This window comes from Hyphomicrobium sp. CS1BSMeth3 (assembly GCF_900117415.1).
Lineage (GTDB): Bacteria > Pseudomonadota > Alphaproteobacteria > Rhizobiales > Hyphomicrobiaceae.
Genome location: NZ_FPEI01000006.1, coordinates 1,922,586 through 1,978,551 on the forward strand (window position 1 = coordinate 1,922,586; position 55,966 = coordinate 1,978,551).

Genomic DNA, 55,966 nt, shown 5'->3' on the forward strand with positions numbered 1-55,966 from the left:
ATGCGCGTGATCGGCAAGGCGATCTCGCCCGCCGTAGTCTTTTGCAGGAGCTTCGCCGGTGTGAGGTGGCCGAAGAAATCACGACAGACGTCCTCGACAGGTATGAGCGGCGTCGGGCCGTACAAGGCCATCAGGAAAAAAATGGTTTTCGAGCGGTCTTGCTCCATTCCGCACCTCTGCCAATGCTACTTGCCCATCCGCCCCATGAGATACTCGATCGGCATCACGTCCTCGCCCTCGGACTGGCGCTTGTGAGCACCCATCAGGCGATTGATCTGTACGGCCGGCAGGCCGGTCGCGAGGCCCGTCGCATTGATCGTCGCGCGCAGCAGGCCCCAATCGACTTCGCCCTGCCCGATCTGCAACGGCAGGTCGGCCGCCTCCTTCGTGATCGAGCCGTAGGCGCCGCCGCCCTGGAACCCTTGCAGAGGACCGGCAACGTCGCGAACGACGGGGATCGTGGCCATGAAGGACAGGCCGGTCTCTTTGGCCAGGAACCAGAGCCAGCTTTCGTCCTCGTCCTCGTCCGGCAGCCGTCCCCTGATCGCCGCGACAAGCAGCGCTTCGAGCGTGAACAGCAATGCCATGTCCAGCGTCCACGACATCACCTCCTGCGCCGACCTTGTGCTGACGCCTTCCTGCGCGATCGTGCGCTTGGCCTTCGCAGTCCGCTCATACGCCACATTGAACTTGGCGAACATGTACGAAGCCAGCGTCGTGAACAACCGCGTCACGTCGCTCTGCCGAGATGTGCGGGAGGCTGAGCCGCGCTCGACCGCCGACCGATCCGAGAACAGGCCCGATGCCTGGGAGCGCTTCACGACGGCATCAGCATGTGCGACGGCCTTCGCCTCAATATTCTTGAACTGCCGAAGGCCCTGATGATAGCCGGCAAGCCACGTCGGCACATCGACCACGTGCCACTGCACCTTCGTCATTAGCCAGAAGCCATACTTCCCGATCAGGTCGGACCGGATCTTCGCCCACCGCGATGCGACCGGCCCAGCGAGCGGATCGTTGTACAGGTCGTAGATGTCCTTGTTGAACGTGGTCTGGCGGGATCGCATGAAGGGCGACTTTGCCACGATCTCATCGATCACACCGGGCCGGAAAGCAGCCTGCACGCCGCGCGCGAAATCCTGCTTCCCGAGAACGACCATCGATTGCGCGAGGCCTGTCACCTGGATTGCGACCGTCCCGAAGTTGAACGCCAGCTTCGCGGCAGTGAAGTTCGTCTTCGCCACCCGCGCCATGCGCTGTCGAATATCTCCGGCACGTAGCTCGCCCTCGGCAACATCCTTCAGCCAGGTTTCGAGCGCCTCGAAGTCTGCCTGCCTGCCAGCCTCGGTGAACTGCCCGCGCACGCGCCCGTCCTGAAGGATACGCCAAGCATTGGTGACGGGCTCGCTCATCTCCAGATCGTGAACGACCTGACCTACATGCTGATGCAGCACGCCCATGTCGAGATCGATATCGCGGCCCGAGGCCCTCGAACGTTCCTTCAGATGACCATGGCGCGTTTGTGCCTTGCCGAACCTGCCGGCCTGCAAGCTCTCGGCGAGCATCTGCGTTTCGTCATCGCGAGCGAGCGCCGACAGGCGCGCGTCGTATTTGATCGGATAGTACCCACCGCGCAGCTCGATGCCGGCAATGGTGATCGGCGAGGGCTCGACACGACGCGGCGCAACGCCCGTGGTGCGGCGCTCGCGAGCTACGATGTCACTCCAGAATGAGCCTACATAGTCCCACACCGACTGCACGAACTTGGCGTCGCGCCCGTCGAGCATGTTCAGCACACGCGCAACCTGCGCCTCGGTCAGGGAGCGCCCGACCTTCGGATCGGTCAGCCGCTGAAGGTTGCCGGCATTGCCCGTATTGAGGGCGACCGAGATCATTTCCCACTTCGACAGAGCGTAGCCGAAGTCGGGGATGTGCTGGCGGACCGACATCTGTCTGCGCTCGTCCGCCGAGTACACGGAATAGAGCTGTTCGAGATCCTTGGCCGCCTTCTCCTTGCGGACGATCAGCCGGTTCATGGCTTCGTCGATCGGGGTCTTGAGATTGCGATAGGCCGGCCCGAGATCCTTGAACCCATCGACCTCGCGCAGCAGCGTGCCGGCATTCAGGACCAGATCGAGGAACTGACGCCCCGAGTGGCGCAGGGCTTCGGCACGCGTCTTGACGCGACCGGGCGGCCGCTTCTTCACGTTTGCATCGAAGGCGTCAGTAACTTCGGACACGGCATCTTCGAAGACGCGCTCATTCTGCGTATCGAGCAGGGTGTTCCAGCGGAGCGCCATGTGCTCCAGGTTCTTGAGACTATCGACGACACCCTGCAATTCCTCGAGGGTCAGCGTCTTGTACGGCCGGCGCGCTGCGCTCGCCAACACCGCGTCGTCAATGTTCAACTCATTCTCGCGACCTACGGCCTTCATCCGTTCTACGAAATCAAGCAATGCCCCGCGCCGTTGCTCGGCCGCTGCGGTCATGCGCTTGAAATTGTATTGCACAAGGATCTCGTCGATCGCGGCGAGGTAATCGACTTGTGCGCTCTCGCGCCGACCGGCACCGCCGATCCGCTCGCGCTTCTCCTTCTTGCCCAGGCTCTGCACGAACCGCTCGGCTCGCTCTAGTTCCTCGGCCGCGCCACGGGCTTCCATATAGAGCGCGTGGTTGACGAGCTGCCGGCGCTTCGCGTCGATCAGCTTGGCGACGTTCTCATTGTAGCCGGCAATGTGCTGCCTGCGCCGGCCGCCGCGCACGGTCCGCTGTTGGCCGTCTCCTGTCGTGACGGTGCGATCGGGCATGTCGAACTCGACGGTCTGGCTTTCGAGCATAGCGTTCCGGCGCTCTATGGCCTTGTTGAGCGCTTCGATGGAACGAAGCGTCGCCGGTTCCTTGGCGCTTAGACGGGACTGAATGCGGCGCTGCGCAGCGTCGAGCCAGACCTTATCGCGGGCAAGCATCCTCCCGAGACGCGCGGCTTCCTCGCCCGCCTTGCGCTCGGCGGCGAGGAACCTCTGCGTATTGATGGCGTCGCGCACGCGCATCCGCTGGATGGACTGCCGCGCAGCGGCGCGAGCCTCACGCACCGTGAGGCCGACGCCGGCTCCTGCGATCTCGACAACGGCCTTCAGCTCCGCCGCGATCCAGTCGCCACGCTTCTCCGTGTGGATGGCATCGAGCGCTTTGGCTTGAATCTCGCCGTCCTGCAACGGATCGCCGTGCCGCTCGTTCATCACTCGATCCGTCTCGGCCTCGATCGCATCAGTGCGCTTCGGTGCTTGCTCCAATGCGCGGACCAGTTCATCCCCGCTCTTGAAGCCGAACCATTCCGCTGCGTCGTCGGGATCGAGCCCCCCCTTGACCGCATAGACGGGCACCTTGCCGCGCGGGAGTGTTTTCACGATACCTGTGCCATATCGTGCAACGAGGATGTCCTTCGAGAGACGAAAATCGGTGATGTCGGCCGGCTGGCTCTCTCCGAACCACCGCTTGTTGCCCATCCACTCAATGGCGCGGAACACGGGCTGCGCATTGATTTCGCGCTCCACCTCCTCGCGGATCGTCGCCCGCTCGGCCTTGAACTGCTCCTGCTTCTCACGCCGGGCCGGCCCCATGATGTCGCGCAGCAGACGCGCTTGCGCATCGCTCTCGGCCTCAGCCTTCATCTTCATGAATGCCGCATACTCGTCCGACGTGAGGCCCATCTGCTCGGGCGATGAGAACAGCAGGGCCGTGCCGCCGACATCCTCCTGCGCCCGAGCAATTTCCTGATCCGACGCGAGCATGCGATCGAAGACGCGGCGAATGTCGTTGCTGATCTTGACGCCCGGCACGCCCTTGATGCGCTTGTAGACGGTGATCAGCCAGGACCTGAATTTGTCGAATGCGGCCTGCAATGCGCTCGTCGGCGCGCGCCCTTCCATCAGGTACGCCTCGAAACCGCGCGTGGCCTGTTCCTTTATGCCTGTGTCCACTGCGGCATCCCGCGCCGCGTCGCCAGTCGTGCCGGCGTCGAGGAATGAGCGAACATCAGTCGCCGTGATCTCGGCACTGCTGGCCTTTGTTGCATCTTTCGCAACAGCATCGGCATTCTCGCGCCACCACTCCCTGAGCGTGGCCATGTCCGCCTGCGCCTGCGTCTCACCGCGCGCAGCCAGATCAGCGAGCACCTCAAGGTAGAAGTGTCCCGTCTCGTGCAGCACCGTCGATAGGTTGGCCTGCTCGAACACACGGATCACGGCCGCGCCGTTGGCGACCCCGCCGGCAGGGAATTGGATGGAACCGCGCCGGCCCGCCTGCTCATATTGCTTGCCGTCACCGATCGCCGCCCTGATCGTGGCGTCGTCATCATCCAGAGAGACGCCCAGGCCGGCTAGATATTCCTCGATCGCGTCGAGACCGTCGATCTCGGACTGAGGCTGTGGCGAGGCGTCGAGTGACGAGTATTGCGGCTCGCCGCGTAGCTCCTTGTCGATTGCCTCCCAGAGAGCGGCGGAGATATCGGGCACCTCGCGCCCCTCTCGCTGGGCGGCTTGATACTCACTCACGATCCGATCGTCGCCCATGAACCCGGCTTCGATCGCCGCAAGGGCCACATCATCCGCGCCGTGGCGCTTTCCGCCGGTCATGGCCCCGAACATATCCCGGACGACGGCCGCGACACCCGTCCTCGCAAGCCGCAAGGTCTTTCTGCCCCGTCCCTGCTTGATCGTATCGGCATTGCGGGCGCGCAGCTCGCCACCAATGTCGTCGATGCCGCCATACTGGTGAATGAACTCAAGCAAGGTCTGGCGGCTATCACGCACCGTCCGGCGCGATCTAGCCTCGGCGAGCTGGCGGTTCAGCTCATCCACATCCTTGAACTGCATCCCCGCGGGCAGCGCGCCTTCGACGCGAGGTAGCTGGTAGCGCTGTATGAACTCGTCGATACCCATACCAGAACGCTCGGCCATGGTGCGGTAGAACGCCGGATACAGCATCGCCTCAGTTGTAGCCACTTCGGTCGATCGGCCAGCCGCACGCAGCCGCGACACCATCGTGTCGTAGATCTCGGCCTCGAATGATCGAAACCGTTCATCCTCTTTGCGCGCTTCCTCGGCGACACGGAAAGCCTCATCCATGGCTTCCTGCGCACGTGCGTTGAACTCGGCGGCTTCCTTCGATGTGAATTCGTTCGGATCGAAACGCATGTTCTCGAGTAGAAACGCGTCGTGCTCGGTCCCGGCCAGCTTGCCGGCATAGGTCGCGGTGGGGATCTTGATATCGCCGCCGCTCACCAACGCATCATCAAGATCTTCGCGCGTTACGCCTTCGAGACTATCGAGCAGCTCGAAAGGATCGACGCCCGCCGTCTGGAAATATGACACGAACTCGCCGGCAGGAATGTACACGTTCTCGACCGGGCCGTTCTCCAATGCGCGATCCAAGAACTGTCGGAACGCATCGGGCAGACGCTCGCGCAGCTTCGACACCTGCGCAGCGCCGGACAGCTCCGCGATCGTATCCTTGGTTTCTTCGGCCTTCTCTGCCTTGCGTCGGTCACGGATCACGCTCCGGCCCGCGACGCCCATATCGATCGGAGTTGTCGCCATCTCGGCAAAGCCTTCGGCCACGATCTCGTTCCAGTCGATTTCCTGACCGGCGGCAAGACGCGCGGCATACTCTCCACCACCGCCCATGAAGGCTTGCGTGGCGGTGTGCGCCAAGCCCTCGACAATCGGATGGCCGGCGAGACTGCGGCCGGCAATGCCGATGCTCAGCATATCGAATGCGCCGATCACTGCACCGCGAATGACGCCGCGCTCGGCCGCCTCACGCATCAGCTCGGGATCGGTCAGCAACTTGGCTACGTCCTCGGGCTTGCCGAGATCGATCTTCTTCTCTTTGAGAAACTCCGCCGGAGATGTGTAACGCTCTTGCAGATACGAGCCGCCACCCATGACGGCCGCCCCCTTGAGCGGATCACGCGTAACGATGGATGTTCCAAGAGCGGCGGCCATGATGGGCGCGCTCTCGCCAGCCGTCTCGAACATCCAGGACAGGCCGCCGATCGGATTACGAACGAAAGCAGCGCCCCAGCTCGCCAGCGTCTCGCCGAGCGTGCCGCCCTCAAGCTGCGCCTCTGTCTCGAAGGCTTGCGCGATCGATGATTTGGGCGTCGCGGCCATGGCGTCCGTCGCGACCTTGATCTTGGCGGCATAGTGCTGAGCCGCTGCCGTGTCGTCGGTGCCGATGGCCTCAGCGTATCGTGCATCAATCCAGCGCGCGAAGGCTCCGAACCATTCGACGGGACCAGCCATCGTATCGACGCGGTTGCCATGCATGTCGCGCATGTCGATCTTCTGAGCATCGACAAGCTGGCCAAACGTCTTGGTCCGATCGGCGGCGCGGCCGGCCGCCTGCTCAAAGGCAGCCTGCGCGCCCATCTGCTGGAAGCGCTGACCCGATCGCTGGAGCGTCGCACCGACGCCCCGACCGAAGCCCTCGAACCACGACAGATTATCGAGATCATCGCTCGCGACGCGCGCATTATCTGGATTGCGCAGCCACTCAGTAAGGCGCGGCGATCCTGCGAGGATTTTTGCGTTGCGGCGCTCGGCGATCTCTCGCTCGAACGTAGAACGGAATTCCTTGACCAGCGGCACGGGCGGAACGGGGCCGCCGACCGCCTTGCTGTACTCGCTGGCGATCTTGAGATCGAGCGCGACCTGATCGGGCTTCTCGTCAGGACCAGCGCTGCCGAGGACGAAGTTCGCGGCGGCAACCGCCTGGTTTTGCTGCTCGGCCTGCCACGCCTTGTATTCCGCGATTGTGGTCATGCCCGCACCTCCCGAGGCAGCAGATCACCATCGAGCCACATGCGCGCGAGCTGCACGGCTTCGCGACCGATGCGCGTGCCGTATTGATCGGCGCGAGCAAGGACTGTCTCGGCGATGCCGGTTGCCTCGCGCGTCGCGGCGAGAACGTCGAACTGGCGCAGCAGTGGGTGGGTGTCGGCGGGAATCGCGGCAATGTCGGCTTTTGCCGTCTCGATCGCGCGTCGAAGCATCTTCAGGAGGCTTTCCGCCTCATCGCGCAGGTGTGGCATGGTCGTGTCCCTTAATAGCCGCGCCTACGCGCTTCTTTGATCGCGGCGCGAACGAGTTTCGGATCGTTGCCCGCGCCCGAATGATTAAGCGTCGCGATGAGACCCGGACTAACCTTGTCGAGATCCTCGATGAACTTATTCGCCGCCGCGAGATCGCTGTTGAACTTCGCCGCGTCGCCGTATTCGGCCATTAGCGCCTCCGTCGTCTTCGCTTCCTCGGCCTGGATGAGCTCGACGCTCGGCAGCGACAGCGCGCCAACGCGCTCGCGCACGATGGCCTGCGCAGCGTTCCACTCATCGGTCGGCGTGCCGGCCGCCTTCACGTTCGCGACGAGCGCCTCGTGCGCAGCGCCGATCGCTTCAGCCCGATCGGGATCTTGATCCTTGATCGCGTTGAGCTTGTACGTATTGAAGAAACTGTCGGTTTCCGTCGAGTTGAACTCGCCAGCAGCATTCGCGTCGGCGGCGAACAGCTTCGCCGCGTCGTCTTTGCCAGCATCCGGCTTGACCTCCGGGCTAGCAGGCGCGGCAGGCTTGCCCGGATGCTGCCCTTGCAGCCGCCGCTGCGCTTCGATCCTCTGCGCTGCGACCCACTCCGGCTCCCTATTGGGCACTGCCGGTTTGTCGCTCGGAAAGAGTACGTGCGCGGCATCAGGCGCTGAATTCTCGTCAGGCATGTGTGCCCCCCTCTTGGCTGGCAATTAGATCCCGCTTGCGGCGTCGCCCTGCCTTTTGCTTCTTGGCACTGTGCTCGGGATCGCTCTCGGCTTGCTGACGATCCGATTGCTTTTGATTGCGCTCGAGTTCAGCGAAGAATTGCTCACCTTTTGTTGGCGGAGAGTTGGGGACCGGAGGGAGCGCGGCGAGGGGATATAGCCGAAGCCTATAACCCTGCTTGTGACTGACGCGGGCGACCTCGGCTCCGAAGGGATTGATCTTCTTGTTCAGCTTGCCAAGCGCGGCTCGAAGTACGCGATACATTACTATCTGGCTGGGCCCACCATCCGGGCAGTCCCGGTACATGGAATCAAAGAAGTCACTCCCGCGGGCTGGACGGGGCGCGCTATCCCAAACAACCTGAAGAATGCGCGCCTCCATATCTGTCAGCTCAGCCCAATCGTAAATGTCGTGCAGATCCAGAATGACGATGGACTGTTCGCAGCACGGGCAAGCTCGACTCGGCACTGAGACCGTCATGCCGACCATCTCAGGGGTGATCAACACTGGAACAAGCTCATCATCTGCCTGCATCGTCGCCTCCCTCGATCAGGAAGGCCCAACCGACACTGGCAAAGCTCGCGATGTCCCGAGGCTGGCTGTTCACGAAGTTGTCGCCGCCCTCAAGCGCAAGGCGCATGCGAAGGTTCGCCTTGCTCGCCAAACCCTCCCGGCCAGCAACAGCATCACCAAGGGAGGCACCGGCCGCTCGAAGTGAACCGCGGGCGGCAGCTTCCGCCGCAGTTATGTCGCGCAACAGCGTCTTGAATTCGGCCACCGCTGCGTCAATTTTCTGCGCAAGCGAAACGATCTCCTGGGCGTGCTGTCGAGCGGCCTCCATGTGCCGTGCGCGCTCGACCTCGTCGCCATGAGCGGCAAGCTCACGATCGCGGGCCTCGGCGGCGGGGAATTGCTTGATCAGCGCTTCGCGCTTCGCCTTGAGGGCCGAAACCCGCCCACTGAGCGCAAAAAGCTTCGCGTCCGCGTTCCAATCCGTGTCACGGACGGCAGCAACCGATAGCCGCGTAGCTTCTCGATCGAGCCTCGCCAACTCCGCGTCTATTTCGGCGACGTGCCGCTGAAGCTCGGCGACTGTGAATTCCGATGGCGTGAGGCTCTCAGTGCGCGTAGACATCTGGCGCGATCTCCTGATGCGTGTTTACGGGTGTGCCTGCGCTGATTGGTGAACCCAGCGTCGGCTCGATGCGGAGCCATTGACCATCGGCTGAGAACGCGAGGCAGCGCGCGCCGTTGTCGCCGTCAGTGACGATGATCAGCAGACCATCGGGCGGATTGGTTGGCGCAGTGGCCACGGTGACTTCGGGAAGCTTCATGGCTCAACCTCACGAAGGCGGATTAGGATTGAGGAACGCCCAGGCACTTGATGCGAGCTGGAGCACTGTGGGATCGGCCAGATTGGGGTTAGGCGTGGACTGAGGTAGGCGGGCACGACTGGCTGCATAGAGGGCGAGCCCACTCTGCCCGCCCCTAATCCCAGGGCCGGCCCATGCGGGATGACCGCCGCCTGCCTGAAGCTCCCTGACGATTGCGCACTCTTTCTCGTAGATGTTGGAAAGCAGTGCGCGGAACGCCGTGATTGCTGCATCGGCGTCCTGCGCCAGCTCAAGCAGATCTTCGGCGGCGGATTTTGCTGCTGGTATGCTCATTGGCTTCCTCATCTTCGCGATGTGAGTGACGCGACATCTGGATGAGAATCATGAGCTGATTTGGCTAATGCGCCCAGTTTTTATTGCATCTGATCTATCCTCTTTTCCATTTATTTCCAGCTACTTATGTTGTGATTTTCGCAACAAATATTAAGGCGCCTAAGCGGAACTTCAGGGAAGGGCCGGCAAGGGGAGAATGGACAATCGCCGCAGCACTGCCGCCGAGGACGGCGCAAGCGGCTGCTGGCGCTCTCCCGCGGTCAGGATTTCGATTTACGTCGATCTCGGCCGGGCACATCGATACGCGGCGTCGTGAGCCTGCCGTTCGCGCGCGCCAGACGATCGCGGAGGCCATCGAGGCCCTTGTGCTGGATGACGTCCTGAAATGCGTTGACGCTGATGTGCTTGCCGATCAGCTCGAGCCGGCGCGTGCGATCTGAGAGCTTGATCTTGCGAAGCGTGCCGACGTGCTCGCGGTCATCGCCGCGGCCTTCGAACAGTTCTTCGACGTCGACACCGGCAACGAGGCCTTGCCGCCAGATCAGGGGCCATTCGTGGATTGGCTTCAGGCCGCCTTCTGAGTTGTAGAGATCGGCAATATCGGCCTCAGCCTCGGCGGCGAGGCGTCGCAACACCCAGGCAGCATCAACGCCGACCTCGCGGGAGCGCTCGATTTTGGCGGCATCGATCGCGGCGGCAACGTCAGGATGACGCAGAAGCTCATACGCCTGCACAGTGGCCGTACGCTCGCTATAGCCAGCGCGAATCGCTGCCTGCGTTCCGTTCAGGTCCTTGAGAAATTCCTGCACAAATCGTGCGCGCTTGCCGGTGAGTGCCATTGCGATCGCCCCTCTTTCGAAGCACGATCATGCCGGCAGATGGTTAGTTGCCTTGACAATATGCGGTTTTATGAAGTGCGGGAGGCCCAGATGCAGATTGTTGGAATTGCGATTGCCGCTCTAGTTGCGCTCGTCGTTACCGCGTCGGCCGCGTTGGCCATCTGGACCATTTGGACAGCGTGGCGAAGCCCTCGAAAGGTTCTTGAGCTACATGAGGATATGCGACGGGAGGACGAGGCGCCTGGTACTCACCATCCACTATTGCAGAACCGGATCATCGTCGGGTTGAGCATCCTCGGATATGGCGTCTTCGCCTTCGGCGGCATCAACAGCGCGTTGTTTTGGATGCCGGACAGCTGGGGCGCATTCGACGATGATGGCCGTTGGACCTCTTACAGAACAATGATCGCAATCACCGTCGCCTTATGGGGAGCGATCGCCTTCACATATCCTCTTCGGGAATACTGTCGTCTGAAGATAAAGGACCAATGGCGACAAGCAGCCAGCGATCGTGAGACCCGCCTGCCTGAGCCTCGGTGAGACGCGACTTGCTGCACTTGTAGTCATTATTTTTTTTTCCTCTCTCTTTTTCACTTTACCCCCTAATTCTTCCTACAATGGAATAAGTCGCGTCTCACTGCGGCTCAGGATTACGCTTGAGTTCACCCGCCCAACGCAAAGAAGCCGGCAGCGATTGGTCGCCACCGGCTTGATCGACTGACATCTTCTGCCGGCAGGCTACCAATCCGACAACGCGGCTCCGATGGAAATTCCTTCGTACATGCGTTGCTGACTACCGCCTGCTCGTGGCCGCCGGACGCTTAACCCCGGTACAGCGGCCCTGAGATCGCGGCCGAAGCTCTGGACCGTGCCCGGCTCTCTCCGGCCGTTGTTGGCGCACCAGTTCTTCCATGCCTCGAAGACCCGCTCAGGCTGGCAGGTTTGCCCGGAGCCGACCGTGCACTTTTCTTTGATGAAGGCAGCCACGGGGGAGCCGAGCGCTTCCAGCTCGTCGATCGCATCGCGGGCGCTCTCAGGCTGCTGGAAGTAGCCGCGCTGCCGTAGTCGCAAGAACCCCTCGATCGCCCAATTCAGGATACCAGGAAGTTCAGCGCTTAAGCGCCCGTACAGGCCGCGATCTTCTTTCCCGTAGAACGACTGTGCCATCGTCAGCACGATGAACCGCGAGGCCAGCGCCCCGGAAGCGTCAGCGAGGCGCGGAAGCTCGTTTGTCATGAGGACGAAACGCGTCGGCAGCCGCCCAATCCACTCAGGCAGGTATTTGCGATTGATCTGCACTGTGTCCTCGCCGGAGATCCCTAGCAGCCGCTCGGCGATTACAGCTTGGTTGGCGCGAGCGCTGAGGCGCGCATCGCCGATGATGGCGACGGGCTTCCCGATGAGCGATGCGAGGCCGAAGTCGCCGTCGAGGCTGTTGAGCGTCGGGCTCGCCACGCTGTCTTTACCGAGCAACGCGGTCAGGACGCGCGCGATCGTGCCCTTGCCAGATCGCTTCGGGCCGACGATGAGGGGGATTTTTTGCTGCGACGTGTCCGCCGAGATCAGGTAGCCGAAAATTTCCTGCAGGGTCTCGATGGATTGAGGATCGCTGCCCCAGAGCTGACCGAGGAACCGCAGCCATTCCTGTGGCTCAAGAGCTTCCGGATCGTAGGCGGTGCCGGCAACATTGAGGCCGAAATAGCCGGCCGTTGCGGGATGTAGCGTCTCGCTCGGGATGTGCAAAAGGCCATTTCTGACTGCCAGAAATTCATCGGCCGGCGGCATGTCGTCCCCGCCGGAGAGCCAAGCCGGAGCCTCGATATCATCGAAGAGATGACATACGGCCGCCAGCGCCGCGCAGACATCGCCGACTTTCGCCCTCGTCGGCTCGAACGCGACGAGCTTCTTTTCCGGGCCAAATCGTAGCGCCTTGTCGAGATGGTTCCACACATTCGTCGCAACGGCGCTATCGCTGGCCTCTCGGTAACAGCCATTGCGCCACGTGTAGAACACGCCACGATGATGCTGGATTCGGCGAACGCCAGCCCTCATGAAGCGGGTGTCGACAAGCGACCGCGCCGATTTCATCGGTGCCTTTGGGCTGAGGATCGGCCCGGCGGTGCCGTTTGCGTTGGCGCGCGGCGGAGTGGACTTTGCCGCGCGCGGCTCAGATATCGTCTCCGACATCGCCGCCCCCTTCTGCGATGCCGTACTTGAGCTCCACCTTCGCAACCCATTCGGAAACACGCCATACCCAGCCTGCTAGCCATGCGGGGTGTCGCTTCTCATTGATGCCCTGCGTCAGCAATGTGTCCCGGGCATTGAAGCGTCCCACGTTCCAAACGAGCGGCCTGAAATCTGTTTCCGGAAGTGGCGCGTGCAGGAAGAAGTCGACCGCGCGCTCATCCGCCTCCTGAAGCATTCCGTAATATTTGAGCAGGCGTACTCGTTCACTCTCTGCCAGAGGCGCCTCACGATATACTCGATCAGCACGAGCGCCGATCTTTTCGCAGCATGGATGATCGAGCGGCATACGATAGTCGCCGCCGCTCACAGAGCGCGGGAACACGGGGACGTATTGGTTCATTGTGGTGCCTTTTCAGATCGAAGTTGAAAAGGCAGGCGATTGTTGCTATTATTGCAACGTCTTTCAGATTTAGATCGCCTGCCCGCCCGAGCCGCGCCAACGGTTCGGGCGATTTACTTTTGAGGCGAGAAATCAGGCGGCCTTGGCCTCGTTTGTCTTGCGCGGGCGTCCGCGTCCGCGGGGTCGAAGATGCTCGTGCGGCTGAGCGACGGGGAGTGACTCAATAAAACTTGCGAGATCGCTCGGGCGAACGAAGGTTCGCGCGCCCAATTTCACAACGGGCAGCTGGCCAGAATTGATCAGATCGTAAAGCCGTGTTCGCCCCGTATTGAGCCGGGCGACTACTTCGGGGATTGAAAACAGCGTCATGTCGGGCTGAGAAATTGCAGTCGTATTCATAAGCGTCGATCCTTCTGTTGAAGACCGACGAATCATTGTCTGCGAACGGTTTCGCGATGCGAATAGCTACGTATTATCAGGAACACAGTTGGATCATCAGGCGCAAAAATTTCCCCAATCCTTCATAAGCGCCCGGCGTTTTTCGAGCGCGTCTCCGCGCCGGTACGCTCTTTCAGTCGCGTCGCCGACTACGTGAGCCAATGCGGCTTCTGCGATCTCGCGCGGGTGCGAGGTTTCTTCGGCCGCCCAATCGCGAAATGCGCTACGGAAGCCATGCACCGTGAAATGACCGACTTTCATGCGCCTCATCTGCATCGCCAGCGACATGTTGCTGAGCGGCATCTTGGGCTTCGCGCCGGCAAATACGTACGGCCCGACACGCGCCTTGCCGAGCGCCTTCACGATCGCCACGGCCCGATCACAGAGCGGCACGCGATGCTCTCGCCCTGCCTTCATTCTGCCGGCTGGAACTGTCCAGATCGCCGCATCGAGATCGAACTCGGACCACTCTCCCCCGAGCACCTCGCCGGATCGGGCTGCCGTCAGGATCGCAAACTCTAGCGCTCGCGCCGCCATGGCCTCGGCGCAGCGGAGGCGCCTCACGAACGCCGGCACGTCGCCATAGGGCATGGCAGCATGGTGCCCGCGCTTGAGCTTCTGAGGGGCCGGCAGAAGAGCATCGAGATGACCGCGCCAACGCGCAGGGTTTTCGCCCTCCCTGAGGGCCTTGGCTTTTGCCGCATCAAGCGCGCGCTCGATCCGCCCGCGCACGCGGCTCGCTGTCTCAGGCCGTTTCGTCCAGATCGGTCTCAGCACTTTCAGCACGTCGTCAGTGCCGATCTCATTGAGCGGACGCTTCCGCAGAGCACGGCAGTAGGCGTCCCCCAAGGTCATACGCCACTGCGCAACGTGCTTCTCGTTCCGAAAGCCAGGTGCCAGATCGTCGATCAGCTCGTCGGCGAACGCGCCGAAAGTCGGCACCTCTGCGGCGGCGTTGCGCGCGACCATTGGATCGATGCCCTTAGCAAGAGCGGCCCTCGCATCGGTGGCTTTCCGGCGGGCCTCGGCGAGCGACGTGTGTTCGTAACGCACGCCCTTCTCGGGCTCGACCGGCAGAAATGAGCCTAGGCCCATCTCTTTCTGCCGACCGCCCCATCTGTACAGGAACGACCACTGTCGCCTGCCATCATGACGCACATGCAGATAGAGCCCGCCGCCGTCGCCATGCCGGCCTGGAGCGTCGATCGCCTCAACAGCTTTGGCGGAGAACTTGTGCAACGGACGCGCCATATCGCACCTCACTTGATCCAGCTTTGGCCCCAGCAAGAGCCATGGCTTCCAGTGAATCATAGCGAATAGCTACGAACAAGCTGGATTAAAATAGCGAGGATATACAATAATATAGGTGACAGCAGCGAACAGACGCGAATGGCGGAGAATTACAGTTCGACGGACTCCCTCTCCGCCATAATTACTGATCTATTCTCAGCCGCAGCGACGCATGGCTCACAATGAGCCGCAGGCTTGAGCGCCGGTCGCATCGTCGCCTATCCCGCCGGGCTGATCCGCGACATACGTGCGGTGCGGCGGAGCGTAGTTCCTTCATCCTGACCGTCCGGACCATCCGAACACTGCTCACGGCAGTCGGCGCCTGACCGTCATTCTGCGACGCCTGCCATCCGTTGGGCCGACAGGTAGCGCTCGAGGACGTCGTCCTGCTTGAAGAAACGCGCGGCGCGAAGCTCCCGGATCGTCGTCTTCCGCACCGCATCGCGCGTGCGCGTGACGTCGCGGGCTTCTTCCAGACGCCCGGCAGCAGCCAAGTTTGCCGCCAGCATCCGATGCCCCGTCCCATGTCCCGGCTTGTGCTGAACCGACTTGCGTGCCCACGCAATCCCCTCCTCGTAGCGCCCGAGCGCGAAGTACGAAGAGGTCAAACCGGTCGTCCACATCCAGAGCATGTCGTCGTAGGGACTGAGGGCGAGCGACCGGTCGAGGCACTCGATGGCATTCTCGTATTCGCCCCCCATCGCGCCGATCATCCCCAGCGTGCCCCAGGCAAAGGCCGAGCTGGGGTTGAGGCGCAGGGCTTCCTTGGAATGGATGCGCCCCTGATGATGGTCCTGGCCGACAGGCCCGAACAAAGTGAAGCCGTAGACCGCCTGGGCGAATGCGTCCGTATCGTCCAGCTCGACAGCGCGGCGCGCCAGCGCAAGCGCCTCGTTTCTGGTTTCCGGCGACGCGTTCCCCAGGAGAGGCAAGGTCATGATGAGCCCCCAAGCCAGTGCCGCGAGCGTGGGGGCGCCTGTATTGTCGAGCTTGAGTGATTGCCGAAGGAATTCGATTGCCTTCGTAAGATCGTCGCCGGTCCCGTGCCACAGATGGGGAAGAGCCCGAAGGTAGAGGTCGTAGGCCGAAAGATTGGCCGCCGGCTTGCGGCGCGCGCGTTCGATCTCTGCGCGGCGAAGAGCAGGGGCAACCACCGCGGCGACAGTCCCGCTGATCTCATCCTGCAGGTCGAAGACGTGCATGAGCGCGCGATCGTAGCGATCCGACCAGACCTGAACCTCGCTCTCGGCGTGGGTCAGCTCCACGGACACACGGATGCGATCCCGGACCCTGCGTATGCTGCCACTCAGCACGTAGTGGACACCGAGTTCCTGCGCGAGCTGCCGGCCGGTCAACCTCTTACCCTTGAAGGCGAAACTCGACCCGCGTGCGATGACCGCGAACTCGTGAAAGCGCGACAGGGCCGTTATGATGTCCTCGGTAACGCCGTCAGCGAAATATTCCTGCTCCGGATCACCGCTCACGTTCTGGAACGGCAGAACGACCATAGCGGGCCTTTCGGAGCCTGTCGTGTGAGCCGGCGCGGGTTCCGCGACGTCACCGACGTCCGGCGATCTACTCGACGGCTGTGTGCTGCGGAGCTCGGCGACGAGCGCCTTGGTTGCCGCATCAGGCTCCGTATTGAGCTCGCGCTTCAGAAGAGCAATGAGGTCCTGGTAGTGCTTGAGCGCTTCGGCCTTGCGTCCTGCAACGGCTAGGGCCCGGACGATCAGCCGATGGGCATCCTCGCGCAGACCGTTGACCGCAACAGCCCGGCCTGCCGCTTCAAGGGCCTGCTCGTGATTGCCGAGCTGAAGCTCCTGCTCACTGAGATTGACCATGGCATCGAGCGCCATGCCTTCGATGCGCTGACGTTGAACTTCGGCCCACTCGCTCCACGCATCCTCCTCGATGTTCACGTCTGCCAGGAGCCTGCCCTTGTACAGCCCTGCGGCCTCCGCGAGGGCGGCGCGGCTGCCGTCACGGACAAGATCCTCAAGCCGCACCACATCGCAAGTGACCAAGCCGGGCGCCAGCGAGATCGCCTCGCCTGCGCTGATGACTGCGTCCCGACCGAGAATGCTGCGCAGTCGGAACAGCGCCGTGCGCAGGTTCTGGCGGGCCTGCACCTCGAAATGCGATCCCCAGAACAAACTGAAGAGCTTCTCGCGAGGCTGTGGCGTGGGCCCGGCCAGGGCAAGGTAGGCGAGTAAGCCGGAGAGCTTCTTGCTCGCCAAGTCAATTGGTCGATCGTGCCCAGTGAGGGCAAAGTTGCCAAGCAGGGACAGCTTGAACGTCGAGGTATGCAAGCTGTCCATAAATCTGTGGGGCTCCTTTGAAATCGCTCTCTCTTCGTAAAAATCCATAATTTTTCACACCGCTGCAACGCCCAAGCAACGCTCGAAACAACGTCAGCAGGCTCCATTGAATGTGAGTAGCGGCACCGCCCCGAAGCTCGCCAAACACCCCATGGAGCCACACGTCATGTCCAAGATCAAGATCGCCTTGGGGCTGTGCGGCCTGGTCTTGCTCGCCGCCATGCGGGGACCAACCGCTGCTCAAGAAGTGAAGACCATCACAGTCACCCCGCGCGAAACCGAAGAGGCGAAGCAAATCTGCAACCATTACGTCGGGTGGGGCGCCGAATGTCAGATACGCATCAATGTGTCTCCGCCAGCGGACCAACCCACGATAGCCGACCAAGCCGGCGCAGGCCATCCACGCGAGAGCCGGGACGCTGAGATGGCCTCGCCGAAGCGATGACGCGCTGCTGCGCTCAGGTGATCGCCCAGTGCCGGGATGGGAGCCACGCCGCTCCGGAACTTGCTTAACGTGGCGTCTCCAGGACACGAGAAAGACTATGCGAACCAATCAGCCGTTTCGTCTCGGGGCTGACAAGTATGCCGCGGCGCCGTCGTTCGTCGATCGCCTCGGGCGGCTCGCCAGTTGGATCTCTGCGTGGATGATAACACGAGCCCACCATCGGGGCGCCACGGTGCTCTACGAGGAGCTGAACAGGCTCCCCGACGTGGAACTGCAGGTGCGGGGATTATCACGCGGCACTCTCGCACGCGACATAGGCAACGCCTGCGACAGGGGCTGGGTCATGCCCAACCGTGAGCAATCGAGAGAGAGGCCGGAGCGATCTGGACAATCGCTGCCTACCTGCCGCAGATCCACAAGCGGGCGCGCTATCGGAGGAACTGCCTGAAGCGACGGAGTGCAAGCGCGAACAGCACTGTCCCAATTAGAATAAGCGCCAGAAGCTGCGGCCATACGACACCCAGGCCGGCGCCTCGGAACAGCACGGCCTGCGCCAGCATGACGAAGTGCGTGTTGGGAGCAGCCAGCATCAGGTACTGAATCACATCCGGCATGCTCTCGCGCGGCGTCATTGTTCCTGACAGCACTTGCAGGGGCAGAAGGACCAGCATGAGCAGCAGACCGAACTGCGGCATGGAGCCGGCGATCGTCGCCAGAAAGATCCCGAGGGAGGTGGTGGCGAACAGCATGAGGGCCGTGCCCAGCATGAAGAGCAGCAGCGATCCCGCAATGGGAATATTGAGTAGGCCCTGCACGACCACGACCAGCGCCACCGACGAGGCGATCAGGACGACCAATCCCATGGACCAGATCTTGCTGATCATGATCTCGAGCGGCGTAACGGGCATGACGAGCAGATGCTCGATCGTGCCATGCTCGCGCTCGCGGATGAGTGCGGCTCCCGTGAGGACGATGGCAAGCATGGTGATGGAAGAGATGATGTTGGATATGGCTCCGAACCAGCCCTTGTTGAGCTCGGGGTTGAAGCGCGCCCTGAGCGCCAGATCGACCGGCACCTTCGTTGTCCCACGGTAGCGGTTCAGGAACTCCGTAACCTCGGCCGAGACAATGGCTTGGACATAGCCTCCGCCGGTGAATGCCTGCGCCGAACGCGTCGCATCGACATTGAGTTGTATGGTCGGCGACTTCCCTGCGAGCAGGTCTCTCTGGAAGTTGGGCGGAATATCGAGCGCGAACGTGTCGAGTCCGGCGTCCATGCGCGCATCCATCTCCGCCTGCGTGATGAGCTTCGGAGGCACGAAGAACGGTGGATAGAGCGCCGTGACAATGCGCGAGGATACCGGCGAGTGGTCCTCATCGACGATCGCGATGGCGGCACGATTGAGCGTCTCCGGCATGGCCGTGGCCGCCGTGTAGATCGAGAGCGTAAAGGAGTAGGCGACGAGCACGAGCAGGATGGGATCGCGCGCGAGGCCGCGCAGCTCCTTGATGCCGAGATTGAGAATGTTGGCGATGCGCATGGGGCTCACTGCGCCTGCTTTTTGAGGAGCATCGCTCCAAGGGCATAGATGACCGGCACGGCAATAAGCAGCGGGATGTATGAGGATGCGAGATCACTGAAACCGAGGCCCTTGGAGAACGTGCCCCGCGAGATCGTCACGAAATACGTAGTGGGATAGAGCCGACCAATGAGAGCCCCCATTCCCTCGAGCGAGGACACCGGATCGATGAGCCCTGAGTATTGTACGGCGGGAATGAGCGTGATGACCGAGGTGCCGAAGATGGCCGCGATCTGGCTCTTCATGAAGGCCGAGATAACGAGCCCCATACCTGTCGTGAAAATGACGTAGAGAAGCGCCGCGACCGTCAGCGCAAAGAAGCTCCCCGTGAAGGGAACGCGGAAAGCAAAGACGGCAAAGGCACTCAACATGAAGAAGTTCATGAAGGCCAAGCCAATGTAGGGAAGCTGCTTGCCGATCAGGAACTCCATGCGGGTCACCGGCGTGACGTAGAAGTTGATGATCGAGCCGAGCTCCTTCTCGCGGACGACACTGAGAACCGCGAGCATGGCGGGGATCATCAGAAGCAGGATCGGGATCATGGCCGGGACCATGGCCGTCAGGCTTTCGATACTGGGATTGTAGCGATAGCGGATCTCGAGATTGAAAGCGCCAACCGTAGCGGCAGCCCCATACCTCTCGCGCGCCTTCTGCGTAAGCCAGTTTGTGTGCATCCCCTGCACATAGCCACGGACTGTCTCCGCGCGCGCAGGCATGGCGCCGTCGATCCACGCGCCAATCTGCACGTCCTTTCCGCGAGCGACGTCCCGGCCAAAACCTGGCGGGATCTCGATTGCCAGACTGATCTCGCCATTTGTCATCCGGCGATCGAGATCGGCGTAATCCCTGAGTGGCGCCTTCTCCGTAAAGAAGCGCGAGCCCGAGATCTGCAGGGCATAGTCGCGGCTGACGGTTGTATCGTCGCGATCGAGGACGGCGAACGCCAGGTTCTGGACGTCCATGTTGATGCCATAGCCCATGACGAACATCAGAATGAGCGTGCCGAGGATGGCGAGCGTCCCGCGGATCGGGTCGCGTCTCAACTCCAATGACTCGCGCTGTGTATAGGCGAGCGTGCGTCTCAGATCGAGGAATGGCAGGCTCGCACGTGCTTTGCTCGCCCCTCGCCGTTCATCAGGCACCGCTTTGCCGACAGTGGACTGACGCGCGCCAGGCTGCTGCTCGATGGCCTCTTCGAGATAGGCGATGAACGCCTCATCCAGCGAACGCGCCGATCGGCTTTCAATGATTCCGGACGGCGCGTCGCTGACGAGCACCTTGCCGGCGTGCATCAACGAGATGCGATCGCAGAGCTCGGCTTCGTTCATGAAATGCGTCGAGACGAAGATCGTGACCCCGTCCTTGCGCGAGAGATCGGAGAGGATCTGCCAGAAGGCATCACGGGCCACCGGATCGACGCCGGATGTCGGCTCGTCGAGAATGAGGATATCGGGCCTGTGAATCATGGCCACGGCGAGAGACAAGCGCTGTCGGATACCGAGCGGCAGGTCATCGGGGAGCGCGTCCATGATGCCGACAAGGCCGAAGCGCTCTGCCATTTCCCCGATGCGCCCAGGAATGATCTCCGGGCTCATGTCGAACAGCCGGGCGTGAAGATCCAGGTTCTGATGGACCGTCAGCTCCGTATAGAGCGAGAAGGCCTGTGACATGTAGCCGACGCGTCGGCGCACATCGATATCCTTTGGATCGACCTCGCGCCCGAAGAGCTTGGCGATTCCTTCGGACGCCGGCAGGAGGCCCGTCAACATCTTCATGGTCGTGGTCTTGCCGCAGCCATTCGATCCCAGAAAGCCGAAGATCTCGCCGCGAGGAATACGGAAGCTGACGTTGTCGACGGCGACGAAATCGCCGAACCGCATAGTCAGATGCTGGGCCTCGATGGCGATCTCGTCGTCAGTGCCGGCTTTGCGCGGCGGGATCACGACGGCATGGTGGTCCCGCCGCTTCGCCTCCGGGAGCAAAGCAATGAACGCGGCATCGAGGTTTGTGGCGCCCGTCTTCTGCAAGAGCTCGTCCGGCGTGCTCGCGGCCAGAACATGCCCGGCATCCATGGCAACGAGCCAATCGAAGCGCGCGGCTTCTTCCATGTATGCGGTCGCGACGATGACGCTCATGCGCGCATGAGCATGATCGTTGCGAATATCGTCGATCAGCTCCCAGAACTGGCGGCGCGACAAGGGATCGACACCGGTCGTCGGTTCATCCAGGATCAACAGGTCGGGATCATGGATCAGAGCGCAGCATAGGCCGAGCTTCTGCTTCATGCCGCCGGAGAGCTTCCCTGCAGGACGATCCGCAAATGGTGCGAGGCCAGTGCGCTCGAGCAGTTGGGCGATGCGGCGCTGGCGCTCACGTCTGTTGTGGCCGAATAGCCTGCCGAAAAAGTCGACGTTCTCGAATACGGAAAGCGTGGGATAGAGGTTCTTGCCCAATCCTTGAGGCATGTACGCAATGCGCATGTAGGCGGACTTGCGATGCTGCGGATCGGAGATGTCACCGCCAAGCACTTCGATGCGGCCGCTCTGAAGAGCGCGCGCCCCGGCGATCAGGGATAGCAGCGTAGACTTGCCGACACCGTCCGGGCCGATCAGGCCGACCATGCAGCCGGCGGGCAAATCGAGCGTGATCGCATCGAGCGCGCAGATGCTGCCATAGGAGAGACTGACGTTCTCGATCCGGACGACGGTTCCTTCGGAAGGGCTTGCAGGCAGCGATTGCGCGCTCATTGCAGTGCCTTCTTCTGCAGGTTAGCCGGCCACTCTGCATTCGGCGACAACCGGACGTAAGTCACTCCCGGCAGCCCGGTTTTGACGTGCTGGATGTACTTCTTGAGGAGATCTGGCGCGATCTGGGCCTTGACCCGGAACATGAGCTTCTGGCGTTCCTCCTCGGTCTCCACTGTCTTCGGCGTGAATTGCGCGACATCCGCGACGAAGCTGATCTTGGCTGGGATGGCGTACTGGGGCGCGGCATCTAGGATGATCCGCGCCTCGGATCCGATCGCAAGCTGCCCCGCCTGCGCCGTCGGCAGGAAGAATGTCATGTGCACGTCCGCAAGGTCGACCAGGTTCAGCACGCGGCCGCCTGCAGACAAGACCTCACCCGGCTGCGCGACGCGGTACTGCACGCGGCCTGGCCGCGGTGATCGCAAGGTACTGTCGTTGATGTCGGTGGTGATGCTTTCGATGGCGGCCTGTGCAGCATCCACTGCCGCCTCCGCGTCGACGACCAGAGCCTTTGCCGAGCTGATTGCCGCCTCCGATGCCGCGAGCTGGGCTTCGGCCGCGGCGACGGCCGCGCGCGCCCCCTGCTCTGCAGCCCTGTCGTCATCGAGAACCTGCTGGGAGACCGTCTCCCGCTTCGCCAACTCCTCGGAGCGCGCGAGCTTGCGCTGAGCTGCATCGAGCTGGGCTTTTCGCTGTGCGACGACGGCTGCAGCGGCAGTGCGCTCCGCCTCGCGTTGCGTCACCAGACTGCCCGCGGTATCGACGCCGATCTTCGCTCGCTTCCGCTGCGCTTCGGCCTGCCGACGCTGGGCTTCGAGCTGCTCCGTATCCATGCGGGCAAGCACCTGCCCCGCCTCGACGAAGTCACCCTCGTTGACCAGGATCTCCTTGATCCGCCCCGGCGTCTTCGTTGCAATGTCGATCTCGACGGCCTCGATCCGTCCGTTGCCGCTCGCAATCCCGGATGGCAGCCCACCTCCCGAGAGCTTGGCCCACGCCAAGTAGATGGCAACGGCCACAACAAGTGCGATCGCGATCGGCAAGCGGCGCGATGCAAAGGCGGTCTTCATTGGCAAAGCCTCTTGCTGAACATCATGATTAGCGCGACGGGCACTATTGCTCCCGCGGGGATCCGAGGTCAGGCGACAGGTGACATTCCCTCCGCCCACCGTCCTTGATCCAAGTCAACGACGGTTGACCACCCATGGCCCTAGCCATCGTGGGCCGCCTGCAAAACCCACGAGGGTGCCATGGGAAAGAAGCCAGGCCTGTCGTCGACGATTTCTACACGCGAGCGGATACTGGCCGCGGCCACGCGCCGATTTGCCAGTCAATCCTATGACCAAACAGGTCTGCGCGACATCGCAGCGGATGCCGGTGTCGACGTTGCTTATGTGCATCGCTCCTTCGGATCCAAGCAGCAGCTCTTCGCAGAGGTTATCCGAAGCGCCGCGAGGGCCGATCACCACCTGGACGACCTATCGCGCGACGTCGTCGCGGTGTTGACCCACAGAGCTCTTGCGCGAACGGACGCCGTGAGCTTTCGCGATATGGATCCTCTGAGCATAGCCGTACATTCGCTGTCATGCCCCGAGGCTATAGAAGTCCATCACGAGTTCGTGGTCAACGATCTGATCGAGCCGCTCGCACGCCACCTCGATGGCCCCGCAAAACATCGCGCGGCACTCATGGTGGCGTTCATGACGGGCTTCAGCATTCTCAAGAATGTCGTCGGCATCAAAGAGCTGCAAGACGCCGAGGATCGCAAGATTGCGCCCATGGTGCGCGATGTCTTTGAAGCCCTTGCCGGCGCTAGCGCACCGCCTCCCGAGAAATCGGCATCGCTGGAGCGGCGCAGGAAATGAGCTCGCAGCTCTGCTTCCCTGCGCCCAACTAGATCGAGGCCGCGAGGATCGCGTCGCGCGTGATTGGCAGCGTTCTGACGCGGATGCCCAATGCCCGATGCACGGCGTTGCCGATCGCTGCAGCCGTCGGCCCCGTCGCCGTCTCGCCAACGCCGAGGCCGGGAAGCTCCGGCCGTACGATCAGGCTCACCTTGATCTCCGGCGTCTCGGAGAAGCTGAGAATGGGATAGGCCTCCCAATCGCGCGTCGTGACGGCATCTCCGTCGAAGTTGACGCGCTCCTTGAGAGTCCAGCTTGCCGACTGGATGATGCCGCCCTCGATCTGATTGATGATCCCGTCGGGATTGATCGCCTCGCCGGCGTCGACCGCTGCCCACGCGTGCGTCAGACGCACGCGTTCGTCGCAAACGACGCGCGCGACCACCGCACAATAGGCGCTACGGTTCTTGTACTGGTTGAACCCGATCCCGAGCGCTTCGCCCTGGACTGTCGGCCCCGGCCACCCTGCCATTTCCGCCGCTTTCGTAATGACGGCGCGTGCGCGGGCATCATCAAGATGGTCGAGCCGGAAAGCCACCGGATCGGCGCCGACAGATGCCGCGATGTCGTCCATCAGCGTCTCGATGGCAAAGATGTTCGCGTAGCCGCCGAGCGCCCGCAAAGCCGAGGAGCGGTAGGGAAGATCGCGCAGAATGCGCTTGGAGACGTGGACATTGGGAATGGCATAGAGCGGCATGGCATTGCGGTCGGCACCGCCGCCGCGCGCCAAGGGCACATCAGGCGGCGATCCTTTTTCCATGGGAACAGCCAGACGCTCGGCGGCGACCAGGTTGATCGTACCGCCGCGGCCTGGGCGCGACACGTGCGCCTGACTCTGGGATTGTATGGTCAGCGCCGCAATGCGCCCGCCGGCATCAACCTTCGCCTCGGCCCTGACGATCGCACCGGGGCCGAGCGGCGCGAGCGAGAAGTCAGCGGCGCGCGACCATAGAACCCGGACCGGGCGTCTCGGAACCGTGCGCGCGAGCAGCGCCGCCTCGTAGGCGACATCGTCCTGCCCGCTGTGGCCGTAGGTGCCGGCTCCTGCGGCGTGGATCACGACGACATTGCCGGCATCGATGCCGAGCGCTTTGGCGAGCGGCGCGCGCATATCGTGCACGGCCTGGCTATGCGAGCGGATCTCAAGGGTATCGTCGCGCCAAGTGGCGATTGCACAGGAGGGCGCAATAGATGCGTGCGCGATATAGGGGCGCTCGATCTCCGTCGTGATGGTGCGGCCCTCCGCGGCCGTCACATCGCCTTTCTCGACGACGATCTCCGGCTCGGCGCTATCTGCGGCGATGGCCTCGCGCATGAGTGCGGGGACCTGGAAGCCCTCAGACCATGTCGCGAGGCGGCGGGCACGCTCGATTGCGCGCACGGCCAACTCCTCACGCTCAGCAATGACGCCAACGAAAGAGCCGTCTCGGACCACTTGCACTGACGGAAACGCCGTCTTCAATGCGGCCTCGTCGAATGCCTCGAGGCGGCGGCCCGAGGCTGGCGGATCGAGCACGCGGCCATGCAGCATGCCGGGAAGCTCGATATCATGAATGAAGCCCGCACCTGCTGCTTTTGCTTTGAGGTCGATGCGCGGCATGGACGTGCCGACCAGCCGTCGCTCTGCCGGCTCTTTCGGCCGCGCATGATCGAGGACTTGCGCCTCGAGATCGATCGATGGCGCGAGCGACCAGTAGGTGAGGTCCGTCTCGCGACCACTCACGATGATGCGGCCCTGCTCGACGGCGAGGCTCTCGGGCGGCGCCTGCAGGAGCTTGGCGGCCTCGGCGAGGACGATTGCGCGGACGGCCGACGCGGCAAGGCGCACCGCGCGCCCACCCGTTTCAATCGACAGGCTGCTCGATGTGCCGGCCTCGAGTGGCCCGAGGGCGGTGTGCCCGGAAATGAGCTCGATACTCTCCGGCGCGACATCCAGCTCGTCGGCTGCAATCTGCACGAGAGCAGTTGTGATGCCTTGGCCGATCTCCACCTTGCCGGTCTTCAGAACGACCACGGCATCACGCGACAGATCGATCCAGTCGGAGCAGCTCGGATTGTCGGCCAGACTGGGAGAGGAGGCGATTGCGGTCATGCCCGAGCACTCCCCGCCTGCACCGCCCGCTCGATGGCGCGAAGAATGCGGACGTGCGCGCCACATCGACAGAGATGGCCGTCGAGCGCTGTCGCGATATCCGACCGGCTCGGCGCCGGCTCTCGATCCAGCAGAGCCTTGGCACGCATGAGAATGCCGGCGAGGCAATAGCCGCACTGACCGGCCTGTTCCTTGAGGACACTGTCGATAAGCGGGTGCGATGCCCCTTCCCCGACCAGCGACTCGACGGTTTCGACATTCTGTCCGGCAACTGCCCCGACGGGCACCATGCACGCCGTCTGCGGCCTGCCCTCGATGAGCACCGTGCAGCTCAGGCACTGGCCTTCGACGCAGCCGGCCCGCGTGCCCTTGAGGCCGAGGTCATTGCGCAGAACGTAAAGGAGGGGCGTATCCGGATCAGCGTGAACGCCAAATTTTTGCCCATTCACGTGAAGTTCGATGGCATCCATGGCCTCTGCCCTGCAATCCGACCTCGTTCCCGGAAAGTTTTGACCATCGCGAGCGCGGTCGGCAATGGCAAAGTTCCAAGCGCCGCAGCGTTTCTCCCCCTCGGAACGCGTCCCGACCAGGGGAAATGTGGCCTGTAGTCGGCGCTCGGGGCGCGGTATCAATAGTGAGCCCCCTCGGCGCGATAAGCAGGACCCAGATCCCGAAGGAAACGGCCGAGGCGCCCGTTCAATAGACAATGAGACCGGCAGGTGAGACGCGACCTGCCCACACCTCGCAGGCTCGATGAAACCGCCGCCGGACGACGCGCTCGACGTTGAGCTGATGAGGGCAGTGGGCAGGCAGGATCGCCACGCCTTTGCGCGCCTCGTCGAGCGCCACTACGGCTGGGCGCTCGGCTTCACGGACCGGATGCTCGGCACGCGTCACGAGGCTGAGGATATGGTGCAGACAGCCTTCCTGCGCGTTTGGCAGGGTGCCGGGCGATGGGAACCACATGCGAAGTTCACCACCTGGCTCTATCGCGTCTTGTACAATTTGTGCGTGGACCGGCTCCGTGCACGCCAAACGGCATCTGGCGAGCCCCTCGACGATGCGTTGGTCGAGCGGTTGGCCGATGAGGCGCCCACAGGTGAGGAGCGTATTACGAGCCTCCAGCGCGGCGCGCGTGTCAGAGCGGCACTGGATCAGCTTCCGGCCCGACAACGGGCGGCGCTCGTCCTCTGCTACTACGAGGAGAGATCCCAGGCGGAGGCTGCGGCACTGCTGGGTGTGAGCGCAGGTGCCTTGGAATCGCTGCTTTCACGCGGGCGCGCGACGCTCAAAAAGTGGCTTCGGGATGAATTGCAATAAGGAGCGGGCATGGACCTCGATCGTTTCAGGGAATGCAGCGCCGCTTTTGGTGCCGAAAGACGCCGATGGCCGCCGCGCGAGCACGCACTCTATGACCGTTTCGCCCTGACGCCGGAAGGCACGGCCATCCTTGCCGACGCCGAACGCACCGACCTTTTCCTCGACGCGCTCGAGCCGGCCGAGCCGGATCCACGCCGCGTGCGCGATATTGCAGCCATCGTCAGACCAGCGTGGCAGCGCATGGCAAAGCCGGCGGCGGCCTTGGCGGCGAGCGCGCTGCTCGGTTTCGCCCTCGGCTACATGCAGGCATTGAGCGCGAGCGACGCCGGCATGGCGTCCGGGCTTCTTCTGGGTCCGCAGAGTCTACAGGAGTTTGGGCTGTGATCGATTGGCTGCGCAGCACTCGCGGGTTGATGGCGCTGCTCGTTGTCTCGCTCGCCGTGAACGTCTTCCTGGCCAGCATGGTCATCGGGCGCATCACCGGCGAGGCAACACAAAGCACTTATACGAAGCGCAGCATCCAGGCGATGCTGACGCCGCTGCCGGATGCCAAGCGCGAGATCGTGCGACGCGAGCTGAACACCGCAATGCCCCAGATGCGCCAGCAGTTCGCAGCCCTGCAGAAGGTGCGGACCGCGCTCTCCGAGGAGATGGTCAAGCCGACGCCGGATCCTGGCGCGCTCGAACGCAATTTCCTCGCCGTGCGCACTCATGCGAGTGCGATCAGGGCCGAGTTGCAGCAGGCCATGATTCGCGCTCTGCCCTCGCTGTCGCAGGAGGAACGTCGGGCCTTGGTGCAGTCGCTCGCCCAGCGCCAGAGTGGCGGCGGCATTGCGCTACCTTAGGTAATCGGCACCGCTCGCGGTATCGATGAGCGCGCATCAGCCCTGGCGGCGCGCATGCCCGAGCCAGAGCAGCACCGGGACGACGACGGCTCCGCCGATGAGATTCCCGCCCGTTACCCAGGCGATGTTGCGGGCCAGATCCGGCAGGCCCCCCGCAGCGCCCGCCATGAGCCCTGCTGGAATGAGGTAGAGGTTGGCGATCGAGTGCTCGAAACCCAAGGCCACGAACGCGCTGATCGGGAATACGATCCCGAGAACCTTCCCGACGGCATTGTGGCTGGCGAACGAGAGCCATACCGCCAGACAAACCAAAGCATTGGCAAGGACGCCCTTGAGAAAGGCCTGGGCGGGTGAAAGCGCAAGCTTGGCCTCGGCAATCCGGATGGCAGTCGATCTCAAAGGCTCGGCATCATAGACGCCGCTGTTGAAGACAATCCAGGCGAGGCCCAAGGCACCAAGACCGTTCGCGAGATAGGACAAGGTCCAGTTGCGCCAGAGCTGGCGCGCCGTGATGAGACGTCGCAGACGCGCCATCGCCATCAAGCAATTGCCGGTCGACAGCTCGGCGCCTCCAAGGCACACCAGAACGAGGCCGAGGCTGAAGGCGATGCCGCCGAGCCACCGCGTCGGCCCCGCACCAAGACTGCTCTCACTCACCACCATCGTCGCGAGCGCGCCGCCAAATCCGATATAGAGCCCGCCGAGGATGCCGAGCGCAGCAAGCCTCTCGAATGACAGCGCCACCTTCCCGCTGCTCCAGAGACAAAGGCGATCCGCGATCTCGGCAGGCGCGCACACCTCTGACGGCGATGCTTGTACCGGTGTAGGTGATTGCTGTGTGCGCGGCTCAAAACGCATGAGATCCGCAATGCGATGCTCGCTTATCGGCATTGCAGTGCTCCTATGACCTGAGTGAAGTCCGCGGTGAGAACAGGCATCGCGTTCGCGCGCCCCTCACACAATTGCGTCCTGGCATCAGCCAGGCGTCATCACCGCGTTAACGCGCCATCAAAAGCGCTCTTCAGAATCAATTGGCCCACCGGAAAAATGCCGGAGCCATCGACGAAGCCGATGTCTCCGGCAGCGACGGCCCAGGCGCCAGCACCTGGCAGCCCCCAGGGCCGGACTTCCCGCTCATGACCTCTCATTGTGTGGCGATGCGCAACCGACATTCGGGGAAAGTCCCGGCCGAGCTGCTGCGCTTTCCGCCGTGGGATTTGCCACTACCTATCCGCGTGCAGCGCCAGGTATTCCGATTGGACGCCAATTATTTTTGTCCGGGATCGGGAATAAACCTGCTGGCTTAGGGATAGAGCAATTGACTAACATCCGCCGTCTCCTTTGCAGGGGGCGGGGATGGCTCAGCAGTCTCGCTTCGAGGAACTGGCGCTGCCGTATCGCGATGCGGCGTACAACCTCGCCTATTGGATCGTGAGGAACTCCGACGACGCAGAAGACGTGGTTCAGGACGCCTATCTCAGGGCTTACCGCGCGTTCAATGGTTTCAGGGGCGAGGAAATGCGCCCGTGGTTGTTTGCGATCGTGCGCCATTGTGCTTACCGGCTGCTCAAGGTTCGCAAGCGCACGTACGATCTCGTTCCTCTCGATGAGACCAACAGCCCGGATGTCGCCTCCGGCGATCCCTCGGCAGAGGACACACTGATCGAGGCAGTGAATGCACAGCACGTTCGCGCAGCACTGGCCGAACTCCCGCTCGCGTATCGCGACGTCGTCGTGCTTCGTGAAATGGAGAGCCTCTCCTACAGCGAGATTGCCGAGATCACGGGAGTGCCAATCGGCACGGTGATGTCGCGTCTTTCGCGAGGCAGGGCGCTGCTGCGGAAGGCCATGAAAGGACGTGAGACCGAAAGTGGATCCGATGCGCTGTGAAGACGTACAGAACGAGCTCAGCCCCTACCTCGATGGCGCGCTGCCCATCGAGCAGCAGAAAGCTATCGGGAGCCATCTTGAAGCCTGCCGGCGGTGCGCCGCTCATCTCGATGACTATCGACGCATAGGGCGGACGCTCAGAGAGAAAGTCATCGAGAGAGCACCGGCCGGCCTGCAAGAGCGGATTCGCGCGGGGCTCGAGAAGGAAGAGCACGAGCAGAGCCGCGGCGCCCCGTGGCAGAGCAGGCGCTTTATCGCCCAGGCCGCAGCCCTTCTCCTCGTCGCTGGCCTCTCTGGAGCCGGCGGGTGGATCGCCGCTACGACAGGCTCACGCACACCGCCCCTCGCGCACGATGTGATGACCGCGCACGTGCGCTCGTTGCTTCAGGACAATCTCATGCAGGTGGCTTCATCGGATCAGCATACCGTGAAGCCCTGGTTCGCCGGGCGCCTCGATTTTGCGCCTCCAGTTCAGGACCTCGCCACGCAAGGCTTCGCACTGAAGGGGGGGCGACTCGACTATGTCGGAAGCCGACGCGTCGCCGCCGTGATCTATATGCGCCGGCAGCATGTGATCAACGTCTTCACATGGCCGTCCGATCCGTCACATCCCTTGCCTTCGCTGTCACAGTCCTCGAACGGCTATAACTCGGTCCGCTGGACGAGCGGCGGGATGGTCTATTGGGCGGTCTCGGACTTGAACATGAAAGAGCTCGGCGAATTCCAGGCGCTGCTCAGCGCCGCCTGACGCCGAGGCCCGGCGCCAGCTCACCATTCAGGCGCGAGCGACTACTCGGCAGCGGTTCGCACGGGGGCCAGAGACTTGCCGTCTGCCTCGTCGGGTGCTTCGACCGGCATGGCCTCGCGCCGCCCGGCGCCGAGCTTTGTCCCGACCTGCTCCAGCAGCAAGTAGACCGCCGGGGTGATGTAGAGCGTCAGAAGCTGCGAGACCGCGAGGCCGCCGACGACCACCAGACCGAGCGGCTGGCGCAGCTCGGCACCCGCGCCCCAGCCCACGGCGATCGGCAGCACGCCGAAGAGCGCCGCCATCGTCGTCATCATGATGGGGCGGAAGCGCAGCAGGCACGCCTGCCGGATCGCCTCCCGCGGCTCCATGCCTCGCGATCGCGCCTCGATCGCGAAGTCGATCATCATGATCGCATTCTTCTTCACGATGCCGATCAACAGAATGATGCCGATCATGGCGATGATCGTAAGCTCGACATCGAACAGGATCAGCGTCAGCAACGCGCCGAGACTCGCCGAGGGTAGGCCCGAGAGAATTGTTATCGGGTGGACGAAACTCTCGTAGAGAATGCCGAGCACGATGTAGATCGTCAGCACGGCCGCGAGGATCAGGATCGGCTGATTGCGGAAGCTGTCCTGGAAGACCTGCGCAGTGCCCGCAAACTGTCCGAGAATGCCAGCCGGCATGTTCACGTCGCGCTCGACTTGAGCCATGCGCGTAACGGCCTCACCGAGCGTGAAGCCGGGCCCGAGGTTGAAAGTCACCGTGACGGCCGGGAGCTGGCTCTGGCGCGCAACGGCAATCGGCCCCGAGCCGAGCGTGACTTGCGCGAGCGCATCGAAGCGCACGAGTTGGCCGGTCGAGGAGCGCACATAGACGCGGCTCAGCACGCTCGGGTCGAGCAGGTGGGCCTTGCTCGCCTCGACGATTACCCAATAGTCATTCGCCGGCGTGAAGACGGTCGCGATCTTGCGCGTGCCAAAGGTGGAATAGAGCGTCGAGCGCAGCATCTCCATCGACACGCCGTAACGCGCCAGCGCATCACGATCGACATCGATCTTGACCTGGCGCGCGCCGAGCTCGAGATCGCTGGTCACGTCGGTGAAGCCCGGCGTGACCTTGAGCCGCTCGATAAGCCGCCCCGCGCCCTCGTAGAGCTCGTCGCGGTTCACGCCGGTCAGCGTGTACTGGTAGGCCGAAGCACCGCCACGGCTGCCAATACGGAGGTTCTGCAGGGGCACCGGAAAGGCCCGGATGCCGACGACACTGGCAAGCTTGCGCCGCAGGCGATGCTGCACGTCGGTGATCGAGGCGCCGCCATCGCGCTCCGCACGCGGCTTCAACTGCACGAAGATCGAACCGCGATTGATCGTCGGGTTGAACGTCGTACGGGCCACGTTCGAGTTGATGTAGAGCACATCGGGATCCGTGAGCACGGCGGCAGCCACCTGGCGCTGACGCTCGAGCATGGCGGGGAACGAGACATCCGGCTGCGCCTCGGTGCGCACGATGATGATGCTCGTGTCCTCGGTCGGCATGAAGCCTTTCTTGACCGTCGCAAAGGCCCAGACCGTGGCCACCATCGTTCCCAACGTAAGGAGGAGCATGAGGTTGCGGTGGCGGAGCGACCAGTCGAGCGTGACGCGATAGCCCATGGCCATCGCATCGTAGCCGGCCTCAAAGATACGCGAGAGGATATTGGGCTTATCCTGGTGGACGGAATTGTGGTTCAGCATGCGCGCGCACAGCATGGGCGTCATCGTGAGCGCGATGAAGCCCGAGAGCAGGATCGCCATGCTGATCGTGACGGCAAACGAGAAGAAGAAGCGCCCGACGACGCCGCCCATGAGCAGGATCGGAATGAACACCGCGACCAGCGACAGCGTGATCGACAGAACCGTGAAGCCGATCTCCTTGGAACCCTTGATGGCGGCCTCGAACGGCGCCATGCCCTCCTCGATATAGCGCACGATATTCTCGAGCACGATGATCGCATCGTCCACGACGAATCCTAGGGCGAGCGTCAGCGCGAGCAGCGTGACGTTGTCGAGCGAGAACCCGAAGTAGGCCATGCCCGCGAAAGTGCCGATGATCGAAAGCGGCAGGGCAAAGGCCGGGATGATGGTCGCCCGCCAGTTGCGCAGGAAGGCGAGAATGACGAGCACGACGAGAATGGCCGTGATGATCAGCGTGACTTCCACATCGTGCACTGAATCGCGGATCGACTCCGAGCGGTCCGAGAGAATGCGGAGCTGGACGGTCGGCGGCAGGTCGGCCTGGAAGCGCGGCACCATCGAACGAACGGCGTCGGTCACCGCAACAGTATTGGCATCCGGCTGGCGACGGACGGAGACGATGATCGAGCGCTGGCCGTTGAACTCGGCGTAGGCCTCCTCGTCCTCGACCGAGTCCGCAACCTCCGCCACGTCCTGCAGACGAACGGGCGCGCCATTTCGCCAGGCGATGACGATCGGCTTGAAGTACGCCGCATTCGGCTGCGCCGACTTCGTCTCGAGGACGTAGACCTGACGATCGGTGCGGATCGACCCGATCGGTCCAACGCCGGCAATGACGGAGACGGCGGCGCGAAGCTCCTCGACCGATATGCCGCGCGTTGCCAAGGCGTCGAAATCATAGCGAATGCGCACGGCACGCTTCTGCGCCCCGTTGATCACGACCTCGGCAACGCCAGGCAGCGTCGACAGGCGGGGCAGCATCACGGTCTCGGCGAACTCGTTGATCTGGGACGACGGTGTCGTATCGGACGTCAAGGCGAGGAAGATGACCGGGCTGTCCGCCGGGTTGACCTTGCGAAAGGAAGGCGGTGCCTCGAGATCCTTCGGAAGCCGCTGTGCCGCGACCGAGATGGCGGATTGGACGTCGAGCGCGGCGGCATCGATATTGCGCTCGAGGGAGAACTCGAGCGTGACCGAGGTCGCGCCCTCGACGCTCGACGAGGTGATGTTGGCAATGCCCGCAATTGTCGCGAATTGTCGTTCGAGCGGTGCTGCGACAGACACGGCCATGGTATCGGGGCTGGCACCCGGCAGGCGTGCCGAGACGGTGATCGTCGGGACATCGATGCGCGGGATGGCTGCGATCGGGAGCTGCCCGTAGGCAAACAAGCCCGCCAGCGCGATCGAGGCCATCAGCAGCGTCGTCAACACCGGGCGGCGGATGCACAGCTCGGAAATCTTCATCGCCTATCCTCTGCGCTCGTGACTTTCGCGACTTCCGACGCACAATTCATGTGGGGCCGAACGGCGAAGTATCGCCGACGGCACCGAATGCTCATGTTCGGCCGCGCTCCGGGCCGGGCGACGGCGCGGGCGTGTCGCGGGCCGCCGGGGCCGGGCCGGGGTCCCGCTTCCGCGGGCCTGCATCAGGCTTCTCCGCGCCGGCGGGACGTCCCTTCGTGGTTTCACCCGGCTCACGAACCGTGACGGAAGCTCCGGGCGCTAGGCGCAACTGGCCATCGATGACCACGCGCTCCCCCGCGTTGAGCCCATCGGAGAGATAGGCCGTGCCGGCAATCACGCGGGCCAAAGCCACCTGGCGCGGCCTGACGGTCCCGTCAGCGCCGATCACCCAGGCCAGCATTCCCTGCTGCGATGGGAGAACGCCACTCGCCGGCACAGTGATGAAGCCCGGCCGACGCTCCACGACGACTTCGACCTCGACGGCCTGCCCCGGCCACAGCACCTCTTGCTCATTCGGGACATGCGCCTTGCCCATCAGCGTCCCGGTCGTACGGTCGACCTGGTTGTCGATGAACATGATGTTGCCCTTGGTCTCGATGGGCTTCTCGCCGCCGATGCGGATCGTTGCCTCCGAGTTGGAGGCAAGCGCGCGGCGCAGGTTGACGAGCTCGGCCTGCGGCACCGAGAAAGTCACCATGATCGGCCGCGTCTGATTGATGATGACAAGGGGCGTCACCTCGGCCATGCGCACGTTGGCGCCGATCTTTGTCCTGACCGAGCCAGTACGGCCGGTGATCGGCGCCAGGATGGTCAGATAGTCGAGCTGCGTGCGCCACGCCTCGAACTGGGCCTCGCCGGCCGCGATGGAGGCGATGAGCGCCTCGACTGTGCTGCGCTGCGTCTCGGTCGCCTGCTCGGTGACGATATTCTTGGTGACCAGCGTCTCGCGGCGCTTGAGGATGCCCTCCGCATCCTTCAAGGCTGCCCGGTCGCGCGCGATGTTTGCCTCGGCCTGTCGCATCTGGGCGCGGATCAGGCGATCATCGAGGCGGAAGAGCACGTCGCCTGCCTTGATCTCCTGGCCTTCAGTGAACGCGACGGCCGAGATCTGGCCATCGACTCTGGGCTTGACCTCGACGGTGGCAAAGGCTTCGACGGTCCCAGGTGCAGAAAGAATGACCGGCATGTCGGCAGCAACGGCCACCGCTGCAACCACAGGCACGGCTGGCCCGCGCTGGCGACCGCCCTTCTTGTCAGCAGACCCATCGGCCGTAACCGTGCCGGTCGTGGGCGCGATAAGGCGTGCGACGTGGCTCAGGACAGGCCACTGCCGCGACGGCGGATAGGCGAACCACGTCACCGCGGCCGCTGCCAGCAGGACCGCGGCAATCGTAAACAACCTCCGCATGCACACCCCTTCTCGCTCGCCCCACCCGTCGCCGGAGGGGTGCTGTTCGACCGCTCCGGAAACCGAAAATGCCCGTCAACATGCTGGAATCCGGCTTCCGAGGAGGTGGTCTCGCAGGTCGAGGCCCACGCCGGGAGCCAGCCTTAATCTACGATGGACCACCCCCTCACGGGAAGAACGATGGTGATGCGTGGTATCCGTCGCCCGCTTTTGACGATTTTCGAGTGGGCTGTCTCGAAATTGATCAGCCCGCGGAGTCGAGACCTGTAGCTTTCCGCGCCGCCTCGACGACGGCCTCCTGGTGCGCAAACAGCGCGCTCGGCGGCAGGCCGGCCATGCGGGCAGCCATCACATTCTCGATGCCGGCCGTCTGGCCAGTCAGCTCTTCGAAAATAGGCAGTGCAAGGAACGGTGCGGTAGGCGGGCTGTAACCACCCTCATGAGCGAAGACGATCCGGCCGTCACATAAGCGCTTCGCGGCATCGCGCACGGCGATGGTCATCCAGCGGAAGTCCTCGGGTCCGAGCATCATGCGTCCGAGCGGATCGTTGTTGCCGGCATCGAGCCCGCAGGCGACGAACATCAGATCCGGCCGGAAGCGATCGAGCGCCGGCAGCACGACGCGTTCGAAAGCTGCGCGATAGGCAGCCGTACCGGAGCCCGGCGGCAGGGGGATGTTGATCGTCGCGCCGCGTCCGGCGCCGCTTCCAGTCTGCTCGACGGCGCCGCTGCCGCCACGCGGGAAGTTGCCATCCTCATGGAGCGAGATCGCAAGCACGCTCGGATCGTCATAAAAGCAGGCCTGCGTGCCATTGCCATGATGCACGTCCCAATCGACGACAGCGATCCGCGCGAGCTTGTGACGCGCGAAGGCATGACGCGCGGCGATGGCGATATTGGCGAACACGCAGAAGCCCATGCCGCCGTCGGGCTCCGCGTGATGCCCCGGCGGGCGCGAGAGCACGTAGGCATTGTCGACCGCGCCCGAGAGCACGGCATCCACGCCTGCAATCGTCGCGCCGACTGAAAGCAGCGCCAGCTCGTAGCCACCCGGCCCCATGAAGGCGCTGACGCCCAACTGGCCGCCGTAGGCGCTCGAGAGTGCCTTGACCTTCGCGAGATAGGCGGGCGTGTGGACGCGAAGAATGTCTTCCTCGCTCGCAGGCGTCGGCGTGATGAGCTTCATGTGCGCGGTCATGCCAGTCGCATCGAGCAGGTTCTTGATGCGCCGCTTGGTCTCCGGGTTCTCCGAGGCCTCGCCGGGCTGAACCCAGCCGCCGACGGGCATCGGCCCCGCGAAGGTCCCGGCATCGAACCACATCAGCTTCTCGTGCCAGACCAGCGCGGTCGTCATGAAGGGCTCCATCGCCACCGGGGATTGCCGGACGGTAGCAACGGCTGGAGCATGGTTCAACGCGTCGCCCGCGCCAATCGGTCCCAAGCTGCGAAAAAGGTCCCAGGCCCCTCGACCCTTGTATTGCAGGGCGAACTGAGCAAAATGGCGCCGGGAGCTGAGATGCTGCGCCGATTGATGAGCTTCGTGGTGCTGCTGGGCGTGCTGGTGCACGCTCATGCGATCGTGCGCCACAACGGCGTGATGATAGACGCCCACCTCCAGCGCGCATCGCTGATCAAGGATCTCATCCTGATCTGCCATCCGAGCGGTACGGGCACTATCGACACGGCAAGCCTGCCGGACATCCCACTGCCGACAGACGCTGAGAACAACTGCCCGCTTTGCTCGGGTCTTGGACCGGCAGTCGCCCTTCCGCCGCCGTGCCTTGTCCCTTCATACGTTGCATTCCTTCCGATACAGCCGATCCCGCTCCCGGCCATCCATGGCACGGAGCAACTGCGCACATTCATCCCACCGGCGCGTGGCCCTCCCCCGTTTGCGTGACGACTGACCGAGCTTCGGGCTGCAGCATTGCCAGCAGCCTGCAACACGTCATTCGCATCCGGGAAAATGCGTCAACATGGAAAGCCATAGTCCACGCCGGGCGGCTCGAGCGCCGCGTTCCGTGCGTCCAACAAGTATCCTGATCACCTTGGCAGCAGCCAATATCGTGGGGGCTGTCGGAGGAACGGCGCTCGCACAAAGCAATGCCGTGCCCCTGCCCGGTCTCGTGGTCGAGACCAGCAAGGCCAAGGCAAAGCGCGCCAAACAGCCCGCAGCCCAGCCGAAGGCCGCCGCTCCTGTCGCCACCGCACAACCTCCACAGCCCTCTCCGAGTGGAAGTGGCGGTCCGATCGTGCTCGACGGCCGCAACAGCCTGACAGTGCCGACCACGGCCGAGATCCAGGCCGAGCTCGCCCGCGTTCCGGGCGCCGTCGCTGTCGTGCCGGGCTCGACCTACCAACAGAGCACGGCCGCCGCGACACTGAAAGAAGCCCTCGAGTATGTGCCGGGCGTGTTCGTCCAACCGAAATGGGGCGAAGATTCGCGCCTTTCGATCCGCGGCTCCGGCCTCTCTCGCAACTTTCACCTGCGCGGCGTCCAACTCTTCCAGGACGGTATTCCGAGGAATACCGCCGACGGCTATGGCGACTTCCAGGAGATTGATCCCAGCGCTTATCGCTATATCGAGGTGTACAGAGGCCCGAGCGCCATGCGCTACGGCGCCAACGCGATCGGTGGAGCGATCAACTTCGTCACACCGACCGGGCGCGACGCGGCTCCCTTCACGGCCAGTGCGGACATCGGCAGCTTCGGCTTCCACCGTCTGCAGTCGAGCGTCGCCGGTGCGAACGGGCCGTTCGATATGTTCGTTACGGCCTCGTGGCAGGAGCAGGATGGCTTCAGAGACCATAGCTGGGGTGAGTCCACGCGCGCGAGCGGCAATGTCGGCATCCGCCTGTCGGAGAACGTGGAGACGCGCTTCTTCTTCGGCGTCAGCGACATCATGCAGCGCATTCCGGGCAGCGTAACCCGCACGCAAGCGCTGACGGACCCGAAGGCGGCAGCCGGGATAAACGTGACCAACGACTGGCAGCGAAATATCGATGCCTGGCGGGTCGCCAACAAGACGACGGTCCTGCTCGCTCCCGGCACGGCCCTGGAGTTCGGTGGCTTCTATAACGACCGCCACCTCATGCACCCGATCTTCCAGTGGCTGGACTACCAGTACGAGGACTATGGCGGCTTCGCGCGCATCGTCGACGATCGCATCGTCGAGGGTTATCGCAATCGCTTCATTGCCGGTGTCCAACTTCACAATGGGCGCATCGACAATCGCCAGTTCGCCAACCAGCCGGGCGCCGTGAAGGGCGCTCTGATGTCAAGTTCGCTCGATCGCTCGGAGAACCTGGCGCTGTACGCCGAGAACTCGTTCTACTTCCTGCCCAGCGTCGCGCTTGTGACCGGAACCCAGTTCCTGCACGCAACGCGCGACCGCGCTGACCGCTTCCTATCAGATGGGAATCAGTCGGGACGCACTGAGTTCAACCTGTGGAGTCCCAAGATCGGCCTCCTCTGGGACATCGATCGCACGTGGCAGGCCTACTTCAATATCGCCAGGAGTGCGGAGGTGCCGAGCTTCGGCGAAAGCTCGATGGCTGTGTCTCCGCCAATTCTGTTCACCGACATCAAAGCCCAGCGCGCGACCACCTATGAGATCGGCACGCGCGGTAGACGGCCTGACTTCACGTGGGACGCCGCGCTATACCGCATGGAGATCAGCAACGAGCTGATGTGCATCTCGAACCCCACCGCGGCAACAGGCACCTGCCAGGTGGTCAATGCCGATCAAACGGTGCATCAGGGCATCGAGCTCGGATTTGGCGCGGTGGTCATGAAGGGCCTCGCGGCCCCTGGTCCCTCGCCCGACAAGCTCTGGCTCAACGTCGCCTACACGCTCAACGACTTCCGCTTCGATGATGATGCGAAGTTCGGCAACAACATCCTCCCGGGCGCGCCGCGCCACGTCGTGCGGACCGAGCTGCTCTACAAGCACCCGAGCGGCGTGTTCTTCGGGCCGAACGTCGAGTGGGTGCCACAGGCCTACTATGTCGATAGCGCCAACACGCTGAAAACGGCGGCGTATGGCATCTGGGGCATGAAGCTCGGCTTCGACAATGGTGGACCGTTCTCTGCATACGTCGAAGGGCGAAACCTTTCGGACGTCGCCTACATAGCGAGCGTAAGCATCACGGACGTGGCTGCGGCGAATTCGGCGCTGTTCGAGCCCGGAACAGGCCGCGCCGTCTTTGCCGGCGTCAAATATCGCTGGTGATCAGGAGAGCCGCCGCGGGCCCCGCGCTCTCATGCGACGCCCGCGGCAAACCCAAACAGAATTCTTCGAGAGGAGCACTCCAGATGCACATCATGACAGCCCTACCCCTCGCCGCGATCCTGATCGGCACTTTCACCGGTCCGGCTGGCGCACATCCTTCACTCGAGCGGCGCGAAGCGAATGTCGGCGCACCATACAAGGCCGTCATGCGCGTGCCCCACGGCTGTGAGGGTTCGGCGACGACGCGCGTGCGCGTGCAGATCCCCGAGGGCGTCATCGGCGTGAAGCCGCAGCCCAAGCCCGGCTGGACGATCGAGACCACGCGCGGTCCCTATGCGCAGACTTACCCTTACTATCACGGTGCCAAGCTCACGGAGGGCGTGCGGGAAATCACCTGGAGTGGGCGCCTCCCGGATGACAACTACGACGAGTTCGTGTTCGTCGGCTTCGTGGCCGCGACCTTGAACGCAGGCGACACCGTCCATTTCCCGACCGTCCAGGAGTGCGAGAAAGGGCGTGCGGCCTGGACTGAAGTTGCTGTTGCCGGACAATCGGCGCACGACCTCAAAATGCCAGCGCCGGCCATCCGGCTCGTGCAGGCGCAAGGTCATAGCCAGCAGGTCGCAGAGACGCGCACCTACAAAGCCGGAGATCTCGTCATCGAGGCGCCCTGGACGCGCGCGACGCCGGGTGGTTCGAAAGTAGGTGCCGGCTTCATGAAGATCACGAACACCGGCAAGCAGCCCGATCGCCTCGTCGGCGGCTCAGCGGAAGTCGCCAAGGACTTCGAGGTTCATGAGATGTCGATGTCCGGCGACGTCATGAAAATGCGGCGACTGGCCAAGGGTCTGGAGATCAAGCCTGGTGAGACCGTCGAGCTGAAGCCGAGCAGCTACCACATCATGCTCATGGGCCTCGCGCGCCCCCTCAAGGTGGACGAAACGATCAAGGGCACGCTCGTCTTCGATCGTGCCGGGACTGTCGCGATCGAGTACAGCGTCAGGCCGATCGGCGCCCAACCGGCAAGCGGCGGACACAAGCACTGAGCTCACATGGCAGCCATGGGACGGCGCGGGAAACCGCGCCGCCCTCTCAGCGCTCGGCGGCCCGCACAGCCACCTTGTCGGCGATGAGAATGTTCGACTCGTTCGGGCGGAAGCGATAGCCGATGCCGAAGTCGATGCCCGGCGGCTTGCCGCGCCGGAAGAGCTCGGCGAGCCGCGCCTGATAATTGTCCGGGAACACGGCGATCGGCCCGAGGTAGCGGCCATAGGGACGAAGCTGCCACTCATCGGTCTTGAGGAAGCTGACGGGAACGCCCGAGTCGTCTTGAAGTAGACGCTTGGAGCGCTCGAGGAGGTGCGTCCGCACATCCGAGAAGGCATTGGAGTGCAGCAGATAGGAGGCACTCTTGATGAGGGCGTCGCCGGGCTCCATCTTCTCGCAGAAAGCCTTGAAGCCGCTCTTGCGCCAGCCGCCGTTCGAGAGGTCGGTGCGCACGTAGTAGATCGTGCGCTGCTTGCCGTCATTGCCCTTGAAGAGGATCTTCGCGACGCTCGCGGCACCCTTGGGCAGCCCCTCGCCGGCAGCAACCAGCGCGCCATCCTCATTGATGTCGTAGAAGCTGACCTCGTCGATCGTCTTCCCCGTGCGCGCGAGGAAGATGTAGAGGATCGGCAGCGTTCCGCTGAAGGTGTTGGCGCTGAGCGTCGTGCGCATCTCGCGCGTGCGGAAGAAGCTGAAGTTCAGCACCGAGTTCAGCGACGATCGGAGCTGCGACAGGCCGTAGCTGAGCGATTCACCGCGCGTCCTACCGATTGCCGGCAATGACCCCGATGGCTCGAGCGCGGCCATCACGTAGGTCGTCGCGGAGGGGAAGAAGGCGTCGGCGTAGAGGAAGTCCGGTCCGCTGAAGAAGTAGTAGAGCACGTCGCTCGGCGTCGCGAGCTCGTTGGAGCTCCACGTGCGGATCCTCGAAAGCTGCCGCGTCTCGATGTTGGCCCATGCCGAGTCCATCGCCGCCACATGACCCAGCCAGGCGCGCTCGCGCGTGAGGCTCGCGAGCGGCGAGCCCTCAGAGGGTGGCAGGCCGGCGAGGAACCGCGCCACGTCGTTCGGCGTCGCGCTCTGTGCTGGCGTCGCCCGTGCACCGCTGGCGAGCAGCATGAAGGTGGCCGCAATCAACACCGTCCACCGGACAAGTCCGGCCAACCTCGTGGTCATGAAACAAGTGCTCCATTCAGCGGTTCTTGATCGGGCGCTTCGGCGAGAGGGCGAATACCACGAGCCCCGTCGCCATCAGCGCCAAGCCGGCGAGCGACTGCACCGGCTTTTCGCGCACCAGATAAACCAGGATGAAGAGCGTCACCACTCCGAAGATTAACGGGGTTAACGGGTAGGCCCAGACCCGGAACGGACGTGGCAGGTGCGGCTGCCTGATCCTGAGGACGATGACGCCGATGACGGCGAGCAGCGAGCAGGACAGCAGGCCGAACTGAACGAACTCGAGCACGCGCTCAAAGCTCTGTGTGAGCAGAAGGAAGGTCGCGACGCCGAGCTGGAGGACGAGCGCCCGCGCCGGGACACCCCCGGCCGACTTCTTGGCAAAGAACGAGAGAGCCGAAAGGTCCTCGCCCATGACCATGGTGACGCGCGGTCCGATCCACATCATGGCGGTGATCGCCGAGATGAGGCCGAAGCAGATCAGGCCTCCGACAATGCGCCCGCCGCCGGCGCCGAAGATATGCTCGCCCGCAACCAAGCCGACATTGAGCTGCCCGGCGAGCCGCTCCATGGGCGTCGTGTAGAGGAACACGGCGTTGAGCGCGACGTAGAGCACCATCACGATGATGACGCCCGCGACGAGGGCCGGCGGCAGAGTGCGCGCAGGATCCTTGATCTCGTCGGCGATGTAGGTCGCCGCGTTCCAGCCCGAGTAGGAGTACATGACGTACATGAGGCCGATCGCGAACGGCGCACTCACGATATAGCTGAGATCGCTGGCCGAAGGCGCGAAGGAAATGGGCTGCGGCGTGCCGAAAGCCAGACCGCAAATGATGAGCCCCACGATCAGGGCGACTTTGAGGAAGGTGGCGACATTCGTGAAGAGAGCGCCAGGTTTCGCCCCGCTCAAAAGGACGAGCGTCACTCCCCAGACGGAGGCGAGTGCAAGCCACAGCTTTGGTGCCCCGGGAAAGACACCTGCGAAGTAGTCGCCGAAGGCCATGGCCGCGAGCGCTACCGGTGCCGCGAAACCGACCGTCGCCGAGATCCATCCGGCCAGAAAACCGAGTGCCGGATGATAAATGCGCGAGAGAAAGTTGTATTCGCCGCCCGAGCGGGGCAGCGCGGTCGCCAACTCGGCATAGGAAAGCGCACCGCAAAGTGCGACGATGCCGCCGACAGTCCAGAGTGTCACGACAGAAAAGCCGGTCGGCAGATCGCGGACCTGGAAGCCGAGGCTCGTGAATACGCCGATCCCGATCATGTCGGCCACAGCCAACGCGGTGGCTGTTGCGAGGGTGACGGTGGCAGGTCCGGTCTCGCCTGCAGCAGAGGCCGGTTTAGTACTGTCAGTGGAAGCCATCGTCTCTCGCGTTTCGGCTGTCTAGCTACGGAGCACTCTAGCTTAACGTTGTGGGGCCTAACAATTATTTCCGTTGGCCTGCTGCCTATCCGTGCACCCGACAGTACAGGTGGGCCACACGTAGGATACAGGCCATGCGTTCACGGCTCCCTAACCACGTTCTGGCCAAGAATGTGATGCCATACTCAGAATCGAGCTTTGCACCGGAATGAGAATTGCGTGCCGCCCGCGAGGGCGCGCCGCGGGAGGGCTTTGACCGGCCGTATGAGCACACCGGAGACATCAGCGCTGGCCCTCCAGGCGACGCGGCGTTGCTGCGTGGCCGGCTTTATCATGCGCCTTGTGCTGCTCGCGGGCCTGTTCGCGGGACTTGCGCCGCCGGCCTCTGCCCAACAGCAGCAACACACCCGCCGGGTCGCCACCAGTGGCTGGGTCGTGTCCGTCGTGCCGACCCCGCATCCGGTGACCTCGCGCCAGGGCCCCCTGCCAAAATCGGTCACGCGGCTCGCGGCCCTCAGCGCCGCGCCCTTCCCCTATCAGGGCATAATGCCGGGCGCCAATCGCCCCTTCATCGAGGCCGACGAGACCGGTCGCCGCTTCCATCGCACGGCAGGTGGCCGCGTCTACTGGGAGGACGAGCGCTACAACGACCCGCGCGTGCTCCTGCACATTCCCAAGGGCTTCGACATCCGGCGGCCGGGCCTGCTGGTGCTCTACTTCCATGGTCACCGCGCCAACCTGCGCCGCGATGTGTTCATGCGCCAGCGTGTGCCCTGGCAAGTCTCGACCTCGCGCACGAACGCCGTGCTGGCAGCCCCGCAGTTCGCCGTGAACGCCTCGGACTCCAGCGCCGGCAAGCTTTGGCAGCGCGGTGCTCTCCGTGATTTTGTCAACGAGGTCGCCGGTCGGTTCGCCGTCATGCACGGCGATCTGCGCTCCGAGGCGAGCTTTGCCAGCTTGCCGGTCGTGATCGTCGCCTACAGCGGCGGCGTCGGCCCCGCGGCCTGGGCGATCCGTAATGGCGATCTCGGATCACGCCTGCGCGGCATCGTGCTGCTCGATGCGGCCTACGGCGAGATGGGCGTCTTCGCCGATTGGGTCGCACGCACGCCCAATGCCTTCCTGCTCAGCACCTATACGCAGTCCACCGAGGGGCGGAATCACGAGCTGAAATCCCTCATCGAAGCGCGCGGCGTGAAGGCGTTCGATAGCATTCCGCAGCGCATCGAGCCGGGGCATGTCGCCATTGTTCCCGCAGCAAGCGATGCGACACACCACGACTTTCTGCTGCGCGCATGGACCGACGACCCGCTGCGCGATCTTCTCGCGCGCGTGCGCGGCTACCCTCGGGGGTAGGCGCTATTTCGCCTTCTCCTCCTTCACGCTCTTGAAGACCTCGGAAGCAACGAGCATGGCCTCGCGAATGATCGGCAGGCCGACGTAGCCCGTCAGGTGCAGGAGGACTTCGGTCAGCTCTTCCTCCGTCCAGCCCTGCTTGAGCGCAAAGCGCAGATGAATGTCGAGCTCGGGATAGCGGCCCGTCGCAGCGTCCGAAACGACACAGACGAGGGTGCGCGTCTTGAGATCGAGGCCAGGGCGCGTCCAGAGCACGCCGAATACGCCCTCCGTCGCGACGTCGATGAACTTCTTCATCAGCGGGTCGGCGGCATAGCTCGCCTGGTTGTTTTTGAAGTCCTCCTCGCCACGCAACTTGCGGCGCATGGCCTCGCCGCGCTTGTAGACCTCGCTCGTCGTCATCGGGCACTCCTCCGGCTTGTGATCGTGAACTACTCGGCGGCACGCGCGGGAATATCAGGCACGTCGGGCACCGGCGCGCGCGCGACGATCGGAGCCACCTCCTCCATGAACCGGCGCATCATGCGGTGACGAGCTTCGCGCGGCACGCCAGCCGTCGCATTCGAGACAATGAAATAGTCGAAGCCGATGCTGCGCAGCCGCGTGATCTGCGCGGCGATCGTCTCCGGCGTGCCGACGAGATTACGATCGAGGATCGGGTCGATCTTCGCGGGGTCAGCCATCTCCTTCATGCCGCCGAAGATCTTCGCGAACTGCTGATAGCCCTCGATATCCGCCCAGGGCGTCGAGTCGACCGTGTAGTGCTCGGCCTGAAGTTTGTAATAGCGCGAGAGATGATGACGCGCCTCCGCGCGCGCCTCAGCTTCCGTATCGCCGATGAAGCACTTGCAGCTAATGGGCAGCGTAACATCGGTCTCAAAGCCGTGGGCGGCAGCGCGCGTGCGCCAGCGCGAGAGGATCTTGAGCAGCAGATAGTCGGGGAACTGTGCGAGCGAGAGCGGCGGCAGACCGAGATCGGCCATGATCTCCGCACTCTCCGGGCTACCGATGGCGCCATAGAAATTCGGCCGGTTCGCGCCGAGCAATGGCCGAACCAGGATATCGCGGTCGAGCACCAGATGCTTGCCCTTGTAGCGGAAGGGCTTGCCCTCGAGCGCGAGCTGCATGACCTCCCAGCACTCGCGGAAGCGTTCGCGCGCTTCAGTCATCGGCACACGCATGGCATCGTATTCGAGCTTCGCCGTCCCGCGTCCCATACCGATGTGCAGCGGACCGTCCGTGAGCGTACGCAGCATTGCGACGTCCTCGGCAAAGCGGACGGGATCGTACCACGGCAGCACCATCACGGCGGTCCCGAGCCCGAGCCCTGGGCAAGCGGCCGCGATATGCGAGAGAAACATCAGCGGATTGGGCGTCGGGTAATAGTCCGAGAAATGATGTTCGACGAGCCACACGGCCTCGTAGCCGAGCTCCTGTGCGCGGCGCGCATCGCCCACCGCCTCGCGGTAGAGCGTCGCATCGCTGGCGCCTTCCGCGTCCACTGCGCCGATCTGGACGGCATAGCGCGCTGGCCTGGTCATTGCCGCTCCCTTCTTTTGCCTTGACGTTTTCTCCCTGATCGCGAGGCTATCGCGGAAAGTCTGGGCGGTCACTCCTTCTGCTTCGTGTGAATGGGGGCATGACGTTGAAGAGTAGCTCCGCCCTCGGCAGAATGACGGGAGGAAAGCCGAGATGACCATGCCCATGCTGTTCACGCCGCTCGAGCTGCGCGGCGTGACGCTCAAGAATCGCGTCGTCGTCGCGCCCATGCACCAGTACTCGGCGGTGAAGGGCCACGCGACCGACTGGCATCTCATGAATGCCGGTCGCTATGCCGCCGGGGGCGCCGGCATGGTCATGATGGAATCGACCAAGGTGGCGCGGAACGGCTGTGGCACGGTCGGTGATACGGGCCTGTGGGACGACAGCTTCATCGAGGGCCTCGCGCGCTGCGCAACCTTCATCAAGCAACAGGGTGCGGTCGCCGCCATCCAGCTCGGACACTCGGGCCGCAAGGCGCGGCTCACGCGGCCATGGGAGGGCGGTAAGCCCCTCAAGGGCGATGAAGCCGAGATCTATGATTGGGAAGGCTGGGAGCTCGTCGCGCCGAGCGCGGTGCCGCATTCGGAGAAGGCACCTGTGCCGCGCGCGCTCTCTCACAACGAGGTGCGAGACCTTGTCGGCAAGTGGGGCGATGCCGCCATCCGCGCCGACAAGGCCGGCTTCGATGTGCTCGAGATCCACGCCGCGCACGGCTACCTGATCCACCAGTTCCTCTCGCCCGTCGCGAACCAGCGCACGGACACGTACGGCGGCAATGAGATGAACCGGATGCGCTTCGCCCTCGAGGTGGCCGAGCACGTGCGCTCGGTCTGGCCGGCGGAGAAGCCGCTCTTCATGCGCCTTTCCTGCGAGGATGATGCGGGCTGGGGTCCCGCAGAAAGCATCCGCCTCTCGCGTCTCCTGAAGGACAAGGGCATCGACGTGATCGACTGCTCGTCGGGCGGCACGCTCGCGCACTCACCCATGGATGGCGAGCGCTCCAAGAAATACGGCTATCAGGTTCCCTATGCGGAGGCGATCCGCAAGGAAGCGGCCATCAAGACCATGGCCGTCGGTCACATCGTGCACGCCGATCAGGCCGAAGCCATCCTGCGCGAGGGCCGCGCCGACCTGATCGCGCTCGCGCGCGAACTCATGTATAATCCCAACTGGGCCATGGATGCCGCGCAGAAGCTCGGCGCCGACCCGGACTTCCTGCTCGTGCCGCCGCCCATGCGCTACTGGCTCGCCAAGCGCGCGAAGTCTGCTTTCGAGGGTAAGCCCTCGACGTGGTCGAACGGTCTCGGCAATTCATAGAGAGCGCAGCGCGCCGCTATCCCTGGGTCCGCGGGGCGCTGCCGTTGCTTGATCGGCGCGACGGCTACTGCCGCACTCCGACAGCCTTGGCGCTGTCGTGCAGGGCATCGAGCGCGGCGCGCGCCTGTACGCGACCGGCACCGAAGGACTCATCGCGGCCTGACTCACCGACATCCTGCGCGGTCTCGGAGAGGACGCGCATGGCATCCTCGGGCCTCAGATGCGGCGCCCGCTCGAGCATCAGCGCCATGATGCCGGACACGTAGGCCGCCGCCATCGACGTGCCGGACATGAACATGTGGCCATTCCTCAGCGCCGGCACGAGAATGTCGACGCCCGGCGCCGCGACCGAGATGTACGTGCCGTGGTTGGCATACGTGTAGAGCCGGCCGGCGCTGTCGTGCGCGGTCACGGCAATGACTCCCGAGTATGCCGCGGGATAGGCCGGCGCAGCCTTCGGGCCGCCATTGCCGGCAGCAGCCACCAGGATCACGTTGCGCCGCGCGGCGGCCGCGACGGCGCGCTCGATCACCGGGTCACGCGCGCCACTGAAGCTCAGGTTGATGACCTGTGCACCGTGCTGCACCGACCAGTCGAGCGCGCGCAGCAGGATGAAGCTCGTCGATTCAGGCAGCTCGCGGCGCGGCACGGCAAAGAAGGCGCGCGCGGCGAGCAATGTCGCATCGGGCGCGACACCCGACACGAGGCCGCGAGCACGTATGATGCCGGCGATGGCGGTGCCATGAATGTCCGGCTTGGAATCCTTGTTGCCGGTCGCATCGAAAGCTTCGCCGACTGCGCCAGTAAGATCGCGGTGCTCCTGATCGACGCCTGAATCGATGATGGCGATCTTGACGCCGCGTCCGGTCGCCAACTCGTGCGCACTCGGTACGCCGACCATGTCGAAGCCGTATTGGGCAGCGCGCGCGGCGCCACCTGCACCACTCTGACGCTGATAGACCATGTTCTGCTGGACCATCATCACGCGCGGGTCGCTCGACAGCGCTGAGACAACTGCCTGCATGGGGCGCTGGTCGCCGATGCGATAGACCTGCGCGCGCGCCTCGAGCAGGGGCACGTTCGTGCTGCTGACGAGCTGCAAGCGATGTGTCCGCGCGAGCTGAGCTTCGATCGCGCCCGGCTGGTTTGCTGCGACAAGAACGAGGACCTGTCGCGCGACCGATGGGCTCGGCGCGGCCGCACGGCCCTGCGGCATCCGCTCCTGACGCGTGCCGTAGGCGCGCGGCGGAGGTCCGCTGTCGCCGCTTCCCGGATTCGGAAGCACGATGATGGGCGGAATACGGCCGCCACCCGGCGGCGAGCGGTCCGGGCAATGCCAGCGGCCGGCACGGTCCTGGCGGCACTTCCCGTCGCCGGCCGTCTTGTCTCCACAGGGCGGTCTGCCGTGCAGCCCGCACGTGGGTTTCCTGTCGCCGGGCTTTCTATCGCCAGCCGTCTTGTCCGAGCATGGCGGACGCCCGCGCACGCCGCAGCGCGGCTTGTTCGATTTTTCGTCGGAATACTTTCCAGCGCCCGGACGGCGACCGGGTCTGCGTCTGCGGCCCTCATCATCGGGGCGCGCCATCGGGCCAATGCCCCCCCTGATGATCACGTTCGGACCGATGATGGGACCGATACCGCCGCGGCCACCGCTCGATGGTCCGATGCGGTCACCGCCACCGCCGCCCCGCTGCGGGCTGAATTGCGCTTCTGCCGGGAGGTGGAAAGCGAACGCCAGCAGCGCGAGGAGAGCGCCGAGAACGGTGGCACGAGCGGACGAGAAAAAATTCAGGGCCATGGCGCGTATCCAAGTGACCTAATGAATGCCGATCTACTACACCTCAGCGGCTCGGCAGGACTGCCTTGACGATATCCTTTCGGCTCATGACGGCCGCCAAGCGCCGCTGCTGCTCATCTGGCGAAGGCTGATCGACGAACCGGACACTGTAGAAACCGCCGGGCAGCGGCCCGTCAACAAGCCGCAACTGCTGATCATAGAGCAGCAAGGCAATGGCGCCGACCGAGGCTTGATCCGTGAACGCGACCATGGCGACCGGCGCCATTTGAGCCTCGACGCCAGGGCGCGATGCCGTCTGATAGCTGCCGCCCTCCCGCGTCAACAGCGTACCGACGGCCATAGCCTGCACGAAGATGATGACGGCCGCCGCAGCCGCAGCCCAGCGCACGGCTCCGGGCGTCGGCGCCTGGAAGAGATCCTTCACCGCATCGACAATGCCTGAGAGCCACGACCTGGCGACACTGCTCGGCGTCGCCGTGCGTGCGAGCAACGCATCGGCCGAGGCGAACCGCGGCCGGATGGCCTCGTTGCCGGCAATCGTCGCCGTCTGCTCCTCGGCAATGAGCGCAAGCTGGCGCCGCATGTCGGGATGATGCTGCAGATAAGTCTCGACACGGGCCGTGTCGGCAGCATCGAGCTTGCCGGTCACGTACCACGGGAGGAGCATCTCGATCTCCTCGCGCTCGGAAAGCTGTTCGTCGATCCCGCTCATGGCCACCCTCTGTCGATTCCTGCTGCCGCCAGCAGCTCCGAGAGTTTCTTTCGTGCATAGAACATCCGCGTTTTCACCGTGTTCAGCGGAATGTTCAGGATCTCACTCACCTCGTTGATCGACTTCTCGTGATAGTAGACGAGGTCGATGATCGTGCGGTGCTCGGCCGACAAGACGGCGATGCAGCGCCGCATGGCTTCAGCCTTGTCGAGCTTCTGCGCCACGACCTCGGGGTCATCGCCGTCATCGGCAATGGCCCCCGCACTTTCCTCGTCGATGGTCTCTTCGCGGCGTCGGCGCAGCGTGCTGACGGCGCGGTTATGCGCGATCGAGAGCAGCCAAGTCCCGACCGAAGATCGGGCCTCGTAGCTGCCGGCGTTCCGCCATGCTTCAAGAAATACCTCATTTGTCACCTCCTCGGCGACGGCCTCCCGGCGGACGATACGCAGCACGAACCGGTAGACGCGCAGTTGATGCCGTCCGAGCAGCGCCCGCAGTGCCGCCTGGTCCTGACCCGCGATCCGAGTGATCAGCGTCCGGTCATCCGTCTGGTCCTGCATTGCGCAACCTGGATCTATTGGCTCTGTCGCAGCGAGATGAAAATTGGTTCATTCAATTCGGCAGAAAATTTCTGGCCGCTCGGCCGAGGGTCCGCCAGCCCCCGAGGCAGGGGCCGGCGCCATCCTATGGCATGATTTCGGCTGAATGCAGTTAACAGGCCCAATCGGGGCCCGAAACCTCGGAGCTTTGGTCGCCGCAGCACGCTCCGAGGTTCAAGGCGTCAAATACTCAAGCCGTATCAAAGACCTTGAGCCCGACGACACCGGCCACGATCAAGCCGACGCAGACGATCCGGGCGGCGGTGCGCGGCTCGCCAAGGAGCGCAATGCCGAGCACCATGGCCCCGGCGGCGCCGATCCCAACCCACACCGCGTAAGCCGTTCCGATCGGGAGCGTGCGTGCAGCAAGTGCCAGCAGGTACATGCTGAGCACCATGGCCGCGATCGTCCAGACCGAGGGCCAGAGCCGCGTGAAACCGTCCGTGTATTTGAGTCCGATTGCCCAGCCGATTTCGAGAATACCGGCAGCAACGAGCAGCGCCCAGGCCATGGGGACGATCTCCAACTAGCGGGGTCGTCCCCAGGATATTTGCCTTCGCGGCGCCGAGGTCGTCCTCAGCAAGAAGAGAATATAGGACCATTCTGGCCCGAGACCAGAGGCGTCAGCCTGCGCGCGGTGCGGCGTGCGTGAGACCGAGCAGGGCCGGCTCGGGCACGGTAATCGCAAATGTCGGCACACTGGACATGCGCGCGCGCATCGGCCCCTTGTCCTCGAAAGCCGCGCGGAAGGCCCCGACGTCCGCAACATCGAGCCACGCCTTGGCGACACCGCCACAGAGAAAGGCGCCGTCCCATGCGGCCGTCGCCAGCACGAGATCACCCGTGATCCGCCCGAGCAACCGCGAGAACATCTGCGCCGTTCGCGCCGCGGCAGGATCCGTGGACGCCGCAGCAAAGACGGTATCGGCGGCGCGATCGCCACGTGCTGCGCCGCGCGCGTGCGACGCGTACAGGCGTCTGATGCCAATACCCGAAAGCAAATCCTCGACAGTCCGCCCGAAGCCGAATACGGCCGCTTCCTCTGCCGTCGTGGGCGCAAGCGACATGTGCCCGGCCTCGCCGGCCGCGATGGCCCACTGCGTACCGCCGACACGGACAGCCGTCGCCGCGCCGAAGCCCGTGCCGACATTGACGGCAATGCGGCTGCCGATCAGCTCTGCGCGTGCGATGCTCCCTATGGGCGCCAGATCGGAAGCTTGCAGATGCGGCAGCAGCAAGCCCACGGCTTCGAGGTCATTGACGAGCGCGACAGGCACGCCACCCAGATGCTGTGAGACTTCGCGTGCCGAGATCGACCATGCCGCGTTCGTGAGCTGCACGGCGCCCTGGTCGACGGGGCCGGCGGCAGCAATATAGGCGCCGCCGCACCAGCCCTCCGCCGGGCCGGCGCCGATGTCGATCACGTAGGTCGCGAGCGCTTCGGCAAAGGAGGATTGCCCAGCCGTCGGGTAGACGCGGATCTCACTCAGATCTCCGGGGCCGCGGCTGATGCCGAAGCGGCTCCTCGTACCGCCCACATCCGCAACGATCCGCCGGCCGGTCATGATGCCCGCTCCACGGGCGCGGATCTGAGCGCCTCGAGAAATGTCTCACGCCAGCGCGTGACGTTGTTCTTTCGGACGCGCACGATCAGGCTCTCGTAGCGCTCGCGGCGCTCTGCGACGGGCATGGTGAGCGCGGTGTGCAGCGCCACCGCCACCTCATCGGTATCGTATGGATTGACTGGGATGGCTTCAACGAGGTCCTCGGCAGCGCCCGCGAACTTGGAGAGCACAAGCACGCCCGGATCCTCGGGATCCTGCGATGCAACATACTCCTTGGCGACGAGGTTCATGCCGTCTCGCAGCGGCGTGACGAGACCCGCCTGGCTCGCACGGAACAGCGCCGCCAAGGTTGCGCGCGGAATGGCGCGATGGATGTAGCGCACGGGCGTCCAGTCGAAATCGCCGAACTCGCCGTTGATCGAGCCCGAGAGCCCTTCGAGCTCCTGACGGATATCCGTATAGGCCTCCACCTCCTCGCGCGTCGGCGGCGCGATCTGCATCATGGTGACCCGCTTGCGCAGGTCGGGATAGAGCTCGAGCAAACGCCTGAACGCACGCATACGACCAGGAAGGCCCTTGGTGTAGTCGAGCCGATCGACGCCGAGCACGAACATGTTCGCCATACTGCGGCGCTGGAGGCGTGCCATGTGCGCATCCGCCTCGGGCGTGTGCGCCATCTCGAAAACGGAATCGGGATCGATGCCGATCGGGAAGGCACGCGCGATGATCGTCTTGCCGTAGGCCCTCACGCGGTCATCGCCGAGAGCCTCGCCACCTGCGTTCTCGACGACATAGCGAATGAAGTTCGCGGCATCGCTCGTCGTCTGGAAGCCGGCAACGTCGTAGGCGAACATGACCTCCGCCAGCCACGCGTGATCAGGAATGGCCGAGAAGAAATCGGGCGAGGGAAAGGGAATGTGCAGGAAGAAGCCGATCCTCTCCTTCACGCCCTGTTGGCGCAACTCCTCCGCAAGCGGGATCAGGTGATAGTCGTGCACCCAGATCAGATCGTCGGGCTCGATAAGCGCGGCCAGCGACTGCGCCAAGCGCTGGTTGACCCGCCGGTAGCCCTCGAGAAAGGCGTGCTCGAAATGCGCAAGGTCGAGCCGATAGTGGAAGGTCGGCCAGAGCGCGCGATTGGAGAAGCCGAGGTAGTACTCCTCGTAGTCGCGGCGCGTCAGCGGGATCGTTGCTGTACGAATTCCATTGTGCTGCTGCAGCTTGATGCCGAGAGAGGCATCTTCGTCGACGGTCGTGCCATCCCAGCCGAACCAGAGCCCGCGCCCACGTTGGAGTGCGTCCTCCAGCGCGACAGCCAGCCCGCCGGACTGCACGGCTTTGTCGATATCGGTAACACGATTGGAGGCGACAATCAGGCGGCTCATACGGTCGACTCCCAATGTTTCGAGAGCCTCACAGCTCCGTTGATAATCCCCACCATGGAATAGGTCTGCGGAAAATTGCCCCATGCTTCGCCGGTTGCCGCGTCGGTGTCCTCCGACATGAGCCCCAGCGGATTGCGCGCCGCGAGAAGCCCTTCGAAGATCTCGCGCGCCTGCTCACGACGGCCGATCCGCGCCAGCGCATCGAGGCGCCAGAAAGCGCAGACATTGAAGGCCGTCTCGGGTGCACCGAAGTCATCGGGCTCCTCGTAGCGCATCATGAATGGCCCGCGCGCCAGCGTCTTTTCGAGCTGGTCGACGGTCGAGACGAACCGCGGGTCTTTCGGGTCGATCATGTCGACCTCGGCCATGAGTAGCACGCTCGCGTCGAGGTGCTGGCCACCAAAGCTCTCGACGAAGGCCTTACGCTTGTCCGACCAGGACCGTGCGAGCACCGTGGCCTTGATCTGATCGGCACGCTGGCGCCACATCTGCGCGCGATCGACGAGCCCCAGATGATGCCCGATCTTGGCGAGGCGATCGCATCCGGCCCAGCACATGATCGCGGACGAGGTGTGTGGGCGCTCGCGCGTTCTGAGCTCCCAGATGCCGGCATCGGGCTTGTCGTGCAGCAGGAAAGCCTGCTCACCGACGGTCTCCAGGCGCGCGTACTCGACTGCACCGGCCTCCATGAAGAGACGTCGATCGACGAAGGCCTGGGCGGCGCCCAGGATCATATTACCATAGGTGTCGTGCTGATACTGGCGATAAGCGAGGTTGCCGGCACGCACCGGCCCCATGCCCCGATAGCCGGGCAGGGCAACGATCTCCCGCTCCGTGAGCTGCTTTTCAAGACCGATGCCGTAGACGGGCTGGATATGGCCTTCGCGTGCATCGGCAACGATGTTCATCATCCAGCGGAAGTAGTGCTCCATGGTGCGCACGGCAGCCAGCGAATTGAGCGCACGCACGACGAAGAAGGCATCGCGTATCCAGCAGAAGCGGTAGTCCCAGTTGCGGGCGGATCCGGCGGCCTCGGGAATACTGGTCGTCATGGCGGCGACGATGGCGCCGGTCGGCTCGTAGCTGCACAGCTTCAGCGAAATCGCGGCACGGATCACCGCATCCTGCCATTCGAGCGGCACCGCGAGGCGATGCACCCAGTCGCGCCAGTACTGCGTCGTGCGCTCCTCGAAATCGCGCGCGGTCTCGGAAACGCCGCTCGTCAGCGTCTCGTCGGGACCGAAGATCAGATTGATGGGCTCATCGAGAATGAAGGTCGTCTCGGCGACAACGTAGTCGATCGGTGCATCGGTCGTGAGCCGCAGCGACACGCCCGAGCCAATGTAGCGAATGTGGTTCGAGCCATAGGCGACGAGCGGCGCCGTGCGGCCGTATTCATAGCGCGGCTTGACCTTGATCCTGATGCGCGGGCTCCCCCGCAGCGGGCGCACGCGCCGGACAAGCATTTGCGGTCGGAAGCGCCGTTGCATCCAGATGAAGCGGGGCGCGAAGTCGATGATCTCGATGGCGCCCGACGGCCCTTCGACCACGGTCCGCACGAGCGCCGTATTGCCGACGTAGCTCTGGCTGAAGGAGGCTGCATCCAAGAGCTCGATCTCGAAGCAGCCCTCACCCGGAGCGCCGGTCGGTCCGCCGAGAAGCGCGTGGAACACGGGATCGCCGTCGAAGCGGGGAAAGCAGCTCCACACAATGCGCCCTCGCCCATCGACGAGCGCGCTGATGCAGCAGTTGCCGACCAAGGCCAGATCGAGCGTGCTCTTGAAAGCTTTCGCCGCGTCAGTCATTGGCCACCTCGCGCATGAAAGCCAGCGATGTGGCATGGAGCCAGTCGAGGAACATTGCCGTGCCGGCGACGCGATGCTGCGCGATCGTCTCGCCAAGACCGATCTTGACCGTGATCCCGTCGAGCTTGTTCACGGCCGCGAAAGCATCCTCGTCCGTCACATCGTCCCCCGCGAAGAACGGGCGGCGCCCCGCAAAAGGCGGCTCCTTGAGAAAGTCGATGATTGCAGTTCCTTTGTCGGCCAGCGCCGGCTTCGCTTCGAAGACCATCTTCCCTCGTTTGATCTGGATGCCGCGCGAGATTCCTGCGAGCTCGTCCATGACATCGCGACACGCCGCCTCGAGGTCGGGTCGCGAGCGATAGTGCAGCGCGACCGCGTTCGACTTGCGCTCGAGCAGGAGGCCGGGCTCGCTCAATACGAGCGGCGCCAGCAGAAGCTCGGCATGGCGCAGGAATTCCTCATCGATGGGTGCGGCGTGGTTCTCACCCGAGCGCGTGCGACGCGTGAGGCCGTGAACGCCGGCGGCCGGCAGTCGCAAGGGCGCCAGAAACCGATCGAGGTCAGCGATCTCACGCCCCGTGATCACGGCGACGGCGCCGCCCGTCGCGTCCGTCAGCCGGCTCAGCGCGTTGCGGGTCCGTTCCGTCAGGCGCACCGCATCAGGCCGCTCGGCAACCTCGACGAGCGTACCGTCGAAATCAAGAAAGAAGGCAACCTGGTCGGGTGCGCCTAAGCTCGGCAGCGACATTGGAATGTAAACGATGCTCTCCTTCGGTTGGCCTCATTGTGCTGGCTAAAGCGTCTTTGGACTTGAAATTCGCTCCCTGCCCGGCCTCGAGGTGAGGCGAATTTCAAGTCCGTTGCTCTAGTGCCGCGCCGGACGGCAAGTGGCAGGGTGCCGATGGGACCTCGATGCGCCCGCCCCCAGGGTTTGGCGCAAA

The 55,966-nt window shown here is 63.8% G+C and carries 48 protein-coding genes (1 of these 48 running past the window's edge); 13 read left to right on the forward strand and 35 right to left on the reverse strand.

All coding sequences use genetic code 11. The features are described from left to right. The 9 genes from CS1BSM3_RS24010 to CS1BSM3_RS24045 all read right to left on the reverse strand — a co-directional run. Window positions 1-167: the 5' portion of a pyocin activator PrtN family protein gene (locus CS1BSM3_RS24010; RefSeq protein ID WP_072391917.1), read on the reverse strand. 130 nt of this gene lie to the left of the window's left edge; only the first 167 of its 297 coding nucleotides appear in the window; the start codon lies at window positions 165-167; its stop codon lies off the left edge, out of view. Between the two features lie 18 nt (window positions 168-185). Next, window positions 186-6,824 (reverse strand): hypothetical protein, encoded by a 6,639-nt coding sequence (locus CS1BSM3_RS24015; RefSeq protein ID WP_072391920.1) that lies wholly within the window; start codon window positions 6,822-6,824, stop codon window positions 186-188. Next, entirely contained in the window at window positions 6,821-7,093 is a 273-nt protein-coding gene (locus CS1BSM3_RS24020; RefSeq protein WP_072391923.1) for an aldo-keto reductase family protein, read from the reverse strand. Before CS1BSM3_RS24020 ends, CS1BSM3_RS24015 begins: the two co-directional genes overlap by 4 nt. An 11-nt stretch (window positions 7,094-7,104) precedes the next feature. After that, window positions 7,105-7,770 (reverse strand): hypothetical protein, encoded by a 666-nt coding sequence (locus CS1BSM3_RS24025; RefSeq protein ID WP_072391926.1) that lies wholly within the window; start codon window positions 7,768-7,770, stop codon window positions 7,105-7,107. Continuing rightward, a complete protein-coding gene (locus CS1BSM3_RS24030) occupies window positions 7,763-8,344 on the reverse strand; it encodes a hypothetical protein (RefSeq protein WP_072391929.1) in 582 nt (193 codons plus the stop codon). The genes CS1BSM3_RS24025 and CS1BSM3_RS24030 overlap by 8 nt, the downstream gene beginning before the upstream one ends. Further along, complete coding sequence (locus tag CS1BSM3_RS24035; RefSeq protein WP_072391932.1) at window positions 8,331-8,945, reverse strand: hypothetical protein; 615 nt, start codon at window positions 8,943-8,945, stop codon at window positions 8,331-8,333. The genes CS1BSM3_RS24030 and CS1BSM3_RS24035 overlap by 14 nt, the downstream gene beginning before the upstream one ends. Further along, window positions 8,929-9,144: a hypothetical protein gene (locus tag CS1BSM3_RS24040; RefSeq protein WP_072391935.1), complete on the reverse strand. Its 216-nt coding sequence runs from the start codon at window positions 9,142-9,144 to the stop codon at window positions 8,929-8,931. The genes CS1BSM3_RS24035 and CS1BSM3_RS24040 overlap by 17 nt, the downstream gene beginning before the upstream one ends. 9 nt (window positions 9,145-9,153) lie before the next feature. Continuing rightward, window positions 9,154-9,477 carry a hypothetical protein gene (locus CS1BSM3_RS28140; protein ID WP_143149332.1) on the reverse strand — a complete coding sequence of 108 codons (324 nt, stop codon included), beginning with the start codon at window positions 9,475-9,477 and terminating at the stop codon, window positions 9,154-9,156. A gap of 260 nt (window positions 9,478-9,737) precedes the next feature. Then, window positions 9,738-10,316, reverse strand: a complete 579-nt coding sequence (locus CS1BSM3_RS24045; RefSeq protein WP_072391938.1) for a terminase small subunit — start codon at window positions 10,314-10,316, stop codon at window positions 9,738-9,740. A gap of 90 nt (window positions 10,317-10,406) precedes the next feature. Here CS1BSM3_RS24045 and CS1BSM3_RS24050 point away from each other — a divergent pair, with 90 nt between their 5' ends. Beyond that, window positions 10,407-10,856 (forward strand): hypothetical protein, encoded by a 450-nt coding sequence (locus CS1BSM3_RS24050; RefSeq protein ID WP_143149333.1) that lies wholly within the window; start codon window positions 10,407-10,409, stop codon window positions 10,854-10,856. A gap of 198 nt (window positions 10,857-11,054) precedes the next feature. On the opposite strand, the gene CS1BSM3_RS24055 is transcribed toward CS1BSM3_RS24050, so the two are convergent. The 5 genes from CS1BSM3_RS24055 to CS1BSM3_RS24075 all read right to left on the reverse strand — a co-directional run bounded on the left by CS1BSM3_RS24055 (window position 11,055) and on the right by CS1BSM3_RS24075 (window position 16,949). After that, window positions 11,055-12,101, reverse strand: coding sequence for a DNA primase family protein (locus tag CS1BSM3_RS24055; RefSeq protein ID WP_174263772.1), 1,047 nt, complete (start codon window positions 12,099-12,101; stop codon window positions 11,055-11,057). 382 nt (window positions 12,102-12,483) lie between these two features. Further along, window positions 12,484-12,903, reverse strand: a complete 420-nt coding sequence (locus tag CS1BSM3_RS28145; RefSeq protein ID WP_143149334.1) for a hypothetical protein — start codon at window positions 12,901-12,903, stop codon at window positions 12,484-12,486. Between the two features lie 132 nt (window positions 12,904-13,035). Continuing rightward, window positions 13,036-13,302 carry a helix-turn-helix domain-containing protein gene (locus CS1BSM3_RS24065; RefSeq protein ID WP_072391951.1) on the reverse strand — a complete coding sequence of 89 codons (267 nt, stop codon included), beginning with the start codon at window positions 13,300-13,302 and terminating at the stop codon, window positions 13,036-13,038. Between the two features lie 96 nt (window positions 13,303-13,398). After that, window positions 13,399-14,592: a tyrosine-type recombinase/integrase gene (locus CS1BSM3_RS24070; RefSeq protein ID WP_072391954.1), complete on the reverse strand. Its 1,194-nt coding sequence runs from the start codon at window positions 14,590-14,592 to the stop codon at window positions 13,399-13,401. A gap of 368 nt (window positions 14,593-14,960) precedes the next feature. Further along, window positions 14,961-16,949: a BTAD domain-containing putative transcriptional regulator gene (locus CS1BSM3_RS24075; protein WP_072391957.1), complete on the reverse strand. Its 1,989-nt coding sequence runs from the start codon at window positions 16,947-16,949 to the stop codon at window positions 14,961-14,963. Window positions 16,950-17,115: 166 nt separating this feature from the next. Between CS1BSM3_RS24075 and CS1BSM3_RS24080 the strand changes: the two genes are divergently transcribed. Beyond that, window positions 17,116-17,394 carry a hypothetical protein gene (locus tag CS1BSM3_RS24080; RefSeq protein ID WP_072391960.1) on the forward strand — a complete coding sequence of 93 codons (279 nt, stop codon included), beginning with the start codon at window positions 17,116-17,118 and terminating at the stop codon, window positions 17,392-17,394. A 428-nt stretch (window positions 17,395-17,822) separates the two neighbouring features. On the opposite strand, the gene CS1BSM3_RS24085 is transcribed toward CS1BSM3_RS24080, so the two are convergent. Genes CS1BSM3_RS24085 through CS1BSM3_RS24095 form a run of 3 tightly spaced genes read right to left on the reverse strand, consistent with a single transcriptional unit; the run spans window position 17,823 to window position 22,791 of the window. Then, window positions 17,823-18,935, reverse strand: a complete 1,113-nt coding sequence (locus CS1BSM3_RS24085; RefSeq protein WP_072391963.1) for an ABC transporter permease — start codon at window positions 18,933-18,935, stop codon at window positions 17,823-17,825. Between the two features lie 5 nt (window positions 18,936-18,940). After that, entirely contained in the window at window positions 18,941-21,721 is a 2,781-nt protein-coding gene (gene rbbA, locus CS1BSM3_RS24090; protein WP_072391966.1) for a ribosome-associated ATPase/putative transporter RbbA, read from the reverse strand. Beyond that, window positions 21,718-22,791 carry an HlyD family secretion protein gene (locus CS1BSM3_RS24095; RefSeq protein WP_072391969.1) on the reverse strand — a complete coding sequence of 358 codons (1,074 nt, stop codon included), beginning with the start codon at window positions 22,789-22,791 and terminating at the stop codon, window positions 21,718-21,720. Before CS1BSM3_RS24095 ends, rbbA begins: the two co-directional genes overlap by 4 nt. Before the next feature lie 180 nt (window positions 22,792-22,971). Between CS1BSM3_RS24095 and CS1BSM3_RS24100 the strand changes: the two genes are divergently transcribed. Beyond that, window positions 22,972-23,586: a TetR/AcrR family transcriptional regulator gene (locus CS1BSM3_RS24100; protein WP_072391972.1), complete on the forward strand. Its 615-nt coding sequence runs from the start codon at window positions 22,972-22,974 to the stop codon at window positions 23,584-23,586. 28 nt (window positions 23,587-23,614) lie between these two features. On the opposite strand, the gene CS1BSM3_RS24105 is transcribed toward CS1BSM3_RS24100, so the two are convergent. Next, window positions 23,615-25,717, reverse strand: a complete 2,103-nt coding sequence (locus tag CS1BSM3_RS24105; protein WP_072391982.1) for a xanthine dehydrogenase family protein molybdopterin-binding subunit — start codon at window positions 25,715-25,717, stop codon at window positions 23,615-23,617. Then, complete coding sequence (locus CS1BSM3_RS24110) at window positions 25,714-26,187, reverse strand: (2Fe-2S)-binding protein (protein ID WP_072391990.1); 474 nt, start codon at window positions 26,185-26,187, stop codon at window positions 25,714-25,716. Before CS1BSM3_RS24110 ends, CS1BSM3_RS24105 begins: the two co-directional genes overlap by 4 nt. Before the next feature lie 283 nt (window positions 26,188-26,470). Here CS1BSM3_RS24110 and CS1BSM3_RS24115 point away from each other — a divergent pair, with 283 nt between their 5' ends. Genes CS1BSM3_RS24115 through CS1BSM3_RS24125 form a run of 3 tightly spaced genes read left to right on the forward strand, consistent with a single transcriptional unit; the run spans window position 26,471 to window position 27,882 of the window. Beyond that, window positions 26,471-27,037 (forward strand): sigma-70 family RNA polymerase sigma factor, encoded by a 567-nt coding sequence (locus CS1BSM3_RS24115; protein WP_072391993.1) that lies wholly within the window; start codon window positions 26,471-26,473, stop codon window positions 27,035-27,037. A gap of 9 nt (window positions 27,038-27,046) precedes the next feature. Next, a complete protein-coding gene (locus tag CS1BSM3_RS24120) occupies window positions 27,047-27,421 on the forward strand; it encodes a hypothetical protein (protein WP_072391996.1) in 375 nt (124 codons plus the stop codon). Beyond that, entirely contained in the window at window positions 27,418-27,882 is a 465-nt protein-coding gene (locus CS1BSM3_RS24125) for a periplasmic heavy metal sensor (protein ID WP_072391999.1), read from the forward strand. Before CS1BSM3_RS24120 ends, CS1BSM3_RS24125 begins: the two co-directional genes overlap by 4 nt. Window positions 27,883-27,918: 36 nt before the next feature. Here the strand turns inward: CS1BSM3_RS24125 and CS1BSM3_RS24130 are convergent, their stop codons facing one another. After that, window positions 27,919-28,773 (reverse strand): formate/nitrite transporter family protein, encoded by an 855-nt coding sequence (locus CS1BSM3_RS24130; RefSeq protein WP_143149335.1) that lies wholly within the window; start codon window positions 28,771-28,773, stop codon window positions 27,919-27,921. A 465-nt stretch (window positions 28,774-29,238) separates the two neighbouring features. Here CS1BSM3_RS24130 and CS1BSM3_RS24135 point away from each other — a divergent pair, with 465 nt between their 5' ends. Both CS1BSM3_RS24135 and CS1BSM3_RS24140 read left to right on the forward strand, forming a co-directional pair. Next, window positions 29,239-29,772: a sigma-70 family RNA polymerase sigma factor gene (locus CS1BSM3_RS24135; RefSeq protein ID WP_072392002.1), complete on the forward strand. Its 534-nt coding sequence runs from the start codon at window positions 29,239-29,241 to the stop codon at window positions 29,770-29,772. Then, entirely contained in the window at window positions 29,762-30,520 is a 759-nt protein-coding gene (locus CS1BSM3_RS24140; RefSeq protein ID WP_143149336.1) for an anti-sigma factor family protein, read from the forward strand. Before CS1BSM3_RS24135 ends, CS1BSM3_RS24140 begins: the two co-directional genes overlap by 11 nt. A gap of 41 nt (window positions 30,521-30,561) precedes the next feature. Here the strand turns inward: CS1BSM3_RS24140 and CS1BSM3_RS24145 are convergent, their stop codons facing one another. The 3 genes from CS1BSM3_RS24145 to CS1BSM3_RS24155 form a co-directional block, all read right to left on the reverse strand. Continuing rightward, a complete protein-coding gene (locus CS1BSM3_RS24145; protein WP_072392007.1) occupies window positions 30,562-33,720 on the reverse strand; it encodes an efflux RND transporter permease subunit in 3,159 nt (1,052 codons plus the stop codon). Between the two features lie 91 nt (window positions 33,721-33,811). Continuing rightward, a complete protein-coding gene (locus tag CS1BSM3_RS24150) occupies window positions 33,812-35,128 on the reverse strand; it encodes an efflux RND transporter periplasmic adaptor subunit (protein ID WP_083528855.1) in 1,317 nt (438 codons plus the stop codon). A gap of 244 nt (window positions 35,129-35,372) precedes the next feature. Continuing rightward, window positions 35,373-36,482, reverse strand: a complete 1,110-nt coding sequence (locus CS1BSM3_RS24155) for a class II histone deacetylase (RefSeq protein WP_083528856.1) — start codon at window positions 36,480-36,482, stop codon at window positions 35,373-35,375. Window positions 36,483-36,644: 162 nt separating this feature from the next. On the opposite strand from CS1BSM3_RS24155, the gene CS1BSM3_RS24160 reads away from it, so the two are divergent. From CS1BSM3_RS24160 to CS1BSM3_RS24170, 3 genes are all read left to right on the forward strand, one after another. Beyond that, window positions 36,645-37,028, forward strand: a complete 384-nt coding sequence (locus CS1BSM3_RS24160; RefSeq protein WP_072392015.1) for a DUF2946 family protein — start codon at window positions 36,645-36,647, stop codon at window positions 37,026-37,028. 76 nt (window positions 37,029-37,104) lie between these two features. Further along, the gene (locus CS1BSM3_RS24165) at window positions 37,105-39,360 is read left to right on the forward strand and encodes a TonB-dependent receptor family protein (protein ID WP_072392018.1); all 2,256 of its coding nucleotides are present in this window, start codon (window positions 37,105-37,107) and stop codon (window positions 39,358-39,360) included. A 92-nt stretch (window positions 39,361-39,452) separates the two neighbouring features. Next, a complete protein-coding gene (locus tag CS1BSM3_RS24170) occupies window positions 39,453-40,406 on the forward strand; it encodes a DUF1775 domain-containing protein (protein WP_143149337.1) in 954 nt (317 codons plus the stop codon). A 46-nt stretch (window positions 40,407-40,452) separates the two neighbouring features. On the opposite strand, the gene CS1BSM3_RS24175 is transcribed toward CS1BSM3_RS24170, so the two are convergent. Together CS1BSM3_RS24175 and CS1BSM3_RS24180 are read right to left on the reverse strand one after the other, a co-directional pair. After that, window positions 40,453-41,583, reverse strand: coding sequence for a hypothetical protein (locus CS1BSM3_RS24175; RefSeq protein ID WP_072392024.1), 1,131 nt, complete (start codon window positions 41,581-41,583; stop codon window positions 40,453-40,455). 16 nt (window positions 41,584-41,599) lie between these two features. After that, on the reverse strand, window positions 41,600-42,946 hold the full coding sequence (locus CS1BSM3_RS24180) for an APC family permease (protein ID WP_072392027.1): 1,347 nt from the start codon (window positions 42,944-42,946) through the stop codon (window positions 41,600-41,602). Between the two features lie 264 nt (window positions 42,947-43,210). Between CS1BSM3_RS24180 and CS1BSM3_RS24185 the strand changes: the two genes are divergently transcribed. Next, a complete protein-coding gene (locus CS1BSM3_RS24185; protein WP_072392030.1) occupies window positions 43,211-44,302 on the forward strand; it encodes a hypothetical protein in 1,092 nt (363 codons plus the stop codon). A 3-nt stretch (window positions 44,303-44,305) separates the two neighbouring features. Here the strand turns inward: CS1BSM3_RS24185 and CS1BSM3_RS24190 are convergent, their stop codons facing one another. Continuing rightward, the gene (locus tag CS1BSM3_RS24190) at window positions 44,306-44,704 is read right to left on the reverse strand and encodes a carboxymuconolactone decarboxylase family protein (protein ID WP_072392032.1); all 399 of its coding nucleotides are present in this window, start codon (window positions 44,702-44,704) and stop codon (window positions 44,306-44,308) included. A 29-nt stretch (window positions 44,705-44,733) separates the two neighbouring features. Further along, entirely contained in the window at window positions 44,734-45,843 is a 1,110-nt protein-coding gene (locus tag CS1BSM3_RS24195; protein ID WP_072392034.1) for an LLM class flavin-dependent oxidoreductase, read from the reverse strand. 151 nt (window positions 45,844-45,994) lie between these two features. On the opposite strand from CS1BSM3_RS24195, the gene CS1BSM3_RS24200 reads away from it, so the two are divergent. Beyond that, window positions 45,995-47,161, forward strand: a complete 1,167-nt coding sequence (locus tag CS1BSM3_RS24200) for an NADH:flavin oxidoreductase/NADH oxidase (RefSeq protein WP_072392036.1) — start codon at window positions 45,995-45,997, stop codon at window positions 47,159-47,161. Between the two features lie 64 nt (window positions 47,162-47,225). On the opposite strand, the gene CS1BSM3_RS24205 is transcribed toward CS1BSM3_RS24200, so the two are convergent. The 8 genes from CS1BSM3_RS24205 to otsB all read right to left on the reverse strand — a co-directional run bounded on the left by CS1BSM3_RS24205 (window position 47,226) and on the right by otsB (window position 55,773). Further along, window positions 47,226-48,959 carry a S8 family peptidase gene (locus tag CS1BSM3_RS24205; protein ID WP_072392038.1) on the reverse strand — a complete coding sequence of 578 codons (1,734 nt, stop codon included), beginning with the start codon at window positions 48,957-48,959 and terminating at the stop codon, window positions 47,226-47,228. Between the two features lie 43 nt (window positions 48,960-49,002). Continuing rightward, window positions 49,003-49,671, reverse strand: a complete 669-nt coding sequence (locus tag CS1BSM3_RS24210) for an anti-sigma factor (RefSeq protein ID WP_072392041.1) — start codon at window positions 49,669-49,671, stop codon at window positions 49,003-49,005. Then, a complete protein-coding gene (locus tag CS1BSM3_RS24215; RefSeq protein WP_072392044.1) occupies window positions 49,668-50,231 on the reverse strand; it encodes a sigma-70 family RNA polymerase sigma factor in 564 nt (187 codons plus the stop codon). Before CS1BSM3_RS24215 ends, CS1BSM3_RS24210 begins: the two co-directional genes overlap by 4 nt. A gap of 229 nt (window positions 50,232-50,460) precedes the next feature. Then, window positions 50,461-50,781, reverse strand: coding sequence for a quaternary ammonium compound efflux SMR transporter SugE (gene sugE / locus CS1BSM3_RS24220; RefSeq protein WP_072392047.1), 321 nt, complete (start codon window positions 50,779-50,781; stop codon window positions 50,461-50,463). A 112-nt stretch (window positions 50,782-50,893) separates the two neighbouring features. Beyond that, window positions 50,894-51,835, reverse strand: a complete 942-nt coding sequence (locus CS1BSM3_RS24225) for a glucokinase (protein WP_072392050.1) — start codon at window positions 51,833-51,835, stop codon at window positions 50,894-50,896. Continuing rightward, window positions 51,832-53,220, reverse strand: coding sequence for an alpha,alpha-trehalose-phosphate synthase (UDP-forming) (locus tag CS1BSM3_RS24230; protein ID WP_072392053.1), 1,389 nt, complete (start codon window positions 53,218-53,220; stop codon window positions 51,832-51,834). The genes CS1BSM3_RS24225 and CS1BSM3_RS24230 overlap by 4 nt, the downstream gene beginning before the upstream one ends. Beyond that, window positions 53,217-55,025, reverse strand: a complete 1,809-nt coding sequence (locus tag CS1BSM3_RS24235) for a glycoside hydrolase family 15 protein (RefSeq protein ID WP_072392056.1) — start codon at window positions 55,023-55,025, stop codon at window positions 53,217-53,219. The genes CS1BSM3_RS24230 and CS1BSM3_RS24235 overlap by 4 nt, the downstream gene beginning before the upstream one ends. Next, window positions 55,018-55,773, reverse strand: coding sequence for a trehalose-phosphatase (gene otsB, locus CS1BSM3_RS24240; RefSeq protein ID WP_072392058.1), 756 nt, complete (start codon window positions 55,771-55,773; stop codon window positions 55,018-55,020). Before otsB ends, CS1BSM3_RS24235 begins: the two co-directional genes overlap by 8 nt. Window positions 55,774-55,966: the final 193 nt, after the last annotated feature.

What these genes read in the sequence shown, in the direction of transcription:
- CS1BSM3_RS24145 (WP_072392007.1), bottom strand. Translation starts at nt 33,720, where the DNA reads ATGAAGATTTCCGAGCTGTGCATCCGCCGCCCGGTGTTGACGACGCTG.
- CS1BSM3_RS28145 (WP_143149334.1), bottom strand. Translation starts at nt 12,903, where the DNA reads ATGAACCAATACGTCCCCGTGTTCCCGCGCTCTGTGAGCGGCGGCGAC.
- CS1BSM3_RS28140 (WP_143149332.1), bottom strand. Translation starts at nt 9,477, where the DNA reads ATGAGCATACCAGCAGCAAAATCCGCCGCCGAAGATCTGCTTGAGCTG.
- CS1BSM3_RS24120 (WP_072391996.1), top strand. Translation starts at nt 27,047, where the DNA reads ATGGACCTCGATCGTTTCAGGGAATGCAGCGCCGCTTTTGGTGCCGAA.
- sugE (WP_072392047.1), bottom strand. Translation starts at nt 50,781, where the DNA reads ATGGCCTGGGCGCTGCTCGTTGCTGCCGGTATTCTCGAAATCGGCTGG.
- CS1BSM3_RS24075 (WP_072391957.1), bottom strand. Translation starts at nt 16,949, where the DNA reads ATGGACAGCTTGCATACCTCGACGTTCAAGCTGTCCCTGCTTGGCAAC.
- CS1BSM3_RS24235 (WP_072392056.1), bottom strand. Translation starts at nt 55,025, where the DNA reads ATGACTGACGCGGCGAAAGCTTTCAAGAGCACGCTCGATCTGGCCTTG.
- CS1BSM3_RS24040 (WP_072391935.1), bottom strand. Translation starts at nt 9,144, where the DNA reads ATGAAGCTTCCCGAAGTCACCGTGGCCACTGCGCCAACCAATCCGCCC.
- CS1BSM3_RS24180 (WP_072392027.1), bottom strand. Translation starts at nt 42,946, where the DNA reads ATGGCTTCCACTGACAGTACTAAACCGGCCTCTGCTGCAGGCGAGACC.
- CS1BSM3_RS24070 (WP_072391954.1), bottom strand. Translation starts at nt 14,592, where the DNA reads ATGGCGCGTCCGTTGCACAAGTTCTCCGCCAAAGCTGTTGAGGCGATC.
- CS1BSM3_RS24135 (WP_072392002.1), top strand. Translation starts at nt 29,239, where the DNA reads ATGGCTCAGCAGTCTCGCTTCGAGGAACTGGCGCTGCCGTATCGCGAT.
- CS1BSM3_RS24050 (WP_143149333.1), top strand. Translation starts at nt 10,407, where the DNA reads ATGCAGATTGTTGGAATTGCGATTGCCGCTCTAGTTGCGCTCGTCGTT.
- CS1BSM3_RS24155 (WP_083528856.1), bottom strand. Translation starts at nt 36,482, where the DNA reads ATGACGACCGCGCTGGTCTGGCACGAGAAGCTGATGTGGTTCGATGCC.
- CS1BSM3_RS24165 (WP_072392018.1), top strand. Translation starts at nt 37,105, where the DNA reads ATGGAAAGCCATAGTCCACGCCGGGCGGCTCGAGCGCCGCGTTCCGTG.
- CS1BSM3_RS24115 (WP_072391993.1), top strand. Translation starts at nt 26,471, where the DNA reads ATGAAACCGCCGCCGGACGACGCGCTCGACGTTGAGCTGATGAGGGCA.
- CS1BSM3_RS24100 (WP_072391972.1), top strand. Translation starts at nt 22,972, where the DNA reads ATGGGAAAGAAGCCAGGCCTGTCGTCGACGATTTCTACACGCGAGCGG.
- CS1BSM3_RS24195 (WP_072392034.1), bottom strand. Translation starts at nt 45,843, where the DNA reads ATGACCAGGCCAGCGCGCTATGCCGTCCAGATCGGCGCAGTGGACGCG.
- CS1BSM3_RS24190 (WP_072392032.1), bottom strand. Translation starts at nt 44,704, where the DNA reads ATGACGACGAGCGAGGTCTACAAGCGCGGCGAGGCCATGCGCCGCAAG.
- CS1BSM3_RS24185 (WP_072392030.1), top strand. Translation starts at nt 43,211, where the DNA reads ATGAGCACACCGGAGACATCAGCGCTGGCCCTCCAGGCGACGCGGCGT.
- CS1BSM3_RS24080 (WP_072391960.1), top strand. Translation starts at nt 17,116, where the DNA reads ATGTCCAAGATCAAGATCGCCTTGGGGCTGTGCGGCCTGGTCTTGCTC.
- CS1BSM3_RS24055 (WP_174263772.1), bottom strand. Translation starts at nt 12,101, where the DNA reads ATGCCGCCGGCCGATGAATTTCTGGCAGTCAGAAATGGCCTTTTGCAC.
- CS1BSM3_RS24150 (WP_083528855.1), bottom strand. Translation starts at nt 35,128, where the DNA reads ATGCGGAGGTTGTTTACGATTGCCGCGGTCCTGCTGGCAGCGGCCGCG.
- CS1BSM3_RS24095 (WP_072391969.1), bottom strand. Translation starts at nt 22,791, where the DNA reads ATGAAGACCGCCTTTGCATCGCGCCGCTTGCCGATCGCGATCGCACTT.
- CS1BSM3_RS24020 (WP_072391923.1), bottom strand. Translation starts at nt 7,093, where the DNA reads ATGCCACACCTGCGCGATGAGGCGGAAAGCCTCCTGAAGATGCTTCGA.
- CS1BSM3_RS24215 (WP_072392044.1), bottom strand. Translation starts at nt 50,231, where the DNA reads ATGCAGGACCAGACGGATGACCGGACGCTGATCACTCGGATCGCGGGT.
- CS1BSM3_RS24210 (WP_072392041.1), bottom strand. Translation starts at nt 49,671, where the DNA reads ATGAGCGGGATCGACGAACAGCTTTCCGAGCGCGAGGAGATCGAGATG.
- CS1BSM3_RS24205 (WP_072392038.1), bottom strand. Translation starts at nt 48,959, where the DNA reads ATGGCCCTGAATTTTTTCTCGTCCGCTCGTGCCACCGTTCTCGGCGCT.
- otsB (WP_072392058.1), bottom strand. Translation starts at nt 55,773, where the DNA reads ATGTCGCTGCCGAGCTTAGGCGCACCCGACCAGGTTGCCTTCTTTCTT.
- CS1BSM3_RS24140 (WP_143149336.1), top strand. Translation starts at nt 29,762, where the DNA reads ATGCGCTGTGAAGACGTACAGAACGAGCTCAGCCCCTACCTCGATGGC.
- CS1BSM3_RS24015 (WP_072391920.1), bottom strand. Translation starts at nt 6,824, where the DNA reads ATGACCACAATCGCGGAATACAAGGCGTGGCAGGCCGAGCAGCAAAAC.
- CS1BSM3_RS24130 (WP_143149335.1), bottom strand. Translation starts at nt 28,773, where the DNA reads ATGCCGATAAGCGAGCATCGCATTGCGGATCTCATGCGTTTTGAGCCG.
- CS1BSM3_RS24200 (WP_072392036.1), top strand. Translation starts at nt 45,995, where the DNA reads ATGACCATGCCCATGCTGTTCACGCCGCTCGAGCTGCGCGGCGTGACG.
- CS1BSM3_RS24110 (WP_072391990.1), bottom strand. Translation starts at nt 26,187, where the DNA reads ATGGATGCCATCGAACTTCACGTGAATGGGCAAAAATTTGGCGTTCAC.
- CS1BSM3_RS24045 (WP_072391938.1), bottom strand. Translation starts at nt 10,316, where the DNA reads ATGGCACTCACCGGCAAGCGCGCACGATTTGTGCAGGAATTTCTCAAG.
- CS1BSM3_RS24025 (WP_072391926.1), bottom strand. Translation starts at nt 7,770, where the DNA reads ATGCCTGACGAGAATTCAGCGCCTGATGCCGCGCACGTACTCTTTCCG.
- CS1BSM3_RS24225 (WP_072392050.1), bottom strand. Translation starts at nt 51,835, where the DNA reads ATGACCGGCCGGCGGATCGTTGCGGATGTGGGCGGTACGAGGAGCCGC.
- rbbA (WP_072391966.1), bottom strand. Translation starts at nt 21,721, where the DNA reads ATGAGCGCGCAATCGCTGCCTGCAAGCCCTTCCGAAGGAACCGTCGTC.
- CS1BSM3_RS24085 (WP_072391963.1), bottom strand. Translation starts at nt 18,935, where the DNA reads ATGCGCATCGCCAACATTCTCAATCTCGGCATCAAGGAGCTGCGCGGC.
- CS1BSM3_RS24160 (WP_072392015.1), top strand. Translation starts at nt 36,645, where the DNA reads ATGCTGCGCCGATTGATGAGCTTCGTGGTGCTGCTGGGCGTGCTGGTG.
- CS1BSM3_RS24105 (WP_072391982.1), bottom strand. Translation starts at nt 25,717, where the DNA reads ATGACCGCAATCGCCTCCTCTCCCAGTCTGGCCGACAATCCGAGCTGC.
- CS1BSM3_RS24065 (WP_072391951.1), bottom strand. Translation starts at nt 13,302, where the DNA reads ATGAATACGACTGCAATTTCTCAGCCCGACATGACGCTGTTTTCAATC.
- CS1BSM3_RS24170 (WP_143149337.1), top strand. Translation starts at nt 39,453, where the DNA reads ATGACAGCCCTACCCCTCGCCGCGATCCTGATCGGCACTTTCACCGGT.
- CS1BSM3_RS24175 (WP_072392024.1), bottom strand. Translation starts at nt 41,583, where the DNA reads ATGACCACGAGGTTGGCCGGACTTGTCCGGTGGACGGTGTTGATTGCG.
- CS1BSM3_RS24030 (WP_072391929.1), bottom strand. Translation starts at nt 8,344, where the DNA reads ATGCAGGCAGATGATGAGCTTGTTCCAGTGTTGATCACCCCTGAGATG.
- CS1BSM3_RS24035 (WP_072391932.1), bottom strand. Translation starts at nt 8,945, where the DNA reads ATGTCTACGCGCACTGAGAGCCTCACGCCATCGGAATTCACAGTCGCC.
- CS1BSM3_RS24230 (WP_072392053.1), bottom strand. Translation starts at nt 53,220, where the DNA reads ATGAGCCGCCTGATTGTCGCCTCCAATCGTGTTACCGATATCGACAAA.